At 65.4% G+C, this 53,203-nt stretch carries 57 protein-coding genes (2 of these 57 cut by a window edge); 34 read left to right on the top strand and 23 right to left on the bottom strand.

The window, feature by feature from the left end:
- From A6723_RS24290 to A6723_RS24270, 5 genes are all read left to right on the top strand, one after another.
- Positions 1 to 508, top strand: partial view of an acyl-CoA dehydrogenase family protein gene (locus A6723_RS24290; protein WP_054909801.1) — the 3' portion only. The gene continues 389 nt to the left of window position 1, outside the view; only the last 508 of its 897 coding nucleotides appear in the window; the start codon falls outside the window, past its left edge; it ends in the stop codon at positions 506 to 508.
- 105 nt (positions 509 to 613) lie between these two features.
- Complete coding sequence (locus tag A6723_RS24285) at positions 614 to 1,399, top strand: MBL fold metallo-hydrolase (RefSeq protein ID WP_024762609.1); 786 nt, start codon at positions 614 to 616, stop codon at positions 1,397 to 1,399.
- Positions 1,400 to 1,515: 116 nt separating this feature from the next.
- The gene (locus A6723_RS24280) at positions 1,516 to 2,643 is read left to right on the top strand and encodes a serine hydrolase (RefSeq protein WP_054908594.1); all 1,128 of its coding nucleotides are present in this window, start codon (positions 1,516 to 1,518) and stop codon (positions 2,641 to 2,643) included.
- On the top strand, positions 2,640 to 2,987 hold the full coding sequence (locus tag A6723_RS24275) for a hypothetical protein (protein ID WP_054908595.1): 348 nt from the start codon (positions 2,640 to 2,642) through the stop codon (positions 2,985 to 2,987). Before A6723_RS24280 ends, A6723_RS24275 begins: the two co-directional genes overlap by 4 nt.
- A gap of 246 nt (positions 2,988 to 3,233) precedes the next feature.
- Complete coding sequence (locus A6723_RS24270) at positions 3,234 to 3,773, top strand: YceI family protein (RefSeq protein ID WP_371914072.1); 540 nt, start codon at positions 3,234 to 3,236, stop codon at positions 3,771 to 3,773.
- 305 nt (positions 3,774 to 4,078) lie between these two features.
- Here the strand turns inward: A6723_RS24270 and A6723_RS24265 are convergent, their stop codons facing one another.
- Positions 4,079 to 5,578: an MFS transporter gene (locus A6723_RS24265; protein WP_054908597.1), complete on the bottom strand. Its 1,500-nt coding sequence runs from the start codon at positions 5,576 to 5,578 to the stop codon at positions 4,079 to 4,081.
- Positions 5,579 to 5,686: 108 nt separating this feature from the next.
- Here A6723_RS24265 and A6723_RS24260 point away from each other — a divergent pair, with 108 nt between their 5' ends.
- The 5 genes from A6723_RS24260 to A6723_RS24240 all read left to right on the top strand — a co-directional run bounded on the left by A6723_RS24260 (position 5,687) and on the right by A6723_RS24240 (position 10,542).
- Complete coding sequence (locus A6723_RS24260) at positions 5,687 to 6,592, top strand: LysR family transcriptional regulator (protein ID WP_054908598.1); 906 nt, start codon at positions 5,687 to 5,689, stop codon at positions 6,590 to 6,592.
- A gap of 111 nt (positions 6,593 to 6,703) precedes the next feature.
- Positions 6,704 to 7,279: a YceI family protein gene (locus A6723_RS24255; protein ID WP_054908599.1), complete on the top strand. Its 576-nt coding sequence runs from the start codon at positions 6,704 to 6,706 to the stop codon at positions 7,277 to 7,279.
- Positions 7,276 to 8,433, top strand: coding sequence for a phosphatidylserine/phosphatidylglycerophosphate/cardiolipin synthase family protein (locus A6723_RS24250; RefSeq protein ID WP_054908600.1), 1,158 nt, complete (start codon positions 7,276 to 7,278; stop codon positions 8,431 to 8,433). Before A6723_RS24255 ends, A6723_RS24250 begins: the two co-directional genes overlap by 4 nt.
- Positions 8,434 to 8,465: 32 nt before the next feature.
- On the top strand, positions 8,466 to 9,758 hold the full coding sequence (locus A6723_RS24245) for an acyltransferase (protein ID WP_054908601.1): 1,293 nt from the start codon (positions 8,466 to 8,468) through the stop codon (positions 9,756 to 9,758).
- A 190-nt stretch (positions 9,759 to 9,948) separates the two neighbouring features.
- Positions 9,949 to 10,542 (top strand): hypothetical protein, encoded by a 594-nt coding sequence (locus A6723_RS24240; protein ID WP_054908602.1) that lies wholly within the window; start codon positions 9,949 to 9,951, stop codon positions 10,540 to 10,542.
- 7 nt (positions 10,543 to 10,549) lie between these two features.
- Here the strand turns inward: A6723_RS24240 and A6723_RS24235 are convergent, their stop codons facing one another.
- Complete coding sequence (locus A6723_RS24235; RefSeq protein WP_054908603.1) at positions 10,550 to 10,837, bottom strand: type II toxin-antitoxin system RelE/ParE family toxin; 288 nt, start codon at positions 10,835 to 10,837, stop codon at positions 10,550 to 10,552.
- Positions 10,828 to 11,097, bottom strand: a complete 270-nt coding sequence (locus A6723_RS24230; RefSeq protein WP_024762620.1) for a CopG family ribbon-helix-helix protein — start codon at positions 11,095 to 11,097, stop codon at positions 10,828 to 10,830. The genes A6723_RS24235 and A6723_RS24230 overlap by 10 nt, the downstream gene beginning before the upstream one ends.
- 187 nt (positions 11,098 to 11,284) lie before the next feature.
- Between A6723_RS24230 and A6723_RS24225 the strand changes: the two genes are divergently transcribed.
- The 5 genes from A6723_RS24225 (at position 11,285) to A6723_RS24205 (ending at position 16,642) form a co-directional block, all read left to right on the top strand.
- Positions 11,285 to 11,863, top strand: coding sequence for a DUF2846 domain-containing protein (locus A6723_RS24225; RefSeq protein ID WP_054908604.1), 579 nt, complete (start codon positions 11,285 to 11,287; stop codon positions 11,861 to 11,863).
- 327 nt (positions 11,864 to 12,190) lie between these two features.
- The gene (gene fae, locus A6723_RS24220) at positions 12,191 to 12,703 is read left to right on the top strand and encodes a formaldehyde-activating enzyme (protein WP_054908605.1); all 513 of its coding nucleotides are present in this window, start codon (positions 12,191 to 12,193) and stop codon (positions 12,701 to 12,703) included.
- Positions 12,704 to 12,713: 10 nt separating this feature from the next.
- Positions 12,714 to 13,748 (top strand): aldo/keto reductase, encoded by a 1,035-nt coding sequence (locus A6723_RS24215; protein ID WP_054908606.1) that lies wholly within the window; start codon positions 12,714 to 12,716, stop codon positions 13,746 to 13,748.
- Entirely contained in the window at positions 13,745 to 15,184 is a 1,440-nt protein-coding gene (locus A6723_RS24210) for an NAD-dependent succinate-semialdehyde dehydrogenase (protein ID WP_054908607.1), read from the top strand. The genes A6723_RS24215 and A6723_RS24210 overlap by 4 nt, the downstream gene beginning before the upstream one ends.
- Positions 15,185 to 15,283: 99 nt before the next feature.
- Positions 15,284 to 16,642 (top strand): MFS transporter, encoded by a 1,359-nt coding sequence (locus tag A6723_RS24205; RefSeq protein WP_054908608.1) that lies wholly within the window; start codon positions 15,284 to 15,286, stop codon positions 16,640 to 16,642.
- Between the two features lie 33 nt (positions 16,643 to 16,675).
- On the opposite strand, the gene A6723_RS24200 is transcribed toward A6723_RS24205, so the two are convergent.
- Positions 16,676 to 17,551: a LysR substrate-binding domain-containing protein gene (locus A6723_RS24200; RefSeq protein ID WP_054908609.1), complete on the bottom strand. Its 876-nt coding sequence runs from the start codon at positions 17,549 to 17,551 to the stop codon at positions 16,676 to 16,678.
- A 326-nt stretch (positions 17,552 to 17,877) separates the two neighbouring features.
- Between A6723_RS24200 and A6723_RS24195 the strand changes: the two genes are divergently transcribed.
- The gene (locus A6723_RS24195) at positions 17,878 to 18,459 is read left to right on the top strand and encodes a DJ-1/PfpI family protein (RefSeq protein ID WP_054908610.1); all 582 of its coding nucleotides are present in this window, start codon (positions 17,878 to 17,880) and stop codon (positions 18,457 to 18,459) included.
- Between the two features lie 33 nt (positions 18,460 to 18,492).
- On the top strand, positions 18,493 to 18,795 hold the full coding sequence (locus A6723_RS24190) for a ribbon-helix-helix domain-containing protein (protein WP_017519692.1): 303 nt from the start codon (positions 18,493 to 18,495) through the stop codon (positions 18,793 to 18,795).
- 210 nt (positions 18,796 to 19,005) lie between these two features.
- On the opposite strand, the gene A6723_RS24185 is transcribed toward A6723_RS24190, so the two are convergent.
- A complete protein-coding gene (locus tag A6723_RS24185) occupies positions 19,006 to 20,529 on the bottom strand; it encodes a fumarate hydratase (RefSeq protein WP_054908611.1) in 1,524 nt (507 codons plus the stop codon).
- 264 nt (positions 20,530 to 20,793) lie between these two features.
- Here A6723_RS24185 and A6723_RS24180 point away from each other — a divergent pair, with 264 nt between their 5' ends.
- Genes A6723_RS24180 through A6723_RS24170 form a run of 3 tightly spaced genes read left to right on the top strand, consistent with a single transcriptional unit; the run spans position 20,794 to position 23,663 of the window.
- Complete coding sequence (locus A6723_RS24180; protein ID WP_054908612.1) at positions 20,794 to 21,921, top strand: diguanylate cyclase; 1,128 nt, start codon at positions 20,794 to 20,796, stop codon at positions 21,919 to 21,921.
- Positions 21,914 to 22,852 (top strand): iron-sulfur-binding ferredoxin reductase, encoded by a 939-nt coding sequence (locus tag A6723_RS24175; protein WP_054908613.1) that lies wholly within the window; start codon positions 21,914 to 21,916, stop codon positions 22,850 to 22,852. The genes A6723_RS24180 and A6723_RS24175 overlap by 8 nt, the downstream gene beginning before the upstream one ends.
- A 37-nt stretch (positions 22,853 to 22,889) precedes the next feature.
- On the top strand, positions 22,890 to 23,663 hold the full coding sequence (locus A6723_RS24170) for an enoyl-CoA hydratase-related protein (protein ID WP_045211038.1): 774 nt from the start codon (positions 22,890 to 22,892) through the stop codon (positions 23,661 to 23,663).
- A gap of 517 nt (positions 23,664 to 24,180) precedes the next feature.
- Here the strand turns inward: A6723_RS24170 and pyk are convergent.
- The 3 genes from pyk to A6723_RS24155 form a co-directional block, all read right to left on the bottom strand.
- A complete protein-coding gene (gene pyk / locus A6723_RS24165; protein ID WP_054908614.1) occupies positions 24,181 to 25,632 on the bottom strand; it encodes a pyruvate kinase in 1,452 nt (483 codons plus the stop codon).
- Positions 25,633 to 25,738: 106 nt separating this feature from the next.
- Positions 25,739 to 26,647 (bottom strand): universal stress protein, encoded by a 909-nt coding sequence (locus A6723_RS24160; RefSeq protein WP_054908615.1) that lies wholly within the window; start codon positions 26,645 to 26,647, stop codon positions 25,739 to 25,741.
- A 100-nt stretch (positions 26,648 to 26,747) separates the two neighbouring features.
- A complete protein-coding gene (locus A6723_RS24155; RefSeq protein WP_054908616.1) occupies positions 26,748 to 27,560 on the bottom strand; it encodes a tetratricopeptide repeat protein in 813 nt (270 codons plus the stop codon).
- 99 nt (positions 27,561 to 27,659) lie between these two features.
- Between A6723_RS24155 and A6723_RS24150 the strand changes: the two genes are divergently transcribed.
- From A6723_RS24150 to A6723_RS24140, 3 genes are all read left to right on the top strand, one after another.
- Positions 27,660 to 28,028: a lipoprotein gene (locus A6723_RS24150; protein WP_024762630.1), complete on the top strand. Its 369-nt coding sequence runs from the start codon at positions 27,660 to 27,662 to the stop codon at positions 28,026 to 28,028.
- A 75-nt stretch (positions 28,029 to 28,103) separates the two neighbouring features.
- Positions 28,104 to 28,526 (top strand): DUF4124 domain-containing protein, encoded by a 423-nt coding sequence (locus A6723_RS24145; RefSeq protein WP_054908617.1) that lies wholly within the window; start codon positions 28,104 to 28,106, stop codon positions 28,524 to 28,526.
- Positions 28,527 to 28,586: 60 nt separating this feature from the next.
- Complete coding sequence (locus tag A6723_RS24140; RefSeq protein WP_024762632.1) at positions 28,587 to 28,946, top strand: PilZ domain-containing protein; 360 nt, start codon at positions 28,587 to 28,589, stop codon at positions 28,944 to 28,946.
- Between the two features lie 71 nt (positions 28,947 to 29,017).
- Here A6723_RS24140 and A6723_RS24135 read toward each other — a convergent pair whose 3' ends face one another.
- The 7 genes from A6723_RS24135 to A6723_RS24105 form a co-directional block, all read right to left on the bottom strand.
- The gene (locus A6723_RS24135; RefSeq protein ID WP_054908618.1) at positions 29,018 to 30,346 is read right to left on the bottom strand and encodes a DUF58 domain-containing protein; all 1,329 of its coding nucleotides are present in this window, start codon (positions 30,344 to 30,346) and stop codon (positions 29,018 to 29,020) included.
- Positions 30,343 to 31,353, bottom strand: coding sequence for a MoxR family ATPase (locus tag A6723_RS24130; RefSeq protein WP_054908619.1), 1,011 nt, complete (start codon positions 31,351 to 31,353; stop codon positions 30,343 to 30,345). The genes A6723_RS24135 and A6723_RS24130 overlap by 4 nt, the downstream gene beginning before the upstream one ends.
- Positions 31,350 to 32,639, bottom strand: coding sequence for a DUF4350 domain-containing protein (locus A6723_RS24125; RefSeq protein ID WP_054908620.1), 1,290 nt, complete (start codon positions 32,637 to 32,639; stop codon positions 31,350 to 31,352). Before A6723_RS24125 ends, A6723_RS24130 begins: the two co-directional genes overlap by 4 nt.
- Positions 32,636 to 34,231: a DUF4129 domain-containing protein gene (locus A6723_RS24120; RefSeq protein WP_054908621.1), complete on the bottom strand. Its 1,596-nt coding sequence runs from the start codon at positions 34,229 to 34,231 to the stop codon at positions 32,636 to 32,638. The genes A6723_RS24125 and A6723_RS24120 overlap by 4 nt, the downstream gene beginning before the upstream one ends.
- Complete coding sequence (locus A6723_RS24115; protein WP_054908622.1) at positions 34,218 to 35,204, bottom strand: stage II sporulation protein M; 987 nt, start codon at positions 35,202 to 35,204, stop codon at positions 34,218 to 34,220. Before A6723_RS24115 ends, A6723_RS24120 begins: the two co-directional genes overlap by 14 nt.
- Positions 35,201 to 35,938, bottom strand: a complete 738-nt coding sequence (locus A6723_RS24110; RefSeq protein ID WP_054908623.1) for an RDD family protein — start codon at positions 35,936 to 35,938, stop codon at positions 35,201 to 35,203. The genes A6723_RS24115 and A6723_RS24110 overlap by 4 nt, the downstream gene beginning before the upstream one ends.
- An 87-nt stretch (positions 35,939 to 36,025) precedes the next feature.
- Complete coding sequence (locus tag A6723_RS24105) at positions 36,026 to 36,841, bottom strand: hypothetical protein (RefSeq protein ID WP_054908624.1); 816 nt, start codon at positions 36,839 to 36,841, stop codon at positions 36,026 to 36,028.
- Between the two features lie 142 nt (positions 36,842 to 36,983).
- Between A6723_RS24105 and sbcB the strand changes: the two genes are divergently transcribed.
- Positions 36,984 to 38,414: an exodeoxyribonuclease I gene (sbcB, locus tag A6723_RS24100; RefSeq protein ID WP_054908625.1), complete on the top strand. Its 1,431-nt coding sequence runs from the start codon at positions 36,984 to 36,986 to the stop codon at positions 38,412 to 38,414.
- Positions 38,415 to 38,483: 69 nt separating this feature from the next.
- Here sbcB and mvaT read toward each other — a convergent pair whose 3' ends face one another.
- Positions 38,484 to 38,858, bottom strand: coding sequence for a histone-like nucleoid-structuring protein MvaT (gene mvaT, locus A6723_RS24095; RefSeq protein WP_054908626.1), 375 nt, complete (start codon positions 38,856 to 38,858; stop codon positions 38,484 to 38,486).
- Between the two features lie 258 nt (positions 38,859 to 39,116).
- Between mvaT and purU the strand changes: the two genes are divergently transcribed.
- Positions 39,117 to 39,968, top strand: a complete 852-nt coding sequence (gene purU, locus A6723_RS24090; protein ID WP_017519713.1) for a formyltetrahydrofolate deformylase — start codon at positions 39,117 to 39,119, stop codon at positions 39,966 to 39,968.
- Positions 39,969 to 40,054: 86 nt separating this feature from the next.
- Entirely contained in the window at positions 40,055 to 40,234 is a 180-nt protein-coding gene (locus A6723_RS24085; protein ID WP_054908627.1) for a hypothetical protein, read from the top strand.
- Positions 40,235 to 40,237: 3 nt separating this feature from the next.
- Here the strand turns inward: A6723_RS24085 and A6723_RS24080 are convergent, their stop codons facing one another.
- From A6723_RS24080 to upp, 3 genes are all read right to left on the bottom strand, one after another.
- Complete coding sequence (locus tag A6723_RS24080) at positions 40,238 to 41,236, bottom strand: lysylphosphatidylglycerol synthase transmembrane domain-containing protein (RefSeq protein ID WP_024762640.1); 999 nt, start codon at positions 41,234 to 41,236, stop codon at positions 40,238 to 40,240.
- Between the two features lie 163 nt (positions 41,237 to 41,399).
- Complete coding sequence (locus A6723_RS24075; protein ID WP_054908628.1) at positions 41,400 to 42,692, bottom strand: uracil-xanthine permease family protein; 1,293 nt, start codon at positions 42,690 to 42,692, stop codon at positions 41,400 to 41,402.
- A gap of 3 nt (positions 42,693 to 42,695) precedes the next feature.
- Positions 42,696 to 43,334, bottom strand: coding sequence for a uracil phosphoribosyltransferase (gene upp, locus A6723_RS24070; protein WP_054908629.1), 639 nt, complete (start codon positions 43,332 to 43,334; stop codon positions 42,696 to 42,698).
- Between the two features lie 155 nt (positions 43,335 to 43,489).
- On the opposite strand from upp, the gene A6723_RS24065 reads away from it, so the two are divergent.
- From A6723_RS24065 to A6723_RS24055, 3 genes are all read left to right on the top strand, one after another.
- Complete coding sequence (locus tag A6723_RS24065; protein ID WP_017519718.1) at positions 43,490 to 44,047, top strand: hypoxanthine-guanine phosphoribosyltransferase; 558 nt, start codon at positions 43,490 to 43,492, stop codon at positions 44,045 to 44,047.
- Positions 44,048 to 44,049: 2 nt separating this feature from the next.
- Entirely contained in the window at positions 44,050 to 44,523 is a 474-nt protein-coding gene (locus A6723_RS24060) for a WbuC family cupin fold metalloprotein (RefSeq protein ID WP_054908630.1), read from the top strand.
- Positions 44,524 to 44,746: 223 nt separating this feature from the next.
- Entirely contained in the window at positions 44,747 to 46,171 is a 1,425-nt protein-coding gene (locus A6723_RS24055; protein ID WP_054908631.1) for an aldehyde dehydrogenase family protein, read from the top strand.
- On the opposite strand, the gene A6723_RS24050 is transcribed toward A6723_RS24055, so the two are convergent.
- Entirely contained in the window at positions 46,155 to 47,072 is a 918-nt protein-coding gene (locus A6723_RS24050; RefSeq protein ID WP_054908632.1) for a LysR family transcriptional regulator, read from the bottom strand. The genes A6723_RS24055 and A6723_RS24050 overlap by 17 nt on opposite strands.
- A 153-nt stretch (positions 47,073 to 47,225) precedes the next feature.
- Here A6723_RS24050 and A6723_RS24045 point away from each other — a divergent pair, with 153 nt between their 5' ends.
- The 3 genes from A6723_RS24045 (at position 47,226) to A6723_RS24035 (ending at position 48,731) form a co-directional block, all read left to right on the top strand.
- Complete coding sequence (locus A6723_RS24045; RefSeq protein WP_371914071.1) at positions 47,226 to 47,708, top strand: hypothetical protein; 483 nt, start codon at positions 47,226 to 47,228, stop codon at positions 47,706 to 47,708.
- Positions 47,709 to 47,804: 96 nt separating this feature from the next.
- Complete coding sequence (locus A6723_RS24040) at positions 47,805 to 48,092, top strand: PA4642 family protein (RefSeq protein ID WP_054908634.1); 288 nt, start codon at positions 47,805 to 47,807, stop codon at positions 48,090 to 48,092.
- 234 nt (positions 48,093 to 48,326) lie between these two features.
- Positions 48,327 to 48,731, top strand: a complete 405-nt coding sequence (locus tag A6723_RS24035; RefSeq protein WP_054908635.1) for a VOC family protein — start codon at positions 48,327 to 48,329, stop codon at positions 48,729 to 48,731.
- 54 nt (positions 48,732 to 48,785) lie between these two features.
- Here the strand turns inward: A6723_RS24035 and mqo are convergent, their stop codons facing one another.
- Positions 48,786 to 50,279: a malate dehydrogenase (quinone) gene (mqo, locus tag A6723_RS24030; protein ID WP_054908636.1), complete on the bottom strand. Its 1,494-nt coding sequence runs from the start codon at positions 50,277 to 50,279 to the stop codon at positions 48,786 to 48,788.
- A gap of 797 nt (positions 50,280 to 51,076) precedes the next feature.
- Here mqo and A6723_RS24025 point away from each other — a divergent pair.
- Complete coding sequence (locus tag A6723_RS24025; protein ID WP_054908637.1) at positions 51,077 to 51,664, top strand: YajG family lipoprotein; 588 nt, start codon at positions 51,077 to 51,079, stop codon at positions 51,662 to 51,664.
- A gap of 63 nt (positions 51,665 to 51,727) precedes the next feature.
- Here A6723_RS24025 and A6723_RS24020 read toward each other — a convergent pair whose 3' ends face one another.
- On the bottom strand, positions 51,728 to 51,934 hold the full coding sequence (locus A6723_RS24020; protein WP_054908638.1) for a hypothetical protein: 207 nt from the start codon (positions 51,932 to 51,934) through the stop codon (positions 51,728 to 51,730).
- Positions 51,935 to 52,197: 263 nt separating this feature from the next.
- On the opposite strand from A6723_RS24020, the gene A6723_RS24015 reads away from it, so the two are divergent.
- A complete protein-coding gene (locus A6723_RS24015) occupies positions 52,198 to 52,482 on the top strand; it encodes a hypothetical protein (protein WP_054908639.1) in 285 nt (94 codons plus the stop codon).
- A 37-nt stretch (positions 52,483 to 52,519) separates the two neighbouring features.
- Here the strand turns inward: A6723_RS24015 and A6723_RS24010 are convergent, their stop codons facing one another.
- Positions 52,520 to 53,203: the 3' portion of a 1-acyl-sn-glycerol-3-phosphate acyltransferase gene (locus A6723_RS24010; protein WP_139093043.1), read on the bottom strand. 477 nt of this gene lie beyond the right edge of the window; the window shows 684 of its 1,161 coding nt (coding positions 478–1,161); its start codon lies beyond the right edge, outside the window — the gene reads right to left on this strand; the stop codon is at positions 52,520 to 52,522.

Raw genomic sequence — 53,203 nt, 5'->3', positions numbered from 1 at the left:
GACCGTCGTCCAGTCCGGTGCGCCGGGCGCGAAGCTCGAGTCGCTGCCGGCCCTGCCGCTGATGCCGGACATCCCCCACGCCCGCCTGCTGCTCGACGGCGCCCACTGCGAGCGCTTGCCCGGTGATGGCTGGGAGGCCTACAGCAAGCCTTTCCGCACCCTGGAAGACACCCATGTGCTGGCGGCGGTCTGCGCCTGGCTCTATGGCCTGGCGCTGGAGCATCAGTGGCCGGCGGAGCTGGCGCTGCGCTTGACCGGTGTGCTGGCCGGCTGTGCGGAAGTCAGCCGGCAGCCGGCTTCGCAGCCGGAAACCCACCTGCTGCTGGCCGGTGTGTTCAGCCAGTTCGAAAGCCTCGCTGCGACGCTGGATGCCGCCTTCGTCTCGGGCGACCCGGAGCTGGCGGCGGTCTGGAGACGCGACAAGAGTGTACTCGCCATCGCCGGCGCCGCCCGGGCCAAGCGCCTGGAGAAAGCGAGGGTGGCAATAGGCCTTGACCCACGTCAGTGAGGGCCTGGGGAGGGGACGTTAGCCTTACAGATGTTTCTGAGATACCAAGAAATTTCCGCAGGGCTACCCACTGTTTTCCCTCCCACTGCTTTAGGAAATCCCCTCATGCGACGCGAACCCATCGTGCTGTTCGACGACGGTAAACACCAATGCCTGTGTTTCGACGATCTGGTCAGCGGCGACGGTGTGCAATCCAACCAGTTCCTCATCGTCGACCACGACAAGCGCCTGCTGCTCGATCCGGGCGGCGACCTGACCTATACGCCGTTGTCCCTGGAACTCTCGAAACTGTTCTCGCTGCAGGACCTGGACTACATCTTCGCCTCGCACCAGGACCCGGACATCATCGCCGCGCTGGACAAGTGGCTGCTGCACACCCGCGCCAAGGTCATCTGCTCCAAGCTCTGGGCGCGCTTCCTGCCGCACCTGACGGCCAACTACCTGGCGGTCAGCCATGGCATCTCCACCTATGACCGGGTGATCCCGCTGCCGGACCGCGGCGAGTCGGTGCAACTGGGCCGCTGCCAGTTGAAGATGATCCCCGCGCACTTCCTCCACTCGGTGGGCAACTTCCAGATCTACGATCCGGTCAGCAAGATCCTCTTCTCCGGCGACATGGGCGCCTCCCTGGTGGACGACGCCAGCCCGGTGCAGGATTTCGCTGCGCACGTACCGCACATGGAAGGCTTCCACCGTCGCTACATGGCGTCGAACAAGGTCGCGCGGCTCTGGGCATCGATGGTGCGCGGCATGGACATCGAGATGATCGTCCCGCAGCACGGCCGGCCCTTCGTGGGCAAGGCCATGATCGGAGCCTTCCTCGACTGGATCAGCGACCTGCAATGCGGCATGGACCTGATGGGGCCGGAGGATTACCAGGTGCCACGCTGACAGGCCCCATGCTGACCGATTGCGCCAATCGTCCTTGATTACGGCACGATCGGCGCTTAATTCGTCATCTTCACCGTGCTAGGGTGCGGGCCGACCTGATAACAAGAGGCCCGCCGATGCCCTTCACTTCCTACAGGCCAGCGCTGCGCGCATTGGCCCTGGCCACCTGCCTGCTCAGCAGCCATGCCCACGGAGCCGACACCTGGCCCGAGGCCGACTGGCCCCACGGCGCCACGCCCAGTGGCGCTGCTGTCGAAGCCTTCGAAAGCTACGCCTTCCCCAGCCGCGACGACGCCACCCGCAAGGGCGTGCGCACCGATGCGGTGGTGGTGATTCGCGACGGCCAACTGATCTACGAACGCTACGCCGGCCCGACCAGCGCGCAGACGCCGCACCTGGCCTGGTCGATGAGCAAGAGCGTGATGGCCAGCGTCCTCGGTGTGGCCTTCGGCGAGGGCAAGTTCCAGCTCGACGACCCGGTCGCCAAGCATTACCCGGCCTTCGCCGACCATCCCGATATCAAGATGCGCGACCTGCTGCACTGGGCCTCCGGCCTGGCCTGGCAGGAAGAGTACGAATACGCGCCGGTGCGCTCCTCGGTGGTGGCGATGCTCTACACCCGTGGCCGCGACGACATGGCGAAGTTCACCGCCGGCTTCGCTGCCGATGCCGAGCCGGGCAAGCGCTTCCGTTACTCCAGCGGCGACAGCAACGTGCTTTCCGCCACGCTCAAGCAGATGGTCGGCAAGGACTACGCGAACTACCCCTGGACCGCGCTGTTCGAGCCGCTGGGCATCCAGTCCGCGGTCTGGGAGCGCGATGCCAGCGGTACCTTCGTCGGCTCGTCCTATGCCTACATGACTGCCCGCGACATGGCGCGCATCGGCCTGCTGATGGAGCGCGACGGGCGCTGGAAGGACCGCCAGTTGCTGCCGCAGGACTGGATGAAATTCGTTCTCGCGCCGTTCCCCGAGTACCAGCCTGATCCGAAGAAACCCAACGAAGCGGTGCCCGGTGGCCAGTGGTGGCTCAACCGCCCGGTGGCCGGCGCGCCGGTACCCTGGCCGGATGCGCCCGAAGACACCTTCGCCGCGCTCGGCCACTGGGGCCAGGCGCTCTACGTGATCCCCGAACAGAAGCTGGTGATCGTCCGCTACGCCGACGACCGCGACGGCAGCTACCAGCACGACGCCTTCCTCAAACTCGCCCAGGCGGCCTTCGCCCACGGGGAGGTGCAGCCATGATCCGCCGCCATCCGATCCTCAGCGTTCTCGCCCTGCTGCTCGTCGCGCTGGCCGTGGTGATCTGGCAGAACCGCATCCACCTCGCGGCGTTCCCCGGCATCATCGGCGCCTATACCGCCAAGGAGTACTGCTCCTGCCGCTACGTTATGGGGAACTCGGCGGACTATTGCCGGGCCTATACCAAGCAGTACGTGCCGACCAGCGGCTTCCTCGACGACGAAGCGCGCAAGCGGGTGACCGCCCGCGGCCTTGGCAGTACGCAGACAGCCGCCTGGCTCGGTGCGCGCGAGGGATGCCAACTGATGCCCCAGGCGGATGATTTGCCCGAATCGGGCAACCACTGAGAACGCGATTACGATCTGCTGCGCGTCGGCAGAACGGCGTTAAAAACAGGCTCGGACTGCTCATTTACCGCTTGTAATCTGCGCATCCTCGCCTGTTTTTGCCTTGTTCTGCTCTAGCTCGCGAGATCGTAATCACGTTCTGACGGGCGCGTTCCACGGAGCGGGGCGACCCGCTTCGGAGGATCAATGCATTCTTTTGTAACAGGAGCCGTGTGCGCATTGCTGGTGCTGGCCAGCCCCCTGGCGATGGCCGAATGGCAACTGGACGGCGACACCTCGCGGATCAGCTTCGTGTCGGTCAAGCGCGGCAAGATGGCGGAAGTGCAGCGCTTCGACCGTCTTTCCGGGCAGATCGACGACCAGGGCGCGGTCCGCGTCGTGGTGCCGCTGGAGTCCATCGACAGCGGCCTGGCGCTGCGCGACGAGCGCATGCGCAACTCCTTCTTCGAGATCGAGCGCTTCCCCGAGGCGATCGTCAGCAGCCAGCTGGACCTGAGCCGTTACGACGACCTGCAGGTCGGCCAGTCGCGCCAGGAAACCGTGGACTTCAACCTCGACCTGCACGGCCAGCAGCGCCGGCTCAAGTCCCAGGTGCTGGTCAGCCGCCCCAGCGAGAGCCGCATCGAGGTGACGACCCTGGAGCCGCTGGTGCTCAAGCTGATCGACTTCGACCTGGAAGAGAAACTCGAGCCGCTCAAGGAAGTCGCCAACGTGCCTTCGATCACGCCCGAGGTGCCGGTGTTCGCGGTGCTGGGGTTCAGCCAGGTGATCAAGCAGGCGCCGTGACCTTGATGGATCGGCACCTTTGCCGGTGCCGATCTCATCGACGATCCGTCGGCAAGGCCAGCGTTGGGCGGTTCGCGAGCAAGCTCGCTCCTACAGGTCAGCTGCGATGTGCTCTTCGTAGGAGCGAGCTTGCTCGCGAACCGCACGGCACAGTGTCAATCGCGAAAACAGCCAGCCTTAAGCCCGCGCCGCAATTGCCGGCAAGTCTGGCTGGAAGCGAAAGCCGGAGCCCACGCTGCAACTGGAAGCGCTGATGAACACGAAGGCGAGCAGCAGGATGGTTTTCATGGCGGTGTTCCTGTCAGTCAGGATCGGGCCACCTCCAGTGTAGGTCGTGCCGCCCGGCGCGCGCCGAAGGTCACGAAACTGCCCGCTGCGAACAGCCACGCGCTGACCCCACCGTAGCCCAGCACCCAGCCGAAGCCCTGCACCAGTGCCGCCCGCGCGTTGGCCGGGGCATCGGGGCCCAACTGGCCGGCAGCGATGCTGGCGGCCTGTTGCAGCTTCTCGCTGCCGTCCACGCCGTGCAGCCCGGTAGCGACGCCCCAGAGCAGGATCAACCCCATCACCGCGATATTGATCGCCAGGGAAATCATCCTTGCGCTCATGTCGATGCCCGAAGCCATCCCCGCGCGGGCGGCGGGCACGGCGGCGGTGGAGGTATTGGTCACCGTGGTGTTGGTCATGCCCAGCCCGATGCCGGCCAATACGCAGCCGGGCAGCAGGGTCAGCCAGCTGGCGTGATCCACGGCGCTGCCCCAGAGCATCAGGAAGAAGCCGGCGCCGATCACGAACATCCCGCCGGGGATCACCCAGCCGGGGTGGAAGCGGTGCGCCAGGCGCTCGGCGATGGGCGGCACCAGCAGCGTCGGCAGTGTGTACGCCAGCAACGACCAGCCGGCCTTCACGTCGCCGTAACCGAGCACGCCGTGGTAGTAAACCGGCAGGTAGATCATCAGGGGCCAGAAGCTTGCGTTCATTCCCGCCGAGGCGAACATCGCGCCGGAAAACGCGCGGATGCGCAGCACGGAGAAGTCGAACATCGGGTGGGCGGCGCGGCGCTCGATCAGGACAAAGGCGGCGAGGCTGGTCAGGCTGAGCAACAGGATCACCAGCGCGGCCGGGCTGGTGAAACCCATGCCGGCGCCCTGGGTGATGTAGAACACGATGCCGAGCACGGCCAGTGACAGCGTGAGCATGCCGCCGATATCCAGCCGCTCGGCTTGCGGATCGCGCGACTCCACCGCGCCGTACTGCGCCAGCGCGAGGGTCAGCAGGGCGAGCGGCCCGTGTACCAGGAACACCCACTGCCAGCTGGCCAGGGCGACGATGGCGCTGCCGATGATCGGCCCGAAGCCCAGGCCGATGCCGAACACCACGCCCCAGGCGGCGAAGGCGCGCACGCGTTCGGCCGGGTCGCTGAACTGGCTGGTCAGCACCGCCACCTGGCAGATCAGCATGACGCCGCCGGCGGCGCCCTGCAGGAAGCGCCCGGCGATCATGGTCGGCATGTCGCCCGCCAGCCCGCAGAGCAACGAGGTCAGGCCGAACAATGCCAGGCTGATGACGAACAGGCGCTTGCGGCCGAAGCGGTCGGCCAGGGTACCGGCGGCCATCAGTACGCTGGTGACGGCGATGGTGTAGGCGTTCATCACCCATTGCAGGTCCTGGAAGTCGCCGTGCAGTACCCGCTCAAGGGCCGGCAGGCTCGCCGGTACGCTGGAGATTTCCAGGCCGAACATCATCGAGGACAGGCACACCGCGGCCAGGGCGATGAGGTTTCTGGGGTTATGGAGGGCAGTCATGAGGATGGCTCCGTGGGACGAACCACTATTCTGAAAAAGAACAGGGTTCCCCATTGGCGCTATTTCGTCCCATCATTGGGTCTCTTGAAGATTCAAAGGGGCTGCCTGATGGATGACCGGCTCGATGGCATCGCCACCTTCGTCCAGGTGGTGGACGCCGGCAGCTTCGCCGTGGCCGCCGAGCGCCTGAACCTCACTCGCTCGGCGGTAGGCAAGGCCATCGCCCGGCTGGAGGCGCGCTTGGGTGTGCGCTTGCTGCAGCGGACCACGCGCAGCCAGAACCTCACCGACGATGGCCAGGTGTTCTACGACAGTTGCGTGCGCGCGCTGGCCGAACTGGACGCCGCGCATACCGCGCTGGAAGGCGGGCGCATGGAGCCGCGCGGGCGCCTGCGGGTCAGCGTGCCGATCTCCTTCGGCCACCTCTGCGTGGTGCCGCTGATGCTGGCGCTGGCGCGGCAGTATCCGTCGCTGAAGATCGACCTGTCGTTCACCGACCGCCGTGTCGACCTGGTGGAGGAGGGCTTCGACCTCGCCGTGCGCATCGGCCCGCTGGGCGACAGCGCCACCCTCGCCGCGCGCAAGCTGGGCGTGCAGTACACCAGCATCGGCGCGGCGCCCTCGTATATCGCCGAGCACGGCATGCCCGAAGGCCTGGACGACCTCGCCGGCCACTCGGCCATCAGCTACTCGGTTGCCGGTGTCACCTCGCCCTGGGACCTGCGCGACGACGATGGCCAGGCGAAACGCATCGACATCGACCCACAGCTGAGCATGGATGACCTGCAAGCCATCACCGCCGCCGCCGTGGCCGGCTTCGGTCTGGCTCGGCTGCCGTCCTGGCTGCTGGCGCGGCACGTGACGCTGGGCGAGTTGGTGGTGGTGAAGGGCCGCTGCAACCTGCCGCCGCTGGAGGTCCATGCGGTGTGGCCGAAGACCCGCTACATGCCGTCGAAGATCCGCTGTGCCATCGATGCGCTGGTGGCCGGGATTCCGGCGCTGCTGGCCGACTGAACCATTGGCGCCGGCGCCTGCCCAAAGGGCTCGCCGCTCGGCTGGTTTGCAAGCCGACGGCGGGCCGCTATCGTTGGCCGTTGGTCCATCCGTTTCCATGTAAGGGATTTCATGCGCTCGCTGTTCGCCTTCCTTTTCGCGGCCTGCTTCGCCGCTTCCGCCCAGGCGGCCTGGTACCTCGACTACGAGTCCTCGCGGCTGACCTTCGTCACCACCAAGAACGCCGATATCGCCGAGGTAAACCGCTTCCTGGTGATGCACGGCAAGGTGGAGGAGCAGGGCCAGGTGGAGCTGCGCATCGAGATGGATTCGGTGAGCAGTGGCATTCCGCTGCGCGATGAGCGCCTGCGCGACAAGTTGTTCGATACCGAGAAGTTTCCCGAGGCGCGCATTACCTCGCGCATCGACCTGCGCCCGATCACCGAACTGGCCAGTGGCGTACAACTGGAGATGCGCCTGCCACTGCGCCTGGAGCTCAACGGCCAGGCGAAGGACTATCGCACCGACGTGCTGATCACCCGCCTGGACGAGCACCGCTTCCAGGTGGTGACCCTCTCGCCGCTGGTGATCAACGCCGCCGACTTCGGCCTCGCGCCGGGCGTGGCGCAGCTGCGCAAACTGGCCGGGCTGAAGAGTATCGGCCTGTCGGTGCCGGTGGGCGCCGTGCTGATCTTCGCCTCGCGGTGAGCGGCCCGATATTCCCCTGGCGAACGGGCAACCGCTTCGCCCTGCTCTGCGACGGAGAGCGCTTCTTTCCGCGCATGTTCGAAGCCATCGACAGCGCCGAGCGGCAGATCGAACTGGAACTCTACCTGGTGGAAAGCGGCAGCTGCGCCGAGGCGCTGCTGGATCGCCTGCTGGCCGCCCGAGCGCGGGGCGTCAAGGTGCGCTGCCTGTTCGATGCCTTCGGCAGCCTGAAGCTTTCCAGCGCCTGGACGCGGCAACTGCTGGAGGCGGGCGGCGAACTGCGCCACTACAACCCGCTGAACTGGAAGGCCGGCCTGCGCAATCTATACCGCGATCACCGCAAGCTGCTGTTGGTGGACGAACGCATCGCCTATGTCGGCGGCACTGGCGCGACTGACGAATTCTGGTCCGCGCGTGAGAACCGCAGCGACTGGCACGAAGTGATGGTGGAGCTGACCGGCCACATCGTTGCCGACTGGCAGCGGCTGTTCGAGCGGCAGTGGAATGCCTGCCTTGGCGTACGGGCCTGGAAACCGCGGGAGGAAGTCCTGCTGACCCGCTTGCCGCCGATCCCCAACTACGGCGAAGGCCTGGCGCGGGTGGCCTACGCGGACGCCGGCCAGCATCGCGACATCCTCCAGGCGCTGGTGCGCTCGCTGCGCGGTGCGCACCAGCGGGTGTGGCTGGCGACGCCGTACTTCCTGCCGACCTGGAAGGTCCGCCGGGCGCTGCGCAAGGCCGCACAACGTGGTGTCGATGTGCGCCTGCTGCTCACTGGCCGGCTGACTGACCACGCGCCGGTGCGCTACGCTGGCCAACGCTATTACCCCGGCCTGCTGCGTGCCGGGGTGAAGATCTTCGAGTACCAGCCGCGCTTTCTTCACCTGAAGATGGTACTGGTCGATGACTGGGTCAGCGTCGGCTCGTGCAACTTCGATCATTGGAACCTTCGGTTCAATCTGGAGGCCAATGTAGAAGCGTTCGATCCGCAATTCACGGCGGCAGTGGCCGACTGCCTGGCCGCCGACTTCGCGCAGAGCCGCGAGATCGACCTGGGCTTCTGGCGCGCGCGCCCTTGGTGGAAGCGTCTGCGCGAGCGGCTGTGGGGCTCGCTGGACCGACTGGTGGTGAACTTCCTCGACCGCCGCCGCTGACGTCGTTGTTGTCTGTCGAGAAGGAGAGAGGCGTGGAGACCAATCGCAAGGAACGATTCATCGGGCTGGAATGGCTGCGCTTCCTGATGGGCCTGTACGTGGTGATCTACCACACGTTGCACAGCTACCCCGCCGAGCAGAAGTTCGCCGGCCTCGATGACCTCACTGCTCTGGGCTTCTTCGCCACCAGCACGTTCTTCGTGCTTTCCGGCTTCCTGCTGTGCCACGTCTACGTCACCGACGGACAGCTCCGTAAGAGCCCGCGCAGCTTCTTCACCAAGCGCCTGTCCAACCTCTACCCGCTGCACATCTTCTCGATCCTGCTGACCATCGCCGTGCTGCTGGTGGTCAGCGGGCTGGGCATCGGCCCGGACCTGGACCAGGCCACGCCGCGCTTCGTCATCTACGACACCAACGAGGCCATCGGCCGGCTGCAGCCGGAGCTGTTCCACCACTGGATGAGCGACCGCGAACTGCTGTTCAACAGCATCCTGCAGCTGACCATGCTGCAGGCGTGGAACCCGTATTACCTGACCTTCAACGCGCCGCTGTGGTCGTTGTCGACGCTGTTCTTCTTCTACCTCTGCTTCCCCTTCGTCGCCCCGCGCCTGGCGCGGCTGCAGCACAAATGGCGCTGGCTGCTGGTGCTCTGGGGCGTGTACCTGATCCCGCCGCTGCTGGTGGTCGCGAGCGAACAGTACGGCATGCCCTGGACCGGGCTGTTGCACCGCAACCCATTGCTGCGCCTGCCGGAGTTCCTCAGCGGGATCCTCGCCTACGGGCTGTTCCGCGAGTACAAGGACGCCGGCCGCCTGCCCGGCCGCGGAGTGCTGGTGGCGATGGGCGCGTTCGTGCTGGCCAACTTCCTGGTCGCCGATTACCTCTACACCCACGGCGCCAAGTTCTGGTACTTCCTGCTGCACAACGGCCTGCTGTTGCCGGCGCAACTGATGCTGGTCTACATGAGCGCCTTGCCGCGCGACCCGAAGAGCAACCTGGTGCGGCACTGGTCGCCACGGCTGGGGGCGGCGTCACTGTCGTTGTTCGCTCTGCACGTGCCGTTGTTCACGCTGTTCTCGCGGACGGAGAAACTGATTCGCGCACCGGGAGACTGCCTCGCGGACTGGGCCTTCTGCGTCGAGTCGGCGACTCACCAGCAATTGTCGATCTGGTTGTATCCGCTGTTCCTGCTGTTCATGGTCACCAGCTGCGTGCTGGTACAGGAGCGCTGCGTGGTGCCGGTGCGCAAATGGCTGGTGCGCCACCTGTTGCCGGCGCCGCCCACACCGCCAGCCCCGCGGCGACGGGTGGTTACCGAGTCGTAATCCATCGTTGGGCCGTTCGCGAGCAAGGACTCGGCGTCCCCCTCGGTCCTGCAGGTTGCGCTCTTCGTAGGAGCGAGCTTGCTCGCGAACCAGATACTCCCCCGCCCCTCACCAGCTCCGCCGACCTGCGCTACCCGTGCTAGGTTTTCTGCAGCGCCGCCGCTGCGGCCCTTTGCGGAAGAAAACCACCATGCCCGTCGAGTTCCGCCTGCTCAGCGGCGACGCCCTTCGCCCGTTCATCGATGATCTGGCGCGACTGCGCATCACCGTGTTCCGCGAGTATCCGTACCTCTACGACGGCAGTCCGGAATATGAAGCCGGGTACCTCGACGGCCATGTGCGATCGGCCTGGAGCCTGTGCCTGCTGGTGATCGATGAGGGCAGGGTAGTGGGAGCTTCGACAGGGCTGCCGCTGCTGGACGAGGCCGAGACTTTCCAGCAGCCGTTCCTGGCGCAGGGCTGGAACCCGGAGCGAATCTTCTATTTTGGCGAGTCAGTGGTTCTGCCGGAGTACCGCAGCGCCGCTCTCTACCTGCGTTTCTTCGAGGAACGCGAGCGCTTTGCACGTGGCCTGGGGCGCTTCGATTGGGCGGCCTTCTGCGCCCTTCGGCGGCCGCCGGAGCACTCCGCACGCCCCGTCAGCTACCGCTCGCCGGATGCCTTCTGGCTGCAGCGCGGCTTCACTCCGCAACCTTCCCTGCAGACCGAATACCACTGGCGCGATATCGGCGAGCAACGGGAGACTGCCAAGTCGATGATGTTCTGGCTCAAGGAACTCACCTGACTCGGGTTCAGTAACCGGCTTCGAGCTGGTGGCGGACCGCGAGGATGACCAGTGTTTCCCCATCGATGTGGTAGCGGGCTATGTAGCCGCTGTCACCGAAGTCGATGGGCCATTCGCGGAATTCGATCGGCAGGTCATCGATCAGTCGCCCCATCTGCGGATAGGCTCCCAGCGCCTGGGTGGCCTGGAGAATGATCTGGCCGGCACGGCGGGCGGCGGTGGGATTGGTTTCCCGGAGGAATCGGCGCAGGCGGTCGAGGTCGCGAAGCGCCGCGGGCGCGTAGATCACTCGCATTTCGGTGCGGCTTGCTCGTCCTCATCGCCCCAGCTGTTCAGCCAGCTCTCCACCGCTTCGGCAGTGACGTGCTGGCCGGTCGCCTGGAATTCTTCCCAGGCCTGCTCGGTGTCGCGCTTGAGCTTCTCGCGCTGCTCTTCACGCACGACGTATTGGCCGATGGCTTCGCGCATGATCCAGTGCGGCGAGCGCTGGCGCAGTTCGGCCAGCTCGCGGACGCGGGCGAGCATTTCCTCGTCGAGTTTGACTGAAGTGGCCATGGCGGCACCTGTGTAGTTAAAGGTAATACCGGGTAATACTTCGCCCTGGGTGCGGCAGTGTCAAACAGGTTGGGATGAGCGGGGCTCGCCCTGGCGTTTGTGTGAACTCTTCGACCCGGACTTTCGACGGGTGGCAAGCCCCGGCGCGGTGGTTATGCTCCGGGCATAACCATAAGAGGGACTTTCCATGCTCCGACCGGCCCTGTGCGCCTTTCTCCTGATGCTGGCCGGCTGCAGTTCGCCCGGCGCCTTCTTCGGCGCGGTGGATGGGCCGCCGTACAGTGCGCAGCCCGCGGATTCGCAGCAGGCCACGGTGTACCTCTACCGGCCGCAGAACCAGTGGTCCGATGAAGAACTGGAAGCGCCGGGGCTGTTCCTCAACAACGAGCTGATCGGCAGCCTGCCGAGCAACGGCTACTTCACCCTGCACTTCGCCCCCGGCAGTTATCCACTGCAGATGCGCCGCCCGCTGCTGGGCAGCTTCTGGACCTTCTTCGCCGGTGGCAGCCTGGACTTCACCCTGATCGCCGGTTTCACCCTGGAGGCCCGCGCTGGCGAGGTTTATTACCTGCGCTACGACGAAACCCACACCCCACCCAAATACGAGCACACCGCCGGCCAGGGCGCCGGCCCGCTGCAACTGGTGGGCAAGGAACTGGGCTCGCGGGAAATCCCCGCCACGCGCCAGGTGCAGGAGCCGGTGAGCATCGCCGCCAGTGGCAAGGAAGTCGAAGGGCCGGGCTTCTTCGAGCGTATCGGTTTGTGAGATTCACGCCCCTCTGGAGTTATGAGGGCAACTCATAGCTCCTTGAGTTTTTGTGGTTACCGGGCCGCTCGGGCCCGGTGCTAAAAATCGTCGCACCAGCTCATCGACAACAACAAAGAGCGACGCGACATGACTTCCTTCCTGCTTTCCCCGCCCTCGATCCGTCCTCTGCACTCCGGCCTGGCCGGTGCCTTCGCGCACCCGTCCCGTTGGCCCGTCGATAGCTGATCCCGACTCGTTTTCCCCCGGCGTCCTCCGCCGGTTTTGCCACGGGCCGCCCGAGCGTGCCCGGGCTTTCTTACACCCCACGTTTGCATGAGGTACCCCATGAAAAAACTCGACCTGTACATCGGTGAAGGTTTCGAAGGCCCCGGCGTCAACGCCGCGCACATCAACATCCTGCTCGGCCCGCGCAGCGGCCCGGCCGGCCAGGCGTTTTCCAGCAGCCTCGCATCGCCCAGCCAGGGGCACTGCCCGTTCATGGTGATCGCCCAGCCGAACATCCCGGTCAAGCCGATGACCCTCTATGTGAACAAGGCCGAGATCAACGGTGACCTGCACGCCAACGCCACCTGGGGTGCGTCCCAGGCCGGTATCGCCAAGGCCGTTACCGAAGCGCTGCTGGACGGCACCCTGCCGCCCGAAGCCGAGGACGAGTGGGCCATCGTCACCGCCAACTGGGTCAACCCGGGCTGCGACGACCTCGATGCCGTCTACCTGAACAACTACAACGCCTGCCGCACCGCGATCCGCGCGGCGCTGAGCTGCAAGCCCGAGCGTGCTCAATTGGCCGACGTGGTCAACGCCATCGCCAACCCCTTCTACACCCCCAAGGCCTGAGGTGCGCGCCATGCAATACATCCGTCTCGGCAACTCCGGCCTGCAGGTTTCCAAGCTGTGCCTGGGCACCATGAACATGGGCACCCCGGACTGGAAGCCGTGGATCTTCGATGAACAGAAAAGCGAGCCGATCGTGAAGCACGCGCTGGATGCCGGCGTGAACTTCATCGACCTTGCCGACTTCTATTCCGCCGGCGTCGGCGAGGAAGTGGTCTGCCGTATCCTCAAGCGCCTGGTGCGCCGCGAGGATGTGGTGATCACCACCAAGGTCGGCTATGGCACCCGTCCGGGCATCAACGCCAGCGGTCACTCGCGCAAGCACATCATGGATGGCATCGACGCCTCCCTGAAGCGCATGGGCATGGATTACGTCGACCTGTACATGCTGCACTTCTACGATGTGAACACGCCGGTGGAAGAGGTCATGGGCGCGATGAACGACATCGTCCGCGCCGGCAAGGCCCGCTACATCGGCGTGTCCACCATGCTCACCGGCCAGCTGGCGAAGATCCTCATGGCCTGCGAGCGCAACGGCTGGGTCAAGCCGATCAACATGCAGCTGCAGCTCAACTGCGCCTACCGCGAGGAAGAGCGCGAGATGATCCCGTTCTGCCGCGACCAGGGCCTCGGCGTTTCGGTGTTCAGCCCGCTGGCGCGCGGCCTGCTGACCGGCGATGCGAACTCCACGCGCAACCAGACCGACTTCTTTACCCAGCAGATGTACGCCGACGAGGCGTCCTTCGAGATTGCCCGTTCCGTGCAGCGCGTCGCGCAGCGCCGTGGCGTGTCCAATGCGCAGATCGCCCAGGCCTGGGTGCTGCAGCATTCCGGTGTGGATTGCATGCTGGTTGGCGCCGACACCACCGCGCAGTTCGACAGCGCCCTGGCCGCGCTGGAGACTCGTCTCGACGATGAGGAAATCTACGAGCTGGAGCGCAACTACACACCCTGTGACGTGATCAACGACTACACCGCCGGCAAGCGCATCCTGCGTGCCGCCCGGCCCATGCGCGAAGCCTTCGCGCTGACGGAGGCGGTGGCATGAGCGCGCTGCTGAAAACCGGCCACTACATCGATGGAAAATGGGTGACGGGTGGCGCGACCTACCCGGTGCGCAACCCGGCCACTGGCGCGCTGATCGTCGACGTAGCCCGTGGTGGCGCCGAGGAAACCGACGCCGCCATCGCTGCCGCCGAACGTGCGCTGCCGGCCTGGCGCGCCCTGACCGCCAAGGAGCGCAGCGCGCGCATCCGCCGCTGGGGCGAGCTGATGCTGCAGCGCCAGGACGACCTCGCGCGTCTGCTCAGCACCGAGCAGGGCAAGCCGCTGGCCGAGGCCAAGGGTGAAGTCGCCTACGCGGCGAGCTTCCTCGAGTGGTTCGCCGAGGAAGCCAAGCGCGTCTACGGCGATGTGATTCCCTCGCACAAGGGCGATGCGCGCATCGTGGTGATCAAGCAGGCCATCGGCGTGGTCGCCGCGATCACGCCGTGGAACTTCCCGCTGGCGATGGTCACCCGCAAGGTTGGCCCGGCGCTGGCGGCAGGCTGCACCATGATTCTCAAACCGTCGGAAGAAACCCCGCTTTCCGCCTTCGCCCTTGCGGTGCTGGCGGAAGAAGCGGGCATTCCGGCGGGCGTGTTCAACATCGTCTCCGGAGACGCGCCTGCCATTGGTGGTGCGATCCAGGCGTCCGGCGCGGTGCGTAAGCTGTCCTTCACCGGCTCGACCCGCACCGGCAAGCTGCTGATGCGCCAGGCGGCGGAGACGCTGAAGAAAGTCTCGCTGGAGCTGGGTGGCAACGCTCCCTTCATCGTCTTCGACGACGCCGACATCGACGCCGCCGTGCGCGGCGCCATGGCCTCGAAGTTCCGCAACACCGGGCAGACCTGTGTGTGCGTCAACCGCTTCTATATCCAGGAGCGCGTCTACGAAGCGTTCGTCTCGCGCCTGACCAAGGCAGTCAGCGAGATGCGTGTGGGCAACGCGCTGGATGGCGAAACCGAGCAGGGCCCGCTGATCAACGAGGCGGCACTGGCCAAGGTCGAGCAGCATGTCGGCGACGCACTGGAGAACGGCGCGAAGCTGATGTGTGGTGGTCGTCGCCACGCCCTCGGCGGCACGTTCTACGAGCCGACCGTGCTGGCCGAGGCGAATGCGCAGATGCTGATTGCCAGTGAGGAAACCTTCGGCCCAGTCGCCGCCTGTTTCCGCTTCCGCGACGAGTCTGAAGTCCTGAGTCTGGCGAACGATACGCCCTACGGGCTCTCCGCTTATTTCTACAGCCGCGATATCGGCCGCGTCTGGCGCATGGCCGAAGGGCTGGAGGCCGGCATGGTCGGCATCAACGAAGGCATCATTTCCACCGAAGTCGCGCCCTTTGGCGGCATCAAGGAATCGGGCCTGGGCCGCGAAGGTTCCCGGTACGGCATCGAGGACTACGTGGAGATCAAGTACCTGCTCATGGGCGGCCTGTCCGCCTGACGACCCACCAAGGAGTTCTACCACAGCCGCCGCGCCATTGTTCATGGCGCGGCGGCCCTACCTCGCTGTTTTTCCAATAACAAAAAATCGGAGACGATCATGTCGGGTCAAACAGTCAAAATCGATGACCTGCCCATCGGCAGGTTCCACATCAAGATCGCCGGCCTCACGTTCGGCGCCCACTTCACCGATGGCTACATCCTCGGCCTCATCGGCATCGCCTTCACCCTGATCAACCCGCAGATGGCGCTGACACCCTTCTGGCAGGGCCTGATCGGCAGCTCCGCCCTGCTCGGCCTGTTCATGGGCAGCCTGTTCTTCGGCTGGGTTTCCGACCACCTGGGGCGGCAGAAGATCTTTCTCATCAGCTTCGTGCTGATCACTATTGCCTCGGTGATGCAGTTCTACGTCGAATCCGCGCTGCAGCTGTTCCTCTGCCGGGTGCTGATCGGCATCGGCCTGGGCGGCGACTTCAGCGTCGGCCATGCGATGCTCGCCGAATTCTCCCCGCGCAAGCATCGAGGCGTACTGCTGGGCTCGTTCAGTGTGATCTGGACCTTCGGCTACGTCGCCGCCACCTTCGTCGGCACCGCCATGCTGCCATTGGGCGATGATGCCTGGCGCTGGATGCTGGCATCCTCGGCGATCCCCGCCGCGATGATCCTGATCGCCCGCATCGGCACGCCGGAGTCGCCGCGCTGGCTGGTCTACAAGGGCCGGATCGAAGAAGCGCGCGCCATCGTGCACAAACACCTGGGCGCCAACGTGGAGATCGACGAGGAAGTCATCAATCGCAAGCACAGCGGCTACAAGGCACTGTTCAGCCGCGAATACCGCAAGCGCACCGCCTTCAATTGCCTGTTCTTCATCTGCATCGTCATGCCGTACTTCGCCATCTACACCTTCCTGCCGTCGATCCTGCAGAGGATGGGGCTGGCCGAAGGCTTCGGCACCGAGATGATGCTTAACGCACTGCTGATCATCGGCGCGCTGCTGGGCATCTGGTGCACCATCAAGTTCAGCCGCCGCGGCTTCCTGATCAACTCCTTCCTGATCCTCGCTGCCTCGCTGTTCCTGCTGGTGTTGCTGCCCGGCAGCATGGCCTGGCTGATGGTGGCGTGCTTCGGCCTGTTCACCCTGGTGCTGTCGGCGGTGAGCAACCTGGTGGGCGTCTATCCGGCGGAGAGTTTCCCCACCGAAGTGCGCGCTGGCGGCATCGGCCTTGCCACTGCGGCGAGCCGCCTGGGCTCGGCCCTGAGCACCTTCCTGCTGCCGGTCAGCGTGGCGGGCATCGGGCTCAACCCGACCATGGCGATCCTCGCCGGCATCCTCCTGTTCGGCGCGATCATCTCCATCGCCTGGGCGCCGGAAACCAAGTACCTCACGCTCACCGATTGCGGTCGTGGCGAGGCGGATGGCGCCGATCAGGCCGTGACGACCAAGGTCGCCACAGTCTGATCGGCGCCGGCAGTTCCTGGGCGCGGAGTGCGCTCAGGGGTTGCTGACCAGGTTCAGCCAGTCCTGAAAACGCTGCACTTTTGACAGGCCGCATTTGTCCGTCGCAATGTCCAGCCAGTAGCCATAGGGGCCGATCACCTCGATTGGGGTGATCGGCAGCAGGCTGCCTGCCGCCAGTTCACGCTCGATCATCTGCCGGTCGATCACCGCGAGCCCGCCGCCAGCCAGCGCGGTATGGATCACCTGGTCGAGGGTGCTGAATTCGATGCCGCTGCTGGCATCCACGTCCGTCCTGCCCACCGCCTCCAGCCAGTTTTCCCAGACCTTCAGGCGCTTGCCTTCGTGGAGGATGTGCAGCAGCGGGTGAGCGCTGAGCTCCGGCGGTTGCTCGTCGTCGAACAGCTCCGGGCTGGCCACTGCGATGTGGCGTTCCATCACCAGCAGTTCGCTGTGGCAATGCGTGGCTTGTTGCAGGCCGAAACGAATGCGGCAGTCCAGTTCGCCGGCACTTTCTCCGTCCGGGTGATTGGTAACGCTCAGGCTGATATCCGGGTAGCGCTGCAGGAAGGTCCGCAGCCGCGGCGACAGCCAGCGAGTGCCCCAGGTGGGTGGCGCGAGGATGCGCAGGCGCTGGCGCAGATTGGGCACGCGCACGGCCTGCAGGGCACGCTCCATCTGATCGAAGGCATCGCTCAGGTGAGGGGCGAGGGCGCTCCCGGCTTCGGTGAGCGTCAGGCCGCGTGGCGTTCGCAGGAAAAGGCTGATCCCGAGGTATTCCTCCAGCTGCTTGATCTGCCGGCTGACAGCTCCCTGGGTGACGTTCAATGCATCGGCCGCACGATTGAAACTGCGATGGTGGGCCACTTCTTCGAAGACGCGGAGCATGGTCAGGGGCGGCAGGTTGCGCATGGCGGGGCCATCCGGAGATGCGCTCGTGAGCGCGGGCTTTTCTCGCCGATTCTAGCCGCGGCGGTGCCTTCGGAATATGTGTTTTTCCTGGGTGGGCACCGCGATTCCGTCGTTTGTCGGATGGGTTTGCCAGCAGCTGATTTTGGCGCGCTCACGCACAGCGCAGTGGATGCACGACAGCATCGTCTACTGCTGCCGAACAGTGTGTGGCTCGCCCAGCGCGTGGCGGTGTAGTAGCGGCGTATTACCCCGCCGCCAGCGTGACTGTCTAAGCTCTCCCGCATGCCCCGCCGCCACGGCTGGGCCCTGCCGGGAGGATGCCCAAGATGGCCGCGAAGAAGATCCTGATGCTGGTCGGCGACTACGCTGAAGACTACGAAACCATGGTGCCGTTCCAGGCACTGCTGATGGTCGGGCACACCGTCCACGCCGTCTGCCCGGACAAGAAGTCCGGCCAGAGCATCCGCACTGCGATCCACGATTTCGAGGGCGACCAGACCTACAGCGAGAAGCCCGGTCACAACTTCGCCCTCAATGCCAACTTCGCCGATGTACGTGCCGACGACTACGACGCGCTGCTGATCCCTGGCGGTCGCGCCCCGGAATACCTGCGCCTGAACGCGAAGGTGATCGAGCTGGTGAAAGCCTTCGACGCCGCGAAGAAGCCCATCGCTGCCGTCTGCCACGGCGCCCAGCTGCTGGCCGCTGCCGGTGTGCTCAAGGGCCGTGCATGCAGCGCCTATCCGGCTTGCGGTCCGGAAGTGACGTTGGCCGGTGGTGAGTACGTGGACATCCCGGTGGATGCCGCGCACGTCGATGGCAACCTGGTCACCGCGCCCGCGTGGCCGGCGCACCCTGCGTGGCTGGCAAAGTTCCTCGATGTGCTGGGCACCAGGATCAGCCTGTAAACTGGCACGACATCGAAGCTGGAGAAACCGTCCATGTGCGAACTCTATGTAAAGGCCGACCCGATCCTCTATGAGTCGCGCTCCCGCTCGCTGCGCATCCGTGGCGTGGTCACCACACTGCGCCTGGAGAACCAGTTCTGGGACATCCTGCGGGAGATCGCCGAGGTGGACGGCATGACCACCAACCAGTTGATCGCCAAGCTCTATGACGAGGTGATGGACTATCGCGGGGAGGTGGTGAACTTCGCTTCCTTCCTGCGGGTGAGCTGTACGCGCTTCCTCGCCCAGCGCCGTGACAACGTCGTGGAGCTGAACCGGGTGCCGCGCAGCGCCTGATATCCGCTGCGTGCTTTTTTGTTGGGGCGAGGGGGACGCCCTGCCCCGGTGCCGCCGGGAACTGTGTTCGCGAGCAAGCTCGCTCCTACAGGGGAACGCAGTGGCGTATTTATCCGCGATGGGTCCGCCCATACGCCGATGCCAAAAAATTCCCGCCCATGAAAAAGCCCGGCACATGGCCGGGCTTTTCATGGGGCGGTCACGCAGTGATCACTGCACTTCCACCGCCAGGTTCTCGGCGATCTTCTTCTGCCAGATGGCCGGGCCGGTGATGTGCACCGACTCGCCATTGGTGTCGACCGCGACGGTCACCGGCATGTCCTTCACTTCGAACTCGTAGATCGCTTCCATGCCCAGTTCGGCGAAGGCCAGGACCTTGGACTTCTTGATCGCCTGGGCGACCAGGTAGGCGGCGCCGCCCACGGCCATCAGGTAGACGGCCTTGTTGTCCTTGATCGCCTCGATGGCGATGGGGCCGCGCTCGGACTTGCCGATCATGCCCAGCAGACCGGTCTGCTCGAGGATCTGGCGGGTGAACTTGTCCATGCGGGTCGCGGTGGTCGGGCCTGCCGGGCCAACCACTTCGTCACCGACCGGATCAACCGGGCCGACGTAGTAGATGAAGCGGCCTTTCAGGTCCACCGGCAGTTCTTCGCCCTTGTTCAGCATGTCGACCATGCGCTTGTGCGCAGCGTCGCGGCCGGTGAGCATCTTGCCGTTGAGCAGAATGGTCTCGCCCGGCTTCCAGCTCTGCACTTCTTCCGGGGTGATGCTGTCGAGGTTGACGCGGCGCGCGGACGGGCCGGCTTCCCAGACGATTTCCGGGTAGGCGTCCAGCGACGGCGCTTCCAGTTCGGCCGGGCCCGAGCCGTCGAGCACGAAGTGTGCGTGGCGGGTGGCGGCGCAGTTGGGGATCATGCAGACCGGCAGCGAGGCGGCGTGGGTCGGGTAGTCCATGATCTTCACGTCGAGCACGGTGGTCAGGCCGCCCAGGCCCTGGGCACCGATGCCCAGCTGGTTGACCTTCTCGAACAGTTCGAGACGCATTTCCTCGATCTTGTTCTGCGGGCCGCGGGCCTTCAGCTCGTGGATGTCGATCTCGTCCATCAGGACTTCCTTCGCCATCACCGCGGCCTTCTCGGCGGTACCGCCGATGCCGATGCCGAGCATGCCCGGCGGGCACCAGCCGGCGCCCATGGTCGGAACGGTCTTCAGCACCCAGTCGACGATGGAGTCGGACGGGTTGAGCATGGCCATCTTCGACTTGTTCTCGGAGCCGCCGCCCTTGGCCGCGACGTCCACTTCCACGGTGTTGCCGGGGACGATGGAGTAGTGGATCACCGCCGGGGTGTTGTCCTTGGTGTTCTTACGCGCACCGGCCGGGTCGGCCAGGATGGAGGCGCGCAGGACGTTCTCCGGCAGGTTGTAGGCGCGACGCACGCCTTCGTTGATCATGTCGTCGACGCTCATGGTGGCGCCGGCCCAACTGACGTCCATGCCGACGCGGACGAACACGGTGACGATACCGGTGTCCTGGCAGATCGGGCGATGACCGGTGGCGCACATGCGCGAGTTGATCAGGATCTGCGCCATCGAGTCCCGGGCGGCCGGCGATTCTTCGCGCAGGTAGGCCTCATGCATGGCCTGGATGAAATCAACCGGGTGGTAGTAGGAGATGAACTGCAGGGCATCGGCGACGCTCTGGATCAGGTCGTCTTGCTTGATCACGGCCATGGAGCACGGTCCTCTTCAGGCAGGAAAGTCAGGCGGGTAGTACAGGCTCTCGCCTGTTACATCGGGAATTCGCCGACACGGCTGCGGCGAAAAAAGGCGCCGTAGTATACCGCCGCGGCTGCTTGCCGCGCACCCGCCAGCGATCCGACCTTGGTCCCAGATGGACTCTGAACCTTGCCAGGGCCGCCCACATTCCGATCGGCTAGGCACTGGGGCGCTTTGATAGTAGAGTGAGGGCAAGGTGCCATTACGGGACGGAGCCCCATGAGCACGCTGAAACCACCTCTGAAGCAGCACGCCTTACAAAAACTACTCATCAGGCGATTCGGCATGGCCCTCGGGACCTATGCCCTGGCGCTGCTGTTGTTGTGGTTGGCCGTGTTCGGCGAGTTCTACCGTGCGCCCGTCAGCTTTGCCCTGACCTGCACCCTGTTGGTCGCCGGCAGTCAGCTGGTGTTCGGCTGGCTGTTCCTTACCGGGCGCAACCAGCGTTTCACCGACCCGAGCATGACCGAGCCGCAGGTATTGGTGGCGGTGGTCTGGCACACCCTGTTCCTGGCCAACGTGGATACCGCGCGCGGCACGTTGATGGTGCTCTACGTGCTGATCCTGCTGTTCGGCGTCTTCCAGTTACAGCCCAGGGTGTTCGCCCGCTGCGCGGCGCTGGCCTTCATCGCCTTCGCCGGCCTGAACCTCCACGAAGCCTTCCAGCAACGCCTGCAACTGCCGGCGCAGGCCGTGTTGCAGTTGCTGGTGCTGTTCATCGTGCTCACCTGGCTGAGCCTGTTCGCCGGCTACGTGCAGTCGTTGCGCCAACGCATGCGCCAGCGCCGGTATGCGCTGCAGGCGCACCAGGACACGCTGCGCGGCATGATGCGTCAGCTCGAAGACCTGGTGGCCACCGACGAACTCACCGGGCTGTTCAACCGCCGGCATTTCCTCCGTCTGGCCGGCCGCGCGCTGGAAGAAATGCGTGAGGGTCAGCGACACGGCCTGGCGCTGATCGACCTGGACCACTTCAAGCGCATCAACGATGTCCATGGCCACGCCGCCGGCGACCGTGTGCTGCAGACCTTTGCTGCCGTGGCGCGGGCCTGCCTGCGAGAAGGCGACGTGCTGGCACGCTACGGCGGCGAGGAATTCGTCCTGCTGCTGCCCAACGCCGATGCCGACCGCCTGACCACCTGCTGTGAACGCCTGCGGATGGCCTATGCCGCGGCAGAGCCGGTGGGTGTGAATATCGAAAGCCTGAGCTTGTCGGCGGGCATGACGCTGCTCGACGCCAACGATGACCTCGACGAGGCCTTGCAACGGGCCGACCAGGCGCTCTACCGTGCGAAACGCAGCGGACGCAACCGCTGCGATGCCGCATGGGAGTGGACGCGTGCCTGAGATACAGGCCGGATCGCAACGCTTTTCGGTAAGCCCCGGAGTCAACCTGCTCGATGCCCTGCGCGGGGCGGGCATCGCCGTGCCCTACAGTTGCCGGGCCGGCAGCTGCCATGCCTGCCTGGTGCGTTGCACGCAGGGCGAAGTCCTCGATGCCCTGCCCGACGCCCTCGATGCTGCACGGCGAGACCAGGGCTGGCGGTTGTCCTGCCAGTGCCGGGTGGTCGACGATATTGCGGTGGAAACCTTCGATCCGCAGCGCGACGGGCTGCCTGCCAGTGTTGCCGAGCTGGACTGGCCGGCGCCGGATACCCTGCGTCTTCGGCTCATCCCTCAACGCCCGCTGCGCTACAGCGCCGGGCAACACCTGATTCTCTGGAGCGCCGACGGTGTGGCGCGGCCTTATTCACTGGCCAGCGTGCCGGGGCTCGATCCCTGGCTGGAGTTCCACATCGACTGTCGCGAGCGCGGCGCCTTCGCCGATTTCGCCCGTGAGCTGAAGATCGGTGACGCTGTACGCCTGGGGGAACTGCGCGGAGGCGCGCTGCACTACGATCCGGAATGGCACGAACGACCCTTGCTGCTGATGGCCTCCGGCACCGGCCTGGCTCCGCTCTGGGGCATCCTGCGCGAGGCACTGCGCCAGCATCACAGCGGGCCGATCCGCGTCATTCACCAGGCCCATGATCGCGCTGGCCACTACCTCGCCGAACCCCTGCAAACCCTGGCCGCCAGCCAGCCCGAGCTGGATGTGACGCTGATGACCACGGCCGAGTCGACCGAGGTTTTGGCGCAACTCCGGCTTGTTTCGCGGCGAACCCTCGCCTTACTCTGCGGCCATCCCGCCAGCGTCGATGCCTTCGCCCGCCGCCTTTACCTCTGCGGCGTGCCCCGTGGCCAGACGCTGGCCGACCTGTTCCTGCCCCACGCCTGAACCGGTCCCCTCACTTCAATAAGAACAAGGAATTGCCATGAGCGAACAGATTCTCGTCGAGCGCGAAGAGGGACTGCTGACCCTGCGCCTGAACCGTCCGGACAAGATGAACGCGCTGACCCGCACCATGTATGCGGGGCTCGCCGATGCCCTGGAGGCGGCACAGGAGGATCGTTCGGTGCGCGTGGTGCTGATCACCGGCAACGCCGAGTGCTTCACCAGCGGCAACGATATCGTCGACTTCCTCCAGGAACCGCCCAGCGGCCCGGACAGCGCGGTGTTCCGCTTCATGCGCGCGCTGATGGAGTTCACCAAGCCGGTGGTCGCTGCCGTCGCGGGCCCGGCCGTGGGTATCGGCACCACGCTGCTGCTGCATTGCGACCAGGTGTTCATCGCCAAGGGCGCCAAGCTGAAGATGCCCTTCGTCAACCTCGGCCTGTGCCCGGAGTTCGGTTCCAGCTTCCTGGTGCCGCGCCTGGTTGGCCCGGTGAAGGCTTCCAGCCTGTTGCTGCGCGGTGAAGGTTTTACCGGCGAGCAGGCCGTGGCCTACGGCATCGCCAATGAGGCGCTGGACGATGGCGCGGCTGCGCTGGAGCGTGCCCGCGAGGTCTGCCAGGCCTTCCAGCAACTACCTCCGGCGGCTGTGGCGCTGAGCAAGCGTCTGCTGAAAGCGCCCTTCATCGAAGAGCTGCGCCGCGTCGTGGCGGAGGAGGGCCAGCATTTCGTCCAGCGCCTGCATTCGCCCGAAGCCCACGAGGCGCTGAGCGCCTTCACCCAGCGGCGCCAGCCGGACTTCTCGAAGTTCCTGTAAGCGCTGCCTGTCGGCGTACAGATTGGCATCGGTGCTGTTGGGCAGGATGTTCGCGAGCAAGCTCGCTCCTACAGGGAGCACCAACCGGATTCTCTGGTGGCGCAGGAGCGCGCTGGTCTGCATCGCCAGGAAAGTTTGCCCACACAATCTGTGGAACGCGTTGTGGATAAGCTCTGGGGCAACCTGCAGAACCCACGCCGCGCATGGCCTGCAGGGGATTGAGCGGTATTTGAGCGATGCCGTGCAGGTTGCCCACAGTAGATGTGGAAGGTGCTGTGGATAAGCTCTGATGCAACCGCTGCAAGCCAGGCGCCATAGGCCTTGGCGCGGATTGGACAGGAATTGAGCAGCGCGAGCTTTTGTTCCTTGTAGGACCGAGGGGCACGCCCAGTGCTTGCTCGCGAACAAGCCCCCGCTGCGATCCTGGTTCGCGAGCAAACTCGCTCCAACACGGCCCCGGCAACGGAAATGAAAAGGCCGCCCCGAAGGGCGGCCTTTTTTTGCTCCGAACGCAGGATCAGGCCAGCAGGTCGCCCACGTGCAGCACCTTCATGGTGTTGGTGCCGCCCTGGGTGGTGTAGCTGTCGCCCTTGGTCAGGATCACCCAGTCACCCTTGGTCACCACGCCACGCTGCAGCAGCGCGTCGACGGCCTCCTGGCTGACACGTTCCGGCGGCAGCGCAGCCGGGTCGAACGGGATGGTCTCCACGCCGCGGAACAGCGCCACGCGGGCCTGGGTTTCGCGGTGCGGGGAGTAGGCGAAGATCGGTACCGAGGAACGGACGCGCGACATGATCAGCGGGGTGTAGCCGCTTTCGGTCAGGCAGATGATCGCCTTGATGCCCGGGAAGTGGTTGGCGGTGTACATGGTGGCCAGGGCGATGCTCTCGTCGCAGCGCTCGAAGGTCTGGCCGATGCGGTGGCTGGACTTCTTGGTGGTCGGGTGCTTCTCGGCGCCGGCGCAGATGCGCGCCATGGCCTTGACCGCTTCCACCGGGTACTCGCCGGCGGCGGATTCGGCGGAGAGCATCACGGCGTCGGTGTAGTCGAGCACGGCGTTGGCCACGTCGGAGACTTCCGCGCGGGTCGGCATCGGGTTGTGGATCATCGACTCCATCATCTGGGTCGCGGTGATCACGGCCTTGTTGTAGCGGCGTGCGTGCAGAATGATCTTCTTCTGGATACCCACCAGCTCGGCGTCGCCGATTTCCACGCCGAGGTCGCCACGGGCCACCATCACGGCGTCGCTGGCGCGGATCAGGCCGTCCAGGGCTTCGTCGTCGGCCACCGCTTCGGCGCGCTCGATCTTGGCCACCAGCCAGGCGGTGCCACCGGCTTCGGTGAGCAGGCTGCGGGCGTATTCCATGTCCTTGGCGTCACGCGGGAAGGACACGGCGACGTAGTCCAGGTCCATGCTCGCGGCCAGCTTGATGTCGGCCTTGTCCTTCTCGGTCAGGGCCGGCGCGGTGAGGCCGCCGCCACGACGGTTGATGCCCTTGTGGTCGGACAGCGGGCCGCCGATCAGGACTTCGCAGACCAGTTCGTCTGCCTTCACTTCCTTCACCACCATGACTACGCGGCCATCGTCCAGCAGCAGCTCATCGCCGATGCCGCAGTCCTTGACCAGGTCCGGGTAGTCGATGCCCACGACCTGCTGGTTGCCTTCGGTGCGCGGGTGGCTGGTGGAGAAGCGGAAGGTGTCGCCGACCGCCAGTTCGATGCGCTTGTTGGCGAACTTGGCAATGCGGATCTTCGGACCCTGCAGGTCGCCCAGCAGCGCCACGAAGCGGCCGTGCTTGGCGGCGATATCGCGTACCAGTTGGGCACGGGCGCGGTGTTCGTCGGGAGTTCCGTGGGAGAAGTTCAGGCGGGCGACGTCGATCCCGGCGAGGATCAGCTGTTCCAGGACTTCGGGGGAATTGCTGGCTGGGCCGAGGGTGGCGACGATCTTGGTGCGGCGAAGGGACATGCGGGACTCCTAGGGGAAAGCAGCGGTCAGGTTGCCCCGCGAGCGGGTCCGAGGCAGCCAGGGCGCCATCTTACTCTCTTTCAGATGACTCTTTCAGGTGGCTCTCTCAGGGGCCGGGTCTGATCACCAGCAGATCGCATTCGACTTCCTCGAAGACCCGCTCGGCGGTCTGGCCGATCAGTGCGTTGTCGAGCTGTCCGCGGGCGACAGCGCCCATCAGCAGCAGATCGATGCCGTGCTCCTTCACATAGGTGGGGATGACTTCCTCGGCGAAGCCTTGGCCCAGGTGAGTACGTGTGCGGTCGATCTGTGGATAACCGGCCAGCAGGGCGTCGAAGGCTTTGCGGTGATGCGCCTCGGTGCGCAGCACATAGTCATCGTAGTCGGCCAGCAGCTCGGCGTTGAACGCCAGGGTGTGCGGCAGGGCCATATAGGCGTGCAGGTAATGGGCGTCGAGTTGCAGGCGCTGCTCCAGTTCGCGGGCCACCGTGATCAGCCGGTGGTCCAGCGCGGCCGGGACGTCGCCACTGTGCAGCGGGTCGACGGCGGCGCAAAGGTTCCTGCCGGCCCACTCGCCATGCTGCACCAGCCATAGCGGCTGTGGGCAGTGGCGGATCAGCTGCCAGTCGTTGTTGGTGAGGAGCAGGCGCTTGAGCAGGCTGTGGTGGTGCGCGGACTTGAGTACCAGGTCGGGCGTGGTCTGCTCGCAGTGGAGGACGACCTGGTGGTGCAGGGACTTGCCCCAGCGTACCTGGCAGTGCACATCGAGGCCGCCGTCGCGCAGCGGTTCGGCCAGCGCTTGCAGCCAGGCCAGGCGTTCGTCCAGCAGGTTGCGCTGGGCGGCGTCGAGGTCGCCGCGCTCCAGTAGCAGTGCGTTGTCCAGCGCCGGGTTGTATTCGCAGGCCAGCAGTTCCAGGCGCGCGCCGCAGCGCTGGGCGATCCAGCGGGCGCGGGTGAGGGCGGGCTGGTCCTCGCGGGTCGGGTCGATGATGACGAGCAGGTGCTGCAGCTTCATGGCGGAGTCCTCGCTTGCTCTGCGCTCAATGCAGAGCAAGCGTAGACACTGGCGCCTGCCGCGCGCCTTGATGTGGCTCAGCGGCGCGCCGGGTTTGCCGTCAGCTGCGTGGCGAGGTCTGGTTCAGCGCACGGTCCAGATGGCGGGCGCCCTTGTCGGCCAGCTCGCCGTTGGGGAATTCGGCGAGCTGGCGGCGCAGGTAGGCGATGGCCTTCTCGCGGTCCGGGTGGGGGTTGTCCGGGGCCATGTACATCAATCCCAGCTGGTACAGCGCCTTCTCGCGGATGTCCGGCGGAATGGCTGGATCGTTGGCGCCCAGCAGGTAAAGTTGCGCGGCCTCGTCAACACGGTCCTTGAGGACGGCACGGCGTGACAGCAGGGTCATGTCCGGATCGAGGGTCGGCTTGTTCAGGTTCAGGTTGTACTGCGGCTGCCAATCGGCCAACAGTTGTTTCGCGGTTTTCTGCACCGGGTCCTTGGCGCGCTGGCGGATGATCAGCTCTCGCGCGTCGGCATGTTCGGCAGCCTTGGTGCCGGGGAACTCGCGGTCGATGCGCTGGAAGTAGTCCATGGCCTTCTGGTCATCGCGCTGGTCGTTGTAGCGGCTCATATAGATCAGGCCGATCTGGTACAGGGCGATCGCCCGCACTTCCGGGCTGTAGCGGGTATTGTCGTAGCCGGTGAGATAGAGCTTCTCGGCCTCGGCGCTCTTGCCATCGCGGATGGCCTGGGCGCTGTAGGTGAGCAGGTCGCCTTCTTCTTCCACCGCGGCGGTCATGCGCTTGTTCTTGAGCTGTTTGTACTCCGCGACTTCACCGGTGGTGATCTGCGCGACGAACAACGGCGTGGTAGGGGCGCAGGCGGTGAGCCAAGGCAGCAGCATGACGAGGGGCAGGGCATGGACGAAACGCATGGCAACTCCTTTGCGCCAGGGCGAGGTCCACGTGAGTCTAGTGGCGGGCTACAGTACGGCCAAGACGGGCCGATACACTTCCCAACGGAGGATATGCCCATGCGAACCCTTTTCCTCGCGCTGCTGGCGCTGAGTGTTACCGGCTGCACCAGCTGGTCGATGAACTATCACCTGAACAACGCCTACCGCGCGTACAAGAGCGGCGACTGCCAGCGCGTGCAGCTGGAGCTGTCCGAGACAGAGCGCAAGGCCCGCGCGCGGCCGTGGATCCAGCCGGAAATCTCCATGCTGCGCGGGCAGTGCCTGGAGCGTGAGAAGTTCTACGTCGACGCGGCGCAGACCTACCAGTTCATCATCGCCCGCTACCCCACCAGCGAGTATGCTTACCGGGCCAAGGCACGCCTGGAGACACTGCGTCTCAACGGTCGGCTGCCCGGCGATTCGCGTACCTACCCGGCTACCCCCTGACCGCCGGTCGGTGGCGAACTTGAGCCAGGCCGCTAGCTGGCTAATCTCTTGAGTGCTTTGTGCAAGGAGGTACGAATGCGCGCCCTGTGGCTTTGCGCCTGGTGTTTCCCCCTGCTCGCTTCGGCGGATATCTACCGCTGGACCGACGCTCAGGGAAAGGTGCACTTCAGCGAAACACCACCGCCAGGGGCGCAACGCGTCGAGGTCAAGCCGCAGGTCGTCGAGCGTGACGCGGCGACCCGCGAGCGGGAGGAACGCACCCGCCGCTTCTACGATGCGCGTCGAGATGAAAGCGCGGCCGCGCAGAGCCAGGCGGCGCAGCAGCAGGCCAAGCTGGACCAGCAGTGTGCGAAGTGGCGTCATGACCTGGAGTCGCTCAGTCATGGCGGGCGCTACTTCTCGCAGGACGGCAGTGGCGACAGGACTTACTACAGCGATGCACAGGTCGACGCCGCTCGTCAGGCGCTTAGCGCACGACTGGCGGAAGGTTGTCGTTAGGACTGGCCCCCGGCGGGCAGCATCGTCATACTGGACGATATCTCATAGCGAAACGCCATTATGCGTCATCAACGACATATCGAGCGCCATCAGCTGCCCTACTACCTGAAGGTGTTCAACAGCATCACCGACAAACCGATGGGTTACCTGGGCAACGTGTCGCTGGACGGGCTGCTCCTCATCAGCCAGCTGCCGATGCTGGTGGGTGGCCGCTTCGAAATGCGCCTGAAGATCCCCGGGCATGACGGCAAGCTGCAGTTGATCGAGTTCGCCGCCACCTGCCAGTGGTGCCGCGAGGACGTCAATCCGGGCAACTACGATTCGGGCTTCAGCCTGGCGGCGGCGCCGACGGAGTACGTCGAACTGGTCGACGCGCTGCGCCGTTATTTCAGTTTTCGCCGGCAGGTGGAGTCGGTCTGAAGCGCAGGACGCGCTGACCGATCTGCTCGGTGTGGGACGCCAGGGAGTTGGTGTCCGGTCGTGGCGCGCTGTTACAGCGCGCCAGCCTTCTTCCAGCCCAGGTAACGGCTGATCAGTTCCGGCCCCAGCTGGCTCGGCCGCGCGTCGAGCACCGGCACGCCATGGGCTGCCAGCTTTTCGTGCAGGCCGGCGCGGGCGTTCAGGTAATCCACCGCACCGCAGTACGCCAGGGCTTCCTCGAAACCTTCCACCGGCGCCTGGCGCAGGCGGTCCAGCACTTCCTCGCGCAGGCTCGCGACGAGTACACGGTGCTGGCGTCCGAGGCGTTTCACCGCGGCCACCAGTTCCTCGTCGTCCTCGTCGCGCAGGTTGGTCACTATCACCACCAGCGCGCGGCGGCGCTGGTGCGTCAGCACGGCTTGCACGGCCGCCGGGTAGTCCGCCGGGCGTTGGCTGCTGCGCAGGTCGTAGACGCTGTTGAGCAGGGCGGTGAGCTGGGCGCTGCCCTTGGCCGGCGGCAGGTGGCGCGGTTGATCGCCTGCGAAGGTCATCAGGCCTACGGCGTCGCCCTGGCGCAGGGCGACGTAGGCCAGCAGCAGGCTGGCATTGAGCGAATGGTCGAAGTGCGAGAGGTCGCCGTCGTGGCTGCGCATGCGCCGGCCGCAGTCGAGCAGGAAGAGAATCTGCTGGTCGCGCTCGTCCTGGTATTCGCGGGCAATGGGCGTACGCTTGCGGGCGGTGGCCTTCCAGTCGATCTGCCGCAAGGTGTCGCCGTCGCGAAACTCGCGCAGTTGGTGGAAATCCAGGCCCAGGCCACGCCGCTGCCCGGAGCGCACGCCGATGCGGTTGAGCCAGTGGTCCACGGCCATCAGCTCTGCGCCGTAGAGGCGGGCGAAGTCCGGGTAGACGCGGGTTTCGTCGCACTGTTCCAGGTAGCGCCGGCCCTTCCACAGACGCAGTGGGCTGGACAACTCGATCTCGCAGCGCTGGAAGACGAAATGCCCACGGGACAGCGGGCGCACGCGGTAGCCCAGTTCAGTCTGTTCGCCGGGGTGCAGCTCCACGGTCTGCGGCAGGTATTCGAACTCCATGCCGGCCGGCAGGTGGTCGAACACCGTGACGCGTTGCGGCTGGGCGTAGCGGTGATGGAATTGCAGGCGTATCTCGCTCCAGCGGCCCAGCGGCAGATTGCCGCTCAGCTGGCGGCGTAGCTCGGGCGAGGGCGTGCGGCGCAGCCAGAGCGCATCAGCCAGCGCCAGCAGGAGCAGCGCGCAGAGCGCCCCCCACCAGAGGCGGCCGAGCAGGGCCGATCCCGAGTCCAGGGCTTCGGCCGCGCCCAGGGCGATGGCAATCGCCAGCAGGACGCCGAGCAGCGCGAGGAGCGCGCGCGATGGCTTCATACGCGCGGCGCCGGTACCTGGTCGAGCAGTTGTTGCAGCACCTGGTCCACCGACAGGCCTTCGATCTCCAGTTCCGGCGACAGGCGCACGCGATGGCGCAGCACGGCCAGGGCGCTGCCTTTCACGTCGTCCGGAATGACGAAGTCGCCGCTGCGCAGCAGGGCGCGAGCGCGGGCGCAACGCACCAGGGCGATGGACGCACGCGGGCCGGCGCCCAGTGCCAGGCCCGGCCAGTTGCGGGTGGTACGGGCGATGCGTACGGCGTAGTCGAGCACCTGGTCATCGATGGGCAGGTCGGCAGCGATCTTCTGCAGCGCCAGCACGTCCTTGTCCTTGAGCAGGGCACGCATGGGGGCCACGTCGAGCATGTCGCTGCGCGCCGAGCGGGTGACCTGGCGCACCAGCGTCTGCTCCTCGGCCTCCAGCGGATAGTCGATGCGCAGCTTGAGCATGAAGCGGTCGAGCTCGGCTTCGGGCAGCGGGTAGGTGCCTTCCTGCTCGATGGGGTTCTGCGTGGCCAGCACCATGAACGGCTGCGGCACCGGCAGGGCGCGGCCTTCGAGGGTGACCTGGCGCTCCTGCATCACTTCCAGCAGCGCGGCCTGGGTCTTGGCCGGGGCGCGGTTGATTTCGTCGGCCAGCAGCAGGTGGGTGAACACCGGCCCCTTGCGCAGCTTGAACTGCTCGGTGGCGAGGTCGTACACGGCGTGGCCGGTGACGTCGCTGGGCATCAGGTCGGGGGTGAACTGGATGCGCGCGAAGCCGCCGTCGAAGCAGCGGGCGAGGGCGCGCACCAGCAGCGTCTTGCCCAGGCCGGGCACACCTTCGATGAGCACATGGCCGCCGGCGAGCAGGGCGGTGAGCACGTCGTCGATCACGGCCTGCTGGCCGATCAGGGCCTTCTGCAGTTCGTGGCGCAGCGCCTGGGCCAGCTGGCTGGCGCGCTGGCGCTGGGCGGCGGCATTGGGAGCGGTGGTGCTGGTGGGTTCAGGCGTCTGTTCGCTCATAGGGCATTCCTGAGGCTTTGCAGGTGCGCGACCTGGCGGGTGAATTCGGCGACGGCCATGCGCTGTTGCGGATAGGGGCGCATGGCCTGGCTGATGGCGCTGACCGACATGCGCGTCATGCGGCCCAGAGCTTGCCATTGTTCGGCGACCGGCAGGCGGTCGAAGCCGGGCTGGCGCTGCCGCGCCCGGCGCATCACATCTCGTTGCAGGCCTTGCAGCAGGGCGAGCTGGCCGCGCTGGCGGAGGATGAAGTCGGCGCCGGCGCGCAGGTGTTCTTCCAGTTGTCGACGGCTGCGGTCCGGATTGGGCTGCAGCGGGCCCTGGCGCAGGCCATTGCGCCAGAGCACCAGTACCAGCAACAGGGCGGCGGCCAGCAGTGCCTGCGGGAAATAGCGCATCAGCAGGGTCATGAGGCTGGTGCCGTCGGCGCGGTAGACCAGGGTAACGGCGCTGTCCTGGGCCAGGTACCAGAGCAGCCAGGCGTTGTCGTAGGCGTCGAGTTCGCCGTTCTGCCAGATCCAGTTGTCGGTGAGCACGGTGATCAAGCCCTGGCCCCGCTGCAGCTGCAGCAGGTGGGTGGAGTCGCCGCTGTTGGCCCAGGCGTAGGCGAGGTTCTTCGAATCGAACAGGTGATAGTCGGTGTCGAAGTCGATATAGGCCGGGGCCTTCTCGTTCTCCAGGTAGAGCTTGGTCAGGTTCGGGTAGGGATCGGCTTCTGCCTCGGCCTTGTCGGTAGCGCCGGAGGCCTGGTCCGGGTGCTCGTGTTCCACTTCTGCCTTGCCGGTATCGTCGTCCGCGCGGCCCTCGGATGGGGCTGCAGCCTGCTCGTCGGACTGAGTGGATTTCTCCTCCTCCTTGTCCTTCAGGTCGGCCGTGAGGAACTGCTGGACGCCCAGTTGATCCAGCAACAGATCGCCACTCTTGCCTTCGTCCTCGTCCCACAGGCTTTCGGCGGTGACGATGAGGTGGCCGCCGCGGTTGGCCCAGTCCAGCAGGCGGGCGTTCTGGGTCGGCGTGACGTTCTCGCGGGTGCCCAGCAGGATCAGGGTCTGACCCTTGCTCGGCAACTGGTCCAGCACTTCCATGCCGCGGGCGGTGGTGACGCGGATGCCGCGGCCACGCAGGTACATCTCGGCGGCCAGGTAGGGGTTGGCGCGGGCTTCCGGGGAGGCGCCGTGTTCGATGGTCTCGGTGTAGGGCTCGAGGTTGCGGTACAGGTAGTAGCCGATGCCGCCGAGCACCAGCAGGACGAGCAGTGCCAGCAGGGCGAGGTTGCCGCGCTTCATGCCCGCACCTCGTTACCGAACAGGTGACGCCATTCGCCGCACAGTTGCTGCTTGAGTTCGGCCTGCGGCGTGCGGTGCCCGTAGGCGAGCGCCTGCCACTGCTGGGTCAGGCTGCGGGCGAAATTGTCCAGCGGCGGGTCGTTGAGGTCGGCCACGCGTACAAGGACTTCACCTTCGGTGGTGGACTCGCGCAGCGGCACGCGAAAATCGTGCAGCAGGCGGCTGAGCAGGGCGCGATAGAGCAGGCCAAGGGCGGCGCGCGGTTGCTCGTCCCACAGGCGCTCGGCCTCGCTGGCGACGTCACTGGGCAGGGTTTCCGGCGCCAGGTCCAGCCCGAACAGCACGCTGGGGGCTTCGCGGCGCGGCTTCTGCGGCAGGCCGATACGCCCGACGAACAATCGCAGCCATTGCCGATAACGCCAGATGACCAGGGCGATGACGGTGAACAGCAGGCCCCAGAGCAGTACCTCGATGCCTTGCGCGGCGAACTTGAAGGCTTTCCAGTTCTCCAGTGCCTCGAAGAAGCTCTTCAGGCGTTTGGCGTCATTGGGGTCTGCCGGCTTTTCCTCTTTCTTGTCTTCGCTCAGGCGCCAGCCGGTGACCTTCTCGCTGTTCTTGAAGGGCGGCGCCGCGAGGATCCGTTCCGCGGCGCTGCGCGAGTCCTCGCTGTTGAGTTTCTGCTGGGTCAGCCGCGCACCCTGCGGGCCGTCGGGGTTCTGGTCGGGCAACGGGCAACTCTGGCTGGCCTTGCCGCCGGCTTCCGCGCCGGCCGCCAGCGCGTCATGGGCCGGCAGTAGCGCGAAGGCGCCGGCCACCACCAGCAGCAGGGCATAGGCGCTGCCGATCAGGCGCTGGCGCAGGCGACGGAACACCAGCTCGATGTCCCAGGCTTCCAGTTCGGTGCGGCGGTTGAGGTAAAGGGTGAAGCCGCAGGCGACGTACACCGGTTCCCAGACAATCAGCAGCAGGGCGTAGACCAGGTTGCTGATGTGCTCGAGCCACACCCAGTCGCCTTCGGCGGCGCTGATCAGCGATTTCCACTCCCAGTCTTCCACCCACTGGTTCGGCAGCATCAGGTACATCAGCGTGGTCAGGCCCAGCCACAGCGCCAGTTCGAAATGCATGCCGACGATGGTCAGCCAGGTGGCCCCGCCCGCATTGCGCTGGCCGAGCACCACCAGGCGCTGGCTGCGTGCCTGGCCCTTGAGGCCTTCGAGCTGCAGCACCGGCAGGTCGAAACTGCGGGTCGGGCTCAGCCGTCGCCAGAGCAGGCTGGGCAGCAGCTGTGACTTGAGCAGGCCGGGGAAGGCCCTGAGCGCTTCCTTGAGCGTCGGCGTGTCGCCGAACAGCGAGCGCGAGAGGATGTACAGCGGCAGGCGTTCGAAGGCGGGCTTGAGCCACCAGAAGATCAGTATTGCCCAGCTGGAGTAGTTCCACAGCAGCACGGAGAGCAGCACGAACACCGGCAGGGTGACGATGGCCCAACTGGCTATCAGCACACCGGCGTGGCGGCGCGCCAGGAGAATGCCCAGGTCCAGTGCCTCCCAGGCGCTGCGCGGGCGAATGGCGACGCTGGCGTCAGTCAGGCGCATGACGCCTCCGTCCGGCAAGGAGGAAGTAGCTGCCCACCAGCAGCCACAGGCAGGCGCCGACGATGTACTTCACGGTGGCGGAGAAATGCGTGACGGAGGACCAGTAGCCCTCGACGAAAGCGGCGATCAGCAGCATCAGGATCACCCCGCCGATCAACTGCACGGCGCGGGCGGCGGCCTGGCGCAGAGCTTCCAGGCGGCTCAGGCGGCCGGGGGCGAGCAGCGCCCAGCCGAGCTTGAGGCCGGCACCGCCGGCGAAGGTGATGGCGGTCAGTTCGAAGGCGCCGTGGCCAATGACGAAGGACCAGAACGTCTCGATGTAGCCGACCTGGGTCAGGTGGCCGGCCACCGTGCCGATGATCAGGCCGTTGAACAGCAGGAAGAACAGGCTGCCGACGCAGAACAGCAGGCCGCTGGCAAAGGTCTGAAAGGCGATGCCGATGTTGTTCATGATGTTGTGGCCGAACATTTTCCAGTCATCGCCGGCGTCGCGCGTGCTCATGGGGCCCAGGCGCGTGGTATCCGGCGAGTACATCGACTCCATCTCGGCCACTCGCTCCGGTGCCATGACGCTGTAGACCAGGTCGGGGAAGTGGTAGACCAGCACGCCCATCAGCAGCAGGCTGCCGTAGAACAGCAGGCTGGCGATGGCGATGCAGCGCCACTCCTCGCGCACCAGGCGCGGGAAGCCAGCGACCAGGAAACCGAGGATGCGCGCGCCCAGATGGCTGCGGTGCCGATAGAACTGCTGGTGGCCACGCATGGCGAGCTGCTGCAACTGGTCGATCAGGTGGCTGCTGTAGCCGCGCTCCTGGGCCAGGGCGAGCTGCTGGCAGATGCGCCGGTAATCGGCGGCGAACTCTTCGGGCTTCTCGCTCGGTTCCTGGCGCTTGCCGCTTTCCAGTTGTTCCAGGCGCTTGGCGAAGCGTTTCCAGCTGCCCTGGTGGCGTTGTTCGAAGAAGGCCTGCTTCATGGGTGGCCCGTCCCGTTACCGAGCAGGCCGCTGGCGATGCGATTCAGGCGGGCCTCCGCCTGTTCCGGGGCGATACCCAGCGGTTGCGCCAGAATGCCGGCCAGTTCTTCGCGGCGGGCGGCGGAGAGTTGCGTGCCGCGCTCGGCAAAGCTCATCAGTGCGCGTTGCTCTTCCAGCTTCAGCGGCCAGGGCGCCAGCTCGGGCGCAGCCTCCGAAACCTGCGGGCGGCTTGGCGGCGGGTCGCGGTAGATCACCAGGGTGCCGGCGGCGAGATCGCCCAGGCGCTTGAAGGCCGAGTTGGACAGGCAACTGAGCAGCCCGAGCGTGTAGGCGAACGGCAGGATATCGGCGAAGCGCAGCAGGTTGCGCAGCAGCGAGGCGGACCAGCCGATAGGCGTGCCGTCGTCGTGTACCACGCGCAGGCCCATCATCTGCTTGCCGGGCGAGCGGCCCTGGTTGAGCACTTCGAACAGCACCATGTACCACCAGGTCATGACGAAGGTGAGGATCAGCCCAAGGCCGGTGCCCAGTTCGCCGAGGAAGGCCAGCAGCATGAACAGCGCCAGCATCAGCAGGATGCGGATACCCAGGTCGATCAGGTAGGCGAGGGCGCGGGGGACGACACCGGCGGGACGCAGCAGCAGATCGATGCCTTCCGGAGTCTCCACGTGGTAGCGGGTGTCCAGGACGGGGGCGTGGGAAGACGCTTGGGATAAAAGCTCTGCTGGGCTCAAGGGAAACCGCTGTCGATGGCTGAGAGCCAGATGCTAGCCAGCGCGGTGCGGCGAGGCAACCGCGCTGGCAGGCTCAGGCCGAATTGATTACTTGGCCGGTGGCAGCACGCCGAAGATGGTGCGATACAGCACGCCGATGGCGACGATCAGCCATGGCATCACCCAGATCAGCGCGATACCGAGGGTCAGGGTGCTGAGCATGAACAGCAGGCCGAACACCAGCAGCAGGCCGAAGACCTTGAACCAGTGCTGGGTGATGGCCTTGCGCGAAGCTTCCAGCGCTGCCCAGGGCGACAGGCCACGCTCGACCACCAGCGGGATGGCGAGCATGTAGGCGATGCTCAGGTAGATGCCCGGCAGCACGAAGAGGAAGTAGCCGACGCAGATCAGGAGGGTGCTGAGCAGCACGCAGACGACCACCTGGATGGTACGGCCGAAGTGGCTGAAGACTTCGTTGAAGCGCAGCGGCTGGTCGGCGGCGCGGCGGATACCGAGCATGTTCACACCCGCCAGCAGCGGGTAGCACACGGCGGTGGCAACGAAGCTCAGGACGATGGAGCCGATGAAGAAGGCCACCAGCGCACCGACCGCCATGCCGCCGGCGGCTTCGCTATCGCCGAGCAGGCCCATCCCGGCAATGCCGGCGACGCCGACCACGGTGAGGAACAGGCTGAGCAGGTTGACCAGGGCGAAGATCGCCGCATAGAAGACCACGAAGCCACCGATGATCAGGCCCTTGGTGCCTTTGGTGCGGCGCCAGGATTCGCCCAGCAGTTCGTTGATTCTGAAGTTGTAGCCGCGGCTCAGCGCCTCGGCGACGGAGGGCACGGCGCCCTGGGCTGCGCCCGGTTCGAGGTTGCTCAGTGGAGCGCTGTAGGGATTCTGTGCTGCGAGGTCTTGCATGAGGAAAGTCCTTTCCAGTGGGGTGTCCTTGCGACGGCCATCATAAAGGCGAGGGCTGGCTAGGTGCCAGCGAGGCGTTTTGGAAGTGTGGTCGGCAGCACTGTTAGACTGCGACGCACTCGCTTGCAGGCAAGGAAAAACGATGAACGCCAGCATCTTCTGGTACGACTACGAAACCACCGGCATCGACCCGCGCCGCGACCGTCCGCTGCAGGTGGCCGGCATTCGCACGGACGAGGACCTCAACGAGGTCGGTGAATCGCTGAACCTCTACTGCCGGCCCAGCGATGACATCCTCCCGCATCCGGCCGCCTGCCTGGTCACCGGTATCACCCCGGATCGCCTGGAGGAGCGCGGCCTGGGCGAAGCCGAATTCATGACCCGCCTGTACGCCGAACTGGCGCAGCCGGGCACCTGCGTGGCGGGCTACAACACCCTGCGTTTCGATGACGAGGTCACGCGCTACAGCCTGTACCGCAACTTCTTCGATCCCTACGCCCGCGAGTGGCAGGGCGGCAACAGCCGCTGGGACCTGATCGACATGGTGCGCACCGCCTATGCGCTGCGCCCGGAGGGCATCGTCTGGCCCGAACAGGATGGCGTCGTCAGCCTCAAGCTGGAACGCCTCACCGCGGCCAACGGGATTGACCATGGGCAGGCGCACGATGCGCTGTCCGATGTGCGCGCCACCATTGCCCTGGCCCGGCTGGTGCGCGACCGCCAGCCGAAACTCTATGACTACCTCTATCGCCTGCGCGGCAAGCAGGGCGTGCTGGATCAGGTTCGTGTGCTGCAACCGATGGTGCACATCTCCGGCATGTTCTCCGCGGCGCGGCACTACCTGTCCGTGGTGCTGCCGCTGGGGTGGCATCCACGCAACCGCAACGCGTTGATCGTCTGCGACCTGGGCGTGGATGTTTCGCCGTTGCTGGAGCTCGATGCGGAAACGTTGCGCAAGCGCCTCTATACGCGCCGCGATGAGTTGGCCGAAGGCGAGTTGCCGGTGCCACTGAAACTGCTGCACATCAACCGCTGCCCGGTGGTGGCGCCGTTGTCCGTACTGCGCCCGCAGGATCGCGAGCGCATCGGTGTGGATCTCGATGCCTGCCTGGCCGCTGCGCAAACCCTGACCCAGGCGAAAGCGATCTGGCAGGACAAACTGGCGCCCTTGTATGCCGAGGAAAGTTTCGCCGGCAGCGAAGATCCCGAGCAGCAGTTGTATGACGGTTTTATCGGTGACCGTGATCGCAGATTGTGCGAACAGGTGCGTCAGGCTGATCCTGCGCGGCTGGCGAAAGAACAATGGCCATTCGATGATGCGCGACTTCCCGAACTTCTCTTCCGTTATCGGGCACGCAATTTCCCGGAAACTTTGAGTGCCACGCAACAGCAACAATGGCAGGACTTCTGCCGTGCGCGCCTGAGTCAGGCCGAATACGGCGCACCGAATACTCTGGATAACTTTGCCGCGGCAATGAGCGAGCAGCTGGTCAATGCCACGCCGGCCGGCCGTTTGGTGCTGGAAGAGTGGGAGAAGTATGCGCAGGTGTTGCGCGCGCGCTATCGCCTGTAGCGCCGCGCACTTTTCGGCAGGCAATAAAAAACGCCAGCGCGAAGCTGGCGTTTTTCATCTCCGCAAGGCTCAGCCCAGCAGTGTGGCCCAGCCTTCAACGGCTTCGGCGCCCCACTTGGCTTTCCATTCCTTGAGGGTCTTGTGGTTGCCGCCCTTGGTCTCGATGACTTCACCGGTGTGCGGGTTCTTGTATTGCTTGACCTTGCGAGCGCGCTTGGTCACGGTGGCTTTTGCGGTGCGCGGCGATTTGCTCAGCTTCGCGTCCGGATCGAGCAGGGCGATGACGTCACGCAGGGACTTGCCATAGCTGGCCATCAGCGCGCGAAGTTTCTCTTCGAACTCAAGCTCTTTCTTCAGCTTGTCGTCCTGCTCCAGGGATTTCAGGCGCTCCTGAAGTTCCTTGATGGCTTCTTCGGTAGCGCGGTACTCGTTGATCAGCGACATGTTGGGTACCTTGTTCTGGGTCCAGCGGTGGCGGATAGTTTGTAGCAGACATAATAGTCAGCGAAGTTGTTCAAGTAAATGCTTGTGGAAAGTTTTGTCGTTAATTGTCGACTTATTTAACTAATTCATTCTCTGGTAATTAATCGACGCACTCGCAATGCACCGAACTGGCTCTCGTCGGCGCACTGCGGCAATGGCTGATCTTTTCCCCGGCAGCCGCTAGAATGGCGGCCTTCGCGATGTATCTGGAGTACACCCATGCGCACTTTCCGACTGGTGATCGCCTGCCCCGACGGGGTCGGCATCGTCGCCAAGGTGAGTAATTTCCTGGCCACTTACAACGGCTGGATCACCGAGGCCAGTCACCATTCCGACAACGACAACGGCTGGTTCTTCATGCGGCATGAGATTCGTGCCGACTCCCTGCCGTTCGATATCGACGGTTTCCGCCAGGCCTTCGCCCCCATCGCCCGCGAGTTCTCCATGGAGTGGCGGATCACCGACTCCTCGGTGAAGAAGCGCGTCGTGCTGATGGCCAGCCGCGAATCGCATTGCCTGGCCGACCTGCTGCACCGCTGGCACAGCGGCGAGCTGGACTGCGAGATTCCCTGCGTGATCGCCAACCACGATGACCTGCGCAGCATGGTGGAGTGGCACGGCATTCCTTACTTCCACGTCCCGGTGGACCCGAAGAACAAGCAGCCGGCCTTCGAGCAGGTCTCGCGCCTGATCGACGAACACCAGGCCGATAACGTGGTGCTGGCGCGCTACATGCAGATCCTGCCGCCGGACCTGTGCCAGAAGTACCGCCACCAGGTGATCAACATCCACCACAGCTTCCTGCCGTCCTTCGTCGGCGCCAAGCCGTACCACCAGGCTTCGCTGCGCGGCGTGAAGCTGATCGGCGCGACCTGCCACTACGTCACCGAGGAGCTGGACGCCGGCCCGATCATCGAGCAGGACGTGGTGCGCATCAGCCACCGCGACAACATCGAGGACCTGGTGCGCCTGGGCAAGGACGTCGAGAAGCTGGTGCTGGCCCGCGGCCTGCGCTATCACCTGGAAGACCGCGTGCTGGTGCACGACAACAAGACCGTGGTGTTCGACTGATCCACGCGGTCTCGTTCTAGACTGGGTACTCCGCATGCACTCGCCGTCCACCGACGGCGAGTGCTGCGCCCAACGGAGACGCCGCCATGAGCGACCCGAAGAACCCCGGCACCGCCACCCCACCGCCCACCCTGGGCGAAGGCTGCACCAGCCGCTACGATCCCGACGCGCTGAGTGAAGAGGACGGCACCGAGTTTCCCGGCGCCGCCGAGCTCTGGGATTCGCTCAAGCCTGAGCAGAAGGAAGACAAGCCCGCCAGCGGCTGAGCTTCAGGCGCGTTCGCGCATCCCTATCAGCTTGCGCAGCAGCGGACGCCCCGCCATGAGGGCGAACACCGGCGCGCCCATCACCAGGTAGAAGTAGTAGGTCACCACGCGCCAGATCAGGATGGCCGCCGCCGCCGTGGATTTGCCCACCAGCGGGGCGAGCAACGCGGCGCTGGTCAGCTCGGTACCACCCGCGCCACCGGGCAGCAGCGTGGCCAGGCCTGCCGCCAGCGACAGCAGCTGGATCAGGAAGGCCCAGGCCCAGTGCAGGTCCACGCCCAGCGCCTTGAGGGTGATGTAGAGCACCGAGAAGCGCAGGATCCAGTGGCAGCAGGTGAAGAAGAAGATCAGTGCCAGCCGGCGCTTGGGTTGGCGCAGGCAACTGACCAGGGTGTCGCGGAAGTGCAGCGCCTTGCGCGCCCAGTGCAGGCGCGTGCGCGGCTTCATTCCCAGACGCTGGAACAGCCGGCCGTTGGCCTTGATGACCCGGCGCTGGAAGCGCGCCAGCAGGACCACGCCGAAGAAGATTCCGCCCAGAAGCACGCCGCTGGTGATCAGCGAGGTTTCCAGGTTCGGGCTGACGCTGTGGGACAGCGCCCAGACCAGCACCGCCGCCAGCGCGCAGAGGAAGAACAGCAGGTCGCTCAACTGGTCCACGGCGAAGATCGCGCTGCTGTGGGCCGGGCGCATACCGTGGCGCGCGAGCAATGCCATCAGCGTCAGCGGGCCGCCGGTGCCGCCGGGGGTCGCATAGAAAGCGAACTCCGAGGCCATGATGATGCCCACCGAGCGCACCTTGCCGATCTCCCCGGCACGGCCATTGAGCAGCACGCGGAGCTTCTGCGCGTTGATCAGCCAGCACAGGCAGATCATGCCGAACATGATCAGCAGCTTGTCGAGGGGAAAGGCGAGGACGTGATCAAGCATTTCCCGGCCGCCGAGGGCGAGCGGGATCAGCGAGGCGCCGATCAGGCCGAGCAGCAGCCACCAGGCACGGCTCACGGGCGCACCTTCGGCGGCGGGAGGGGCAGGAGCGAGGCGGAGCGGATAACCAGAGCCTCCTGTCGGAATCGAACTGTCATGCTGAATGGACCGTCAACGGCATGCTGCGTTCGCCAAACTTTACGTGGGCAAGGGCGCCGCGATCAGTCGGCGCCCGTGCCAATCACTCGGCGGATTTTCCGTCGTCGGCGCCTTGTTCCAGCGCCTTGTTCTCCCAGCCTTCCTCGCCGGGGAGGATCAGGTTCAGGAGGATCGCGACGATGGCGCACAGAGCGATGCCCTTCAGGCCGAAGTCGTCCGGGCCGGTGCCGGTGCCGATCAGCACACCGCCGATGCCGAACACCAGGGTGACCGAGACGATGCACAGGTTGCGCGCCTGGGACAGGTCGACCTTGTGGCGGATCAGGGTGTTCATGCCCACCGAGGCGATGGTGCCGAACAGCAGGCAGAGAATGCCGCCCATTACCGGTACCGGGATGCTCTGCAGGATGGCGCCGAACTTGCCAACGAAGGCCAGGCTGATGGCGAACACCGCCGCCCAGGTCATGATCTTCGGGTTGTAGTTCTTGGTCAGCATCACCGCGCCGGTCACTTCCGCGTAGGTCGTGTTCGGCGGGCCGCCGAACAGGCCGGCGGCGGAGGTGGCGATGCCGTCGCCCAGCAGGGTGCGGTGCAGGCCCGGGGTCTTCAGGTAGTTCTTGCCGGTCACGCCGCCCACGGCGATGACGCCGCCGATGTGTTCGATGGCCGGGGCCAGCGCCACCGGAACGATGAACAGGATGGCCTGCCAGTTGAATTCCGGTGCGGTGAACTTCGGCAGTTCCAGCCAGGGTGCGGCGACGATCTTCGCCACGTCGACCACGCCGAAGGCGAAGGATAGGCCATAGCCCACCAGCACGCCGGCGATGATCGGCACCAGGCGCAGCATGCCCTTGCCGAACACCGCGACGATCAGCGTGGTCAGCAGCGCCGGCATGGAGATGAACATGGCGGTCTTGTAGGGGATCAACTCGGTGCCGTCACCCGCCTTGCCCATGGCCATGTTGGCGGCGATCGGCGCCATGGCCAGGCCGATGGAAATGATCACCGGACCGATCACCACCGGTGGCAGCAGGCGGTCGATGAAGCCGGTGCCTTTGACCTTCACCGCGAGGCCCAGGAAGGTGTAGACGAAGCCTGCCGCCACCACGCCGCCCATGGTCGCGGCCAGGCCGAACTGGCCCTTGGCGAGGATGATCGGGGTGATGAAGGCGAAGCTCGACGCCAGGAACACCGGTACCTGGCGGCCAGTGACGATCTGGAACATCAGGGTGCCGAAGCCGGCGGTGAACAGCGCGACGTTCGGATCGAGCCCGGTGATCAGCGGCATCAGCACCAACGCGCCGAAGGCCACGAAGAGCATCTGTGCGCCAGAGATGATCTGGCGCCACAGAGGTTCGTTGAATTCATCGGCCATGAATCAGGTTTCCTTCTGCTTGGTGCCGAAGATCTTGTCACCGGCATCGCCCAGGCCCGGCATGATGTAGCCGTTCTCGTTCAGGCACTGGTCGATGGAGGCGGTATAGATGAGCACGTCCGGATGCGCATCGTTGACTGCCTTGATCCCTTCCGGCGCCGCCACCAGCACCATGGCGCGGATGTCCTTGCTGCCGGCTTTCTTGAGCAGGTTGATGGTGGCAACCATGGAGCCGCCGGTAGCCAGCATCGGGTCGATAATCAGCGAGCGGCGCTCGGCGATGTCCGGCGCGAGCTTTTCCAGGTAGGTGTGCGCTTCGAGGGTTTCCTCGTTGCGCGCGACCCCGACGGCACTGACCTTGGCGCCCGGAATCAGGCTGAGCACGCCGTCGAGCATGCCGATGCCGGCGCGCAGGATCGGCACCACGGTGATCTTCTTGCCGGCGATCTTCTCGACCAGCACCGGGCCGGCCCAGCCTTCGATCTCGTAGTTCTCCAGCGGCAGGTCCTTGGTCGCCTCGTAGGTCAGCAGGGCGCCCACTTCCTGGGCCAGCTCGCGGAAATTCTTGGTACTGATATCGTGACGGCGCATCAGTCCGATCTTGTGGCGGATCAGGGGATGGCGAATCTCGAGTACGGGCATGGACGGGTTCTCCGGACGGGCTGGCAAAAAAATTGCGGTAGCGTAATGCATCCTAGCTACCTTGGGCCACGATTGTCGGCGACATTCGTCCGCTGACCCTTGCTCCGTGGCACGCCGATAGGTACCTTTGCGCACTTTTTCACGGGAGAACCCCCATGTCCGTCGATCTCGCGCACATCCGCCAAGTCATGGCCGAAGCCGACTGCCTGTACACCAACGCCGAGGTAGAGGCCGCCATCGCCCGTGTGGCCGAGGCCATCAACGGCTCGCTGGCCGACACCAACCCGGTGGTGTTCTGCGTGATGAACGGCGGCCTGATCTTCTCCGGCAAGCTGCTCCCGCTGCTGAATTTCCCGCTGGAAGCCTCCTACCTGCATGCGACCCGTTACCGCAACGAGACCACCGGTGGCGAGCTGTTCTGGAAGGCCAAGCCGGAAATCTCCTTCATCGACCGTGAAGTGCTGATCATCGACGACATCCTCGACGAAGGGCACACCCTCTCGGCGATCATGGACTTCTGCAAGCACGCCGGCGCCAAGCGCGTGCACACCGCCGTGCTGATCGACAAGGACCACGACCGCAAGGCCCGCCCGGACCTGAAGGCCGACTACGTGGGCCTGTCCTGCATCGACCGCTACATCTTCGGCTACGGCATGGACTACAAGGGCTACTGGCGCAACGCCGCCGGCATCTTTGCCGTCAAGGGCCTCTGACGATGAGCGGGCCGCGTTTCCTCGACAGTGCGTTGTTCGACGAGGTTGCGGCCCGTGCCGCCGCCAGCCCCCGGCGTCGGCAGAATCACAACTTCCATGAGCAGACCGAGCCCTGTCACCGTCTGCTCAATGCGCTGCAGCCCGACAGCTATATCCCGCCGCATTGCCATCGCCACCCGGACAAGGCCGAAAGCCTGCTGGTGGTGAAGGGCGCGCTGGGCCTGCTGATCTTCTCCAACTCCGGTGAGCTATTGACCACGCGCGAACTGCGCGCGGGCGGTGAGTGCGTCGGCGCAGACCTGCCGCCGGGCACCTTCCACGCCATCGTCGCGCTGGAGCCGGACAGCATCATGTTCGAAGCCAAGGCCGGGCCGTTCGTGCCGCTGGGCGAGGATGAGCGCGGGCAATGGGCACCACGCGAAGGCGAACCGGGCGCCGCCGAGTACCTGGCCTGGATGCGCTCCCACTTCGCCTGAGCCGCCTGCTTTTCGTAGGAGCGAGCTTGCTCGCGAACCGCTGCGCGCCAAATCTTCCCATCGGTGCCGTGATGTTCGCGAGCAAGGACTGGGCGTCCCCCTCGGTCCTGCAGCAAATTGATACATCGCATAGTGTCGATGTATGCATGGTTAAGCAGGCATTTTTGCCGATGAATGCCCCGCCTATCCTGCGACCCTCACAAGACAACCGCCCGAGGTTCGCATGTCCCGTCTCCTTTATATCGATGGCCAATGGCAGGCCGCCGACAGCGGCGCCGTCCTGCGCCCGATCGCTCCCGCTACCCGCGAGGCCCTGCCGGAAGTTGCCTGCGCCGGTGTGTCCGACGTAGAGCGCGCCGTCGCTGCCGCCAAGCGCGCCTTCGCCGACTGGAAGCTGACCAGCGCCGCCCAGCGCGCCGGTTACCTGCGAGCTTTCGCCGAGCAGCTCGAAGCCCGCAGCGAAGCGCTGATCACCCTGCAGATGCAGGCCAGCGGCAAGCCGCGACTGGAAGCGGAAATCGATATCGGCGACGCCATCGCGACCTTCGCCTACTACGCCGAGCTGGCCGAGCAACTGGATGCCCGGCAGAACGCCGAAGTGGCCCTGCCCGACGCTGGCTACCGCTCGCAGACCCGCTTCGAGCCCATCGGCGTGGTCGGCCTGATCGTACCGTGGAACTTCCCGCTGGTGACCAGCGCCTGGAAGGTCGCACCGGCCCTGGCGGCGGGCTGCACCGTGGTGCTCAAGCCCTCGGAAATCACCCCGCTGATCGAGCTGGTGCTGGGCGAGATCGCCGACGCCATCGGCCTGCCGGCCGGCGTGTTGAACCTGGTGCCGGGCCTGGCCGATGCCGGCGCTGCGCTCTGCAGCCATGCGGGCATCGCCAAGCTGTCCTTTACCGGCAGCAACGTCGTCGGCCGCAAGGTCATGGAAGCGGCCGCCGCGCGCACCCTGCCGGTGGGCCTGGAGCTGGGCGGCAAGTCGCCGATCCTGGTGTTCGAGGACTGCGACCTGGACGAAGCCGTGCAGTGGATCATCGCCGGCGTCTACTGGAACGCCGGGCAGATGTGCTCCGCCACCTCGCGCCTGCTGGTGCAGGAATCCATCGCCGCACCGCTGCTGGCGAAGCTGAAGGTCGCGGTGGAAGGCCTGCGCGTTGGCGATTCGCTGCTGGGCGAGACCGACATGGGCCCGATGACCAGCGAAGCGCAGTACCGCAAGGTACTCGACTACTTCGCCGTGGCCCGCGACGAAGGCCTGGCCTGCCTGACCGGTGGCGAAGTGGCCGAGGGCTGGTTCATCCAGCCGACCGTGTACACCGACGTGCCGGCGGACAGCCGCCTGTGGCGTGAGGAAATCTTCGGCCCGGTGCTGTGCGTACGTACCTTCAGCGATGAAGCCGATGCCCTGCGTCAGGCCAACGACAGCGATTTCGCCCTGGCCGCCACCGTGTGCAGCACCGACCTCGAGCGTGCCCAGCGTGTCGCCGAGAACCTGGAGGCCGGCAACGTCTGGCTGAACTCGCCGCAAGTCGTCTTCCCGCAGACTTCCTGGGGCGGCGGCAAGCGCAGCGGCATCGGACGCGAGCTGGGACCGTGGGGCCTGTCGGCATTCTTCGACATCAAGCACATCACCGCGCCGCGCTGATCGGCGTCACCCCGTGCTCCAGGCGCAGGTCTTCGACCAGCGCCTGGAGTGCTTCGTTGTGCCCCGGCTCGTCGCGCACCACCAGGCTGTGGGTGATGCCGTAGCCCAGGCTGTCCGGCAGCAACGCGCGCATCTCGCCCTGTTCGACCCAGCGCTCGGCGTAGTGCGTCGGCAGGTAGCCCAGGTGGGTCCCGGCGCGCACCGCGTGCAGCACCGCTTCCATGTGCTGGGCGAATGCCGTGCTGCGCTGTGGGTCGGCGGGCAGTTGCACGTCCGCCACCGCATAGCCGTGCTGGATCCAGTTGCAGGTTTCCAGTTCGGCGGCGTCGCGCACGTCCTTGTCGAACAGCGGATGCTCGCGCCCGCAGAACACCGCCACGCGCTCGTGGTAAAGCGGCTCATAGCGCAGGTTCGGCAGGCGCCGGCTGAAGCAGGCGATGGCCAGGTGCAGGCGACCGCTGAGTACCAGGCGCTCCAGTTCGCTGGAGGATTCAATGAGGAAGTGCAGGCGCACGTCCTGGTCGCGCCGGTTGAAGCGCGCCAGGGTGTGGTGGATGCGTGCGTCGGGCAGCGTGGCGATATTGTCGGCCAGGCCCAGGTGCAACTCGCCGACCAGGCGCCCGGCCAGTGACTGTACCTGATCACGGAAGTCCCCCAGCGCAGCGAACAGGTTCTGCGCGTAGTCCAGTACTCGCTCGCCTTTCTCGGTCAGTCGGAAGCCGCTCTTGCCACGTTCGCACAGGCGGTAGCCCAGGCGCGTCTCCAGGCTGGCGATGTGCGTGCTGATGGTCGACTGGCCCATGCCCAGTTCGCCCTGCGCGGCAGAGAAGCCGCCGCAGCGCACCACGCAGGCGAAGATGCGCAGTAGGCGCAGGTCGAGGTCGGAGACGTTGTGCAGCATGGCTGTTTCGATCTGTGGCTGGCGATGTATTGAGTTGGTAACTTCGAAGGCTATCAATGTATCAGCGGGCTTGCCATGCGTGCCTGTCGTCCTGCTCGGCGTGCGTGCTAGAGTGCCCGGCCCTGTCCCGCGGAGGTGATGATGTCCGTTCGCATGCCGGGCGCCGTGCTGGCGCTGCTGTTCTGCATTCCCCTCGGCTTTGCTGGTGCAGCCATTGCCGCGCCGATGCACGGCCAATTTCTGCCGCCGGACGATGCCGGCCTGCGCCAGGGCGAGCCGGAGCAGCAACAACTGCTGCAGGTCACCGAATACAGCGTGGTGCTGGGAAACCAGCGCCAGTCCAACCAGCAGCCTATCCCGATCACCACGCCGTCGCTGCTGCGCCTCAAGGGCAAGCCGCTGAACAAGGGCGCGCAGATCAGCCAGGTGGTGATCAGCTTCGATGCCGAGGGCAAGAGCCTGAAGAAGCCGGCCTACGATGAGAAGACTCGCGTGCTCAGCCTGTATTACCCGCAGGCGGCTTATCCACAACTGCTGGACCTGCTGCGCAACGGTACCGTCTACGTGCAGTTCCTCACCTACGGCAACGGCCATATCTGGGCCGACCTGCATACCGGCGCCGTGCGTGCGCGTTGAGCCGCGCCCGGCGCGGGGGTAAACTGCCCGACCCGTGGTGCCCGGCCAGCCGTTGCCGGCCGCGATCCCCGAGACAGCCGTAGAGAGAAGCGAGCGATGCGTAAAGACAAGAAGCAGGTGATTGGCGAAGAGATCGACGACGCCGAGATCAAGCTGTTCCTCGACGTGGAACCGGCCGACGACACCCCGGCGTCCCTGCACAAGCTGGTCAAGGCCTACCGTGGCCTGCGCATCGACGACTTCGAGCGTTTCGTCGGCTTCTTCGTCGAGGCTGGCTACGACCTGTCCGCCAAGGATGCCCAGGGCAAGGACTTCGTCGCCCTGATCCAGGACCAGCGCCAGGCCGAGCCCTACATCGAAGTGATCAAGGCCGCCCGCGGCTGATCGCATCGATGCGCTGAAAAGCCCGCCTTGTGCGGGCTTTTTTGTTCGCGAATCGAGCAGGAAAAACTCCTTGTAGGATGGCGTGGAGCGCAGCGATACCCATCGATCCAATGCCACGGACAGCATGGGTATCGCTGCGCTCCATCCATCCTACGAAGAGGCACGTCGGACACCTCGTCGAATCCCCGCCTAGACTTCCTGTCAGAACGATAACGACAAGGCGAGGACGAAGCCGTGCAAGTACAGCCCTATCTGTTTTTCCATGGTCGCGCCGATGAGGCCATTGCCTTCTACCAGCACGCGGTGGGTGCCCAGCTCGGGGCGCTGATGCGCTTCGAAGATGCGCCGGGACCCTCGCCGGTGCCCGATGGCTGGCTGGACAAGGTGATGCACGCCAGCCTGCAGATCGGCGAAACCGAAGTCTTGCTGTCCGACGGTCGCGGCGAACACAACGCCGCCTTCAATGGCTTTTCCCTGCACCTGACGCTGCGCAGCGTGGTGGCGGCGGAACAGGCGTTTGCCGCCCTGGCGGAGGAGGGGCGGGTGGAGATGCCGCTGGAGAAGACCTTCTGGGCTCAGCGCTTCGGCATGCTCACCGATCGTTTCGGCGTTGGCTGGATGGTCAGCTGCCACGGCTAGGTCACCGACATGAAAAAGCCCGCCAGGAGGCGGGCTTTTTCACGAGTGCAGCACTCAGGACGCAGCGACGATCTGCAGACGGTCGGCGGTCATCTGGTTGACTTCGCGGTACACCGCGGCGTCGGTTTCCAGCTGCTTCTCGCGGGCCGGGAAGATCTCCTTGAGCTTCGCGGTCCACTCAGCCGATTTGTAGCGATCGGGGAAGCAGCGCTCCAGCAGGCCCAGCATGATCGACACGGTGACCGAGGCGCCCGGGGAGGCGCCGAGCAGGGCGGCGATGCTGCCGTCCTGGGCCGCCACCAGTTCGGTACCGAACTGCAGGATGCCGCCTTTCTTCGGGTCCTTCTTGATGATCTGCACGCGCTGGCCGGCGGTTTCGAGGCGCCAGTCGGCCGGGTTCAGCTCCGGGTAGAACTTGCGCAGGGCTTCGATGCGCTGGTCCATGGACTGCATGACTTCCTTCACCAGGTAGCGGGTGAGGTCCATGTTGTCGCGGGCCACGGCGAGCATCGGCAGCAGGTTGCTGGTGCGCACCGAGAGCGGCAGGTCGAGGAACGAGCCATGACGCAGGAACTTGGTGGAGAAACCGGCGTACGGGCCGAACAACAGGGAGGTCTTGCCCTCGACCACGCGGGTGTCCAGGTGCGGCACGGACATCGGCGGGGCGCCCACTTCGGCCTGGCTGTAGACCTTGGCCTGGTGATGCTTGACCACTTCCGGGTTGTCGCAGCGCAGCCACTGGCCGCTCACGGGGAAGCCGCCGAAGCCTTTGCTTTCCGGGATGCCGGACATCTGCAGCAGCGGCAGTGCGCCACCGCCGGCGCCGAGGAAGACGAACTTCGCCCTGACCTTGCGGGCATCGCCGGACTGGGTGTTCTTGATGTCCACCAGCCAGCCGTCGCCGCTGCGCTCAAGGCCGACTACTTTCTGGAAGTAGCGGACTTCGCTGCCTTCGCGGCTGGAGAGGTAGCCCAGCAACTGGTTGGTCAGGGCGCCGAAGTTCACGTCGGTGCCGCTTTCCACGCGGGTCATGGCGACCTGCTCGTCGGCCGGGCGGCCGGGAATGGTCAGCGGGGCCCACTCGGCAATCTTCGCGCGGTCCTCGGTGTATTCCATCGAGGAGAAGGCGTGATGCTGGCTGAGCATCTCGTGGCGCTTCTTCAGGAAGGGAATGTCCTTGCCACGCACGAAACTCATGTGCGGAACGGGGTTGATGAAGTTGCGCGGCGCGCCGAAGGCGTCCTTCCCGGTCAGGTAGGCCCAGAACTGCTTGGACACCTCGAACTGGGCGTTGATGTTCACCGCCTTCTTGATGTCGATCGAGCCGTCGGCCGCCTGCGGGGTGTAGTTCAGCTCGCAGAGGCCGGCGTGACCGGTGCCGGCGTTGTTCCACGGGTTGGAACTCTCGATGGCCCCGGATTCCTGCAGTTCGACGATCTCGAGCCTGACGCCCGGATCGACTTCCTTGAGCAGGACAGCCAGGGTTGCGCTCATGATGCCGGCGCCTACCAGCAGCACGTCCATCGATTCGATTTCGTTCTGCGCCATTAACGCGTCTCCAAAACTATCAGCAGCCAGTTGTGACAGAGGTTTCGCGTCCAGTGCGCAAAACAAATGTCCGAATTCTTCTCAGGTCAATGGACCTATCGCGAATGTCTCGGGCCGGGATCGGAGGAGGGGAAATGCGCACCTTCTCGGCAGTCCACGGCGGACGAGTTCATCCGCAAGTGCATCCGGGTGCGGCGCTTATGCGCGGCTTCCGGTGCCGAAAAAGCGATTCAGTGCTGCGGGGTCAGACGTCAATGGTGCTACCAACGCAAAACTCTTCATTGCTCGCCACACTCTCGTGAAGTAGTGAAAAACCTTCGATCACGCTCTTTTGGAGGCGTGAAGCTCAAAGGGGATCGTCGTCGCGGGCCGGTCCGGTCTCCGTGCGGAGGGGGCGGCTGCATCCTTGCCAAGTTCTGCGCAACGAACGTACAAAGCGCGACGGCCAGTGACCGAGGCGAATGGCGACTCTCTTTGAGGGGTGGCAGAGGCTAGACACGGTGTGTCGGCATCGTGCGGGGCCCGACCAGGAGGCGTCCTTATAATCGGGGGGCGATTATAACGGCGAAACACAAAAAAAAGCTCTGCACCTTAGACTTTTTTCCTAGTGTGCTCCCCTTGATTTGCCATTTGTGCCCCGTCCCGGTGCGTCTTGCCTGCAGCTGGGTCAAGGCGGTCTAACGACGCGTGGCGAGGGAACCCTGAGAACGGCTTCCGCGTCCAATGGCCAAGCGCTATCTGACTGCGCTGCCCGCCGGTATACTGCCGGCCATCGCTTACCCCATGGAGAGATGAGCATGCTGCCTCGCCTGTTGCTCGGCTTTATCGCTGCCGCCAGCCTGACCTTGACCGGCTGCGCCCTCAGCCCGCAACAACTCAACCCGACGCCCGAGTTCAAGGGGCCGGTCGCCGCCGTTGGCCAGGGCCAGCCGGTAGTGGTGAAAGTCGTCGACGGTCGCCCGAGCACCGCGCTGGGCACCCGTGGCGGCCTGTATTCGGAAACCAGCCAGCTCACCGTGCGCAGCGAGGACGTGATTCCCAAGCTGCAGCTGCAGGCTGAAACCGCCGTGCGCCTGCTGGGCTTCACCCCGTCGGCCAACGCCTACAACGCACCGCAACTGACCCTGACCCTGGCCGAGCTGAAGTACCAGTCGCCCAAGGAAGGCATGTACGTGACCGAGGCGGACATCGGCGCCACCTTCCGCGCTGACGTGCAGAGCGGCACCCGTCGCTACAGTGGCCGTTATGGCGCTTCGACCAACCAGCGTTTCGGCATGGCGCCCAATGAGGCGACCAACACCAAGCTGGTGAGCGAAGTGCTCAGCGACGCGCTGACCCGCGTGTTCAAGGACCCGACCATCGGCCAGACGCTGAACCAGCGCTGATCGGGGCGGCAATGAAAAAGCCCGGCAGATGCCGGGCTTTTTCGTGGGCGGCCGATCGACGGATCAGGCGGCCTGGCGGTACGGGTCGACCTCGACCAGACGCATGCGCTCGTCGGCTTCCGGCAGGTCCAGGTGCTCGTGGCCACAGGCCTGGGTGTAGACCAGCCAATGGTCATCCTGGACGTTGAACGAGAGTTCGGTGACGACGGCTTCGATTTCTTCCAGGTGTTCGATCAGGTAGGCGTTTTCGTGGGGGACGATTTCGAGCATGGCGAATCTCCTTGGCGAAAGACTTCGAGTGGCAGAATTCGGTAAAGCCAGCAACGTGCCAATGCGCGGGAGAGGTCTTAGACCATTTCTCGATAATTCTTACGCTCGTCGTAAATAAGCGTTGCGCGCTGGCTGCGAAGCATGGCCAGCGGATAAAATGCGCGACGATTGTTTCTCATCCATGACGGGCCATGCCCGTTCGTCCAGACTGACCCCGCTTTGCTTCGAAGTCGATGGCGTGCAGTTCTGAAGCGGAGGTTGTGATGTCGCTGCAGGCGTTCTGGAGTCTCTTTCAGGCCCATCCCGGTCGTATCGTGAACGACCTGGCCCTGTTCTTCGCCCTGGCCGGAGGCTGGCTGCTGCTGGCAACCCGTCGCCGTGAACGCCTCGCCCTGGCGCGCCTGGCTGCCGAAAGCGAAGTCGCACCGGTCCCCCTGGACAGCGTCGAGCCGACTGCGCGGATGAATCGCTTCTTCTACCGTTTCGGCTTTGCCTGCATGACGCTGGCGCTGGCCGTGAGCTGGTACAGCACGCAGCTCAGCCAGTAACGAGCGAAAGCAAAAAGGCGCCCGAGGGCGCCTTTTTTCATGCCTGCGGCTTGAGCCGGTATTGGTTCAATACCGGGTTGGCGTACTGCAGGATCAGGTGGCCGCGCTGCTCCACGGGGCATTCGCCCAGGCGACGCTCCCATTCGGTGCGCGCCCGCTCTAGTTCCTCGGCCTTGAACAGGGTCTCGGCGCGCGGGACCTCCAGCGCGGCATCGCGCAGCTCGGAGGCCTCGTAGGCGAGGTAATGCACCGGGAACAGCCGGTAGTTGCCGAGGATCTGCCGGTCCAGCTCGGCGGCGAGCTGCTTGGCGTCGGCGAAATCGCCGGTGATCTCCTCGCCGAAGTTGATGTGCACCCGTCCCTTGTAGCCGGTGATGCCCTGCACGATGCTGCGGTCGTCCTCGCCCGGCGCCTTCCTGTACTCGCCGGTGGTTGCGCGGGTGTAAAGCTCGCGGGCCTTGGCGGCGTCGCAGGGGTCGTATTCGTAGCTGATGGACACCGGGATCAGGTGCAGCTGGCGGATCACCTCGGCGAACGGCTCGTCCTTGCGGCTCATGTGGAACATCTTGAGGATCGCCGAATCGGTGCGGTCGTCACCGTCCTTGGCGCGGCCTTCGGCCTGGGCGATCCAGATCGACTGGACGTCCTGGCAGATCGAGTGATTGATGTAGGCCGAGAGGTTCTGGTACGCCGCCAGCTTTTCGCGCCGGCCGCTGATGGA

Origin of the sequence: Pseudomonas sp. AU11447 (assembly GCF_001672555.2) — a bacterium.
GTDB lineage: Bacteria > Pseudomonadota > Gammaproteobacteria > Pseudomonadales > Pseudomonadaceae > Pseudomonas > Pseudomonas nitroreducens.
This window is presented reverse-complemented; position numbering and strand designations above follow the sequence as displayed.

What these genes read in the sequence shown, in the direction of transcription:
- A6723_RS24285 (WP_024762609.1), top strand. Translation starts at nt 614, where the DNA reads ATGCGACGCGAACCCATCGTGCTGTTCGACGACGGTAAACACCAATGC.
- A6723_RS24280 (WP_054908594.1), top strand. Translation starts at nt 1,516, where the DNA reads ATGCCCTTCACTTCCTACAGGCCAGCGCTGCGCGCATTGGCCCTGGCC.
- A6723_RS24275 (WP_054908595.1), top strand. Translation starts at nt 2,640, where the DNA reads ATGATCCGCCGCCATCCGATCCTCAGCGTTCTCGCCCTGCTGCTCGTC.
- A6723_RS24270 (WP_371914072.1), top strand. Translation starts at nt 3,234, where the DNA reads ATGGCCGAATGGCAACTGGACGGCGACACCTCGCGGATCAGCTTCGTG.
- A6723_RS24265 (WP_054908597.1), bottom strand. Translation starts at nt 5,578, where the DNA reads ATGACTGCCCTCCATAACCCCAGAAACCTCATCGCCCTGGCCGCGGTG.
- A6723_RS24260 (WP_054908598.1), top strand. Translation starts at nt 5,687, where the DNA reads ATGGATGACCGGCTCGATGGCATCGCCACCTTCGTCCAGGTGGTGGAC.
- A6723_RS24255 (WP_054908599.1), top strand. Translation starts at nt 6,704, where the DNA reads ATGCGCTCGCTGTTCGCCTTCCTTTTCGCGGCCTGCTTCGCCGCTTCC.
- A6723_RS24240 (WP_054908602.1), top strand. Translation starts at nt 9,949, where the DNA reads ATGCCCGTCGAGTTCCGCCTGCTCAGCGGCGACGCCCTTCGCCCGTTC.
- A6723_RS24235 (WP_054908603.1), bottom strand. Translation starts at nt 10,837, where the DNA reads ATGCGAGTGATCTACGCGCCCGCGGCGCTTCGCGACCTCGACCGCCTG.
- A6723_RS24230 (WP_024762620.1), bottom strand. Translation starts at nt 11,097, where the DNA reads ATGGCCACTTCAGTCAAACTCGACGAGGAAATGCTCGCCCGCGTCCGC.
- A6723_RS24225 (WP_054908604.1), top strand. Translation starts at nt 11,285, where the DNA reads ATGCTCCGACCGGCCCTGTGCGCCTTTCTCCTGATGCTGGCCGGCTGC.
- fae (WP_054908605.1), top strand. Translation starts at nt 12,191, where the DNA reads ATGAAAAAACTCGACCTGTACATCGGTGAAGGTTTCGAAGGCCCCGGC.
- A6723_RS24215 (WP_054908606.1), top strand. Translation starts at nt 12,714, where the DNA reads ATGCAATACATCCGTCTCGGCAACTCCGGCCTGCAGGTTTCCAAGCTG.
- A6723_RS24210 (WP_054908607.1), top strand. Translation starts at nt 13,745, where the DNA reads ATGAGCGCGCTGCTGAAAACCGGCCACTACATCGATGGAAAATGGGTG.
- A6723_RS24205 (WP_054908608.1), top strand. Translation starts at nt 15,284, where the DNA reads ATGTCGGGTCAAACAGTCAAAATCGATGACCTGCCCATCGGCAGGTTC.
- A6723_RS24200 (WP_054908609.1), bottom strand. Translation starts at nt 17,551, where the DNA reads ATGCGCAACCTGCCGCCCCTGACCATGCTCCGCGTCTTCGAAGAAGTG.
- A6723_RS24195 (WP_054908610.1), top strand. Translation starts at nt 17,878, where the DNA reads ATGGCCGCGAAGAAGATCCTGATGCTGGTCGGCGACTACGCTGAAGAC.
- A6723_RS24190 (WP_017519692.1), top strand. Translation starts at nt 18,493, where the DNA reads ATGTGCGAACTCTATGTAAAGGCCGACCCGATCCTCTATGAGTCGCGC.
- A6723_RS24185 (WP_054908611.1), bottom strand. Translation starts at nt 20,529, where the DNA reads ATGGCCGTGATCAAGCAAGACGACCTGATCCAGAGCGTCGCCGATGCC.
- A6723_RS24180 (WP_054908612.1), top strand. Translation starts at nt 20,794, where the DNA reads ATGAGCACGCTGAAACCACCTCTGAAGCAGCACGCCTTACAAAAACTA.
- A6723_RS24170 (WP_045211038.1), top strand. Translation starts at nt 22,890, where the DNA reads ATGAGCGAACAGATTCTCGTCGAGCGCGAAGAGGGACTGCTGACCCTG.
- pyk (WP_054908614.1), bottom strand. Translation starts at nt 25,632, where the DNA reads ATGTCCCTTCGCCGCACCAAGATCGTCGCCACCCTCGGCCCAGCCAGC.
- A6723_RS24160 (WP_054908615.1), bottom strand. Translation starts at nt 26,647, where the DNA reads ATGAAGCTGCAGCACCTGCTCGTCATCATCGACCCGACCCGCGAGGAC.
- A6723_RS24155 (WP_054908616.1), bottom strand. Translation starts at nt 27,560, where the DNA reads ATGCGTTTCGTCCATGCCCTGCCCCTCGTCATGCTGCTGCCTTGGCTC.
- A6723_RS24150 (WP_024762630.1), top strand. Translation starts at nt 27,660, where the DNA reads ATGCGAACCCTTTTCCTCGCGCTGCTGGCGCTGAGTGTTACCGGCTGC.
- A6723_RS24145 (WP_054908617.1), top strand. Translation starts at nt 28,104, where the DNA reads ATGCGCGCCCTGTGGCTTTGCGCCTGGTGTTTCCCCCTGCTCGCTTCG.
- A6723_RS24140 (WP_024762632.1), top strand. Translation starts at nt 28,587, where the DNA reads ATGCGTCATCAACGACATATCGAGCGCCATCAGCTGCCCTACTACCTG.
- A6723_RS24135 (WP_054908618.1), bottom strand. Translation starts at nt 30,346, where the DNA reads ATGAAGCCATCGCGCGCGCTCCTCGCGCTGCTCGGCGTCCTGCTGGCG.
- A6723_RS24130 (WP_054908619.1), bottom strand. Translation starts at nt 31,353, where the DNA reads ATGAGCGAACAGACGCCTGAACCCACCAGCACCACCGCTCCCAATGCC.
- A6723_RS24125 (WP_054908620.1), bottom strand. Translation starts at nt 32,639, where the DNA reads ATGAAGCGCGGCAACCTCGCCCTGCTGGCACTGCTCGTCCTGCTGGTG.
- A6723_RS24120 (WP_054908621.1), bottom strand. Translation starts at nt 34,231, where the DNA reads ATGCGCCTGACTGACGCCAGCGTCGCCATTCGCCCGCGCAGCGCCTGG.
- A6723_RS24115 (WP_054908622.1), bottom strand. Translation starts at nt 35,204, where the DNA reads ATGAAGCAGGCCTTCTTCGAACAACGCCACCAGGGCAGCTGGAAACGC.
- A6723_RS24105 (WP_054908624.1), bottom strand. Translation starts at nt 36,841, where the DNA reads ATGCAAGACCTCGCAGCACAGAATCCCTACAGCGCTCCACTGAGCAAC.
- sbcB (WP_054908625.1), top strand. Translation starts at nt 36,984, where the DNA reads ATGAACGCCAGCATCTTCTGGTACGACTACGAAACCACCGGCATCGAC.
- mvaT (WP_054908626.1), bottom strand. Translation starts at nt 38,858, where the DNA reads ATGTCGCTGATCAACGAGTACCGCGCTACCGAAGAAGCCATCAAGGAA.
- purU (WP_017519713.1), top strand. Translation starts at nt 39,117, where the DNA reads ATGCGCACTTTCCGACTGGTGATCGCCTGCCCCGACGGGGTCGGCATC.
- A6723_RS24085 (WP_054908627.1), top strand. Translation starts at nt 40,055, where the DNA reads ATGAGCGACCCGAAGAACCCCGGCACCGCCACCCCACCGCCCACCCTG.
- A6723_RS24075 (WP_054908628.1), bottom strand. Translation starts at nt 42,692, where the DNA reads ATGGCCGATGAATTCAACGAACCTCTGTGGCGCCAGATCATCTCTGGC.
- upp (WP_054908629.1), bottom strand. Translation starts at nt 43,334, where the DNA reads ATGCCCGTACTCGAGATTCGCCATCCCCTGATCCGCCACAAGATCGGA.
- A6723_RS24065 (WP_017519718.1), top strand. Translation starts at nt 43,490, where the DNA reads ATGTCCGTCGATCTCGCGCACATCCGCCAAGTCATGGCCGAAGCCGAC.
- A6723_RS24060 (WP_054908630.1), top strand. Translation starts at nt 44,050, where the DNA reads ATGAGCGGGCCGCGTTTCCTCGACAGTGCGTTGTTCGACGAGGTTGCG.
- A6723_RS24055 (WP_054908631.1), top strand. Translation starts at nt 44,747, where the DNA reads ATGTCCCGTCTCCTTTATATCGATGGCCAATGGCAGGCCGCCGACAGC.
- A6723_RS24050 (WP_054908632.1), bottom strand. Translation starts at nt 47,072, where the DNA reads ATGCTGCACAACGTCTCCGACCTCGACCTGCGCCTACTGCGCATCTTC.
- A6723_RS24045 (WP_371914071.1), top strand. Translation starts at nt 47,226, where the DNA reads ATGCCGGGCGCCGTGCTGGCGCTGCTGTTCTGCATTCCCCTCGGCTTT.
- A6723_RS24040 (WP_054908634.1), top strand. Translation starts at nt 47,805, where the DNA reads ATGCGTAAAGACAAGAAGCAGGTGATTGGCGAAGAGATCGACGACGCC.
- mqo (WP_054908636.1), bottom strand. Translation starts at nt 50,279, where the DNA reads ATGGCGCAGAACGAAATCGAATCGATGGACGTGCTGCTGGTAGGCGCC.
- A6723_RS24025 (WP_054908637.1), top strand. Translation starts at nt 51,077, where the DNA reads ATGCTGCCTCGCCTGTTGCTCGGCTTTATCGCTGCCGCCAGCCTGACC.
- A6723_RS24020 (WP_054908638.1), bottom strand. Translation starts at nt 51,934, where the DNA reads ATGCTCGAAATCGTCCCCCACGAAAACGCCTACCTGATCGAACACCTG.
- A6723_RS24015 (WP_054908639.1), top strand. Translation starts at nt 52,198, where the DNA reads ATGTCGCTGCAGGCGTTCTGGAGTCTCTTTCAGGCCCATCCCGGTCGT.